The organism is Roseateles sp. DB2, from assembly GCF_051857535.1.
Lineage (GTDB): Bacteria > Pseudomonadota > Gammaproteobacteria > Burkholderiales > Burkholderiaceae_C > Roseateles_B.
This window is the reverse complement of the sequence record NZ_JBPZGY010000003.1, coordinates 222,743-280,218: the sequence shown is the minus strand read 5'-3', so window position 1 is coordinate 280,218 and position 57,476 is coordinate 222,743. Positions and strand designations below refer to the sequence as shown.

At 66.1% G+C, this 57,476-nt stretch carries 50 protein-coding genes and 1 tRNA gene (1 of these 51 cut by a window edge); 13 read left to right on the top strand and 38 right to left on the bottom strand.

Translation table 11 applies throughout. From position 1 onward, the window contains the following. Positions 1–56 precede the first annotated feature (56 nt). From rpoD to ACS5PK_RS06255, 9 genes are all read left to right on the top strand, one after another. Complete coding sequence (gene rpoD / locus ACS5PK_RS06295) at positions 57–2,291, top strand: RNA polymerase sigma factor RpoD (protein WP_439439383.1); 2,235 nt, start codon at positions 57–59, stop codon at positions 2,289–2,291. A gap of 357 nt (positions 2,292–2,648) precedes the next feature. Further along, complete coding sequence (locus ACS5PK_RS06290) at positions 2,649–3,620, top strand: adenylate/guanylate cyclase domain-containing protein (protein WP_439439382.1); 972 nt, start codon at positions 2,649–2,651, stop codon at positions 3,618–3,620. Between the two features lie 25 nt (positions 3,621–3,645). Further along, positions 3,646–4,737 (top strand): ferrochelatase, encoded by a 1,092-nt coding sequence (hemH, locus tag ACS5PK_RS06285; RefSeq protein WP_439439381.1) that lies wholly within the window; start codon positions 3,646–3,648, stop codon positions 4,735–4,737. Between the two features lie 5 nt (positions 4,738–4,742). Beyond that, positions 4,743–5,153, top strand: a complete 411-nt coding sequence (locus ACS5PK_RS06280; RefSeq protein WP_439439595.1) for an RNA-binding S4 domain-containing protein — start codon at positions 4,743–4,745, stop codon at positions 5,151–5,153. 149 nt (positions 5,154–5,302) lie between these two features. Continuing rightward, positions 5,303–5,821 (top strand): nucleotide exchange factor GrpE, encoded by a 519-nt coding sequence (gene grpE, locus ACS5PK_RS06275; protein WP_439439380.1) that lies wholly within the window; start codon positions 5,303–5,305, stop codon positions 5,819–5,821. A gap of 84 nt (positions 5,822–5,905) precedes the next feature. Then, positions 5,906–7,849 carry a molecular chaperone DnaK gene (gene dnaK, locus ACS5PK_RS06270; protein WP_439439379.1) on the top strand — a complete coding sequence of 648 codons (1,944 nt, stop codon included), beginning with the start codon at positions 5,906–5,908 and terminating at the stop codon, positions 7,847–7,849. A 121-nt stretch (positions 7,850–7,970) separates the two neighbouring features. Beyond that, a complete protein-coding gene (dnaJ, locus tag ACS5PK_RS06265) occupies positions 7,971–9,116 on the top strand; it encodes a molecular chaperone DnaJ (protein ID WP_439439378.1) in 1,146 nt (381 codons plus the stop codon). 181 nt (positions 9,117–9,297) lie between these two features. After that, on the top strand, positions 9,298–10,923 hold the full coding sequence (locus tag ACS5PK_RS06260; RefSeq protein WP_439439377.1) for a response regulator: 1,626 nt from the start codon (positions 9,298–9,300) through the stop codon (positions 10,921–10,923). A gap of 93 nt (positions 10,924–11,016) precedes the next feature. After that, positions 11,017–12,681 (top strand): phosphoethanolamine transferase, encoded by a 1,665-nt coding sequence (locus ACS5PK_RS06255; RefSeq protein ID WP_439439376.1) that lies wholly within the window; start codon positions 11,017–11,019, stop codon positions 12,679–12,681. A 40-nt stretch (positions 12,682–12,721) separates the two neighbouring features. Here ACS5PK_RS06255 and ACS5PK_RS06250 read toward each other — a convergent pair whose 3' ends face one another. The 8 genes from ACS5PK_RS06250 to ppsA all read right to left on the bottom strand — a co-directional run bounded on the left by ACS5PK_RS06250 (position 12,722) and on the right by ppsA (position 22,144). Continuing rightward, a complete protein-coding gene (locus ACS5PK_RS06250) occupies positions 12,722–13,882 on the bottom strand; it encodes a PA0069 family radical SAM protein (RefSeq protein WP_439439375.1) in 1,161 nt (386 codons plus the stop codon). A 147-nt stretch (positions 13,883–14,029) separates the two neighbouring features. Then, positions 14,030–15,451: a replicative DNA helicase gene (gene dnaB / locus ACS5PK_RS06245; protein WP_183102709.1), complete on the bottom strand. Its 1,422-nt coding sequence runs from the start codon at positions 15,449–15,451 to the stop codon at positions 14,030–14,032. A gap of 207 nt (positions 15,452–15,658) precedes the next feature. Continuing rightward, the gene (gene rplI / locus ACS5PK_RS06240) at positions 15,659–16,111 is read right to left on the bottom strand and encodes a 50S ribosomal protein L9 (RefSeq protein ID WP_439439374.1); all 453 of its coding nucleotides are present in this window, start codon (positions 16,109–16,111) and stop codon (positions 15,659–15,661) included. Positions 16,112–16,125: 14 nt separating this feature from the next. Next, positions 16,126–16,416 (bottom strand): 30S ribosomal protein S18, encoded by a 291-nt coding sequence (rpsR, locus tag ACS5PK_RS06235; RefSeq protein ID WP_183102707.1) that lies wholly within the window; start codon positions 16,414–16,416, stop codon positions 16,126–16,128. Positions 16,417–16,451: 35 nt separating this feature from the next. Further along, positions 16,452–16,748, bottom strand: a complete 297-nt coding sequence (gene priB / locus ACS5PK_RS06230) for a primosomal replication protein N (RefSeq protein ID WP_183102706.1) — start codon at positions 16,746–16,748, stop codon at positions 16,452–16,454. A 37-nt stretch (positions 16,749–16,785) separates the two neighbouring features. After that, positions 16,786–17,142: a 30S ribosomal protein S6 gene (gene rpsF / locus ACS5PK_RS06225; RefSeq protein WP_183102705.1), complete on the bottom strand. Its 357-nt coding sequence runs from the start codon at positions 17,140–17,142 to the stop codon at positions 16,786–16,788. A gap of 258 nt (positions 17,143–17,400) precedes the next feature. Beyond that, entirely contained in the window at positions 17,401–19,470 is a 2,070-nt protein-coding gene (locus ACS5PK_RS06220; protein ID WP_439439373.1) for a VC_2705 family sodium/solute symporter, read from the bottom strand. 265 nt (positions 19,471–19,735) lie between these two features. Further along, positions 19,736–22,144 carry a phosphoenolpyruvate synthase gene (ppsA, locus tag ACS5PK_RS06215; RefSeq protein ID WP_439439372.1) on the bottom strand — a complete coding sequence of 803 codons (2,409 nt, stop codon included), beginning with the start codon at positions 22,142–22,144 and terminating at the stop codon, positions 19,736–19,738. Between the two features lie 282 nt (positions 22,145–22,426). On the opposite strand from ppsA, the gene ppsR reads away from it, so the two are divergent. Next, the gene (gene ppsR, locus ACS5PK_RS06210; RefSeq protein WP_439439371.1) at positions 22,427–23,248 is read left to right on the top strand and encodes a posphoenolpyruvate synthetase regulatory kinase/phosphorylase PpsR; all 822 of its coding nucleotides are present in this window, start codon (positions 22,427–22,429) and stop codon (positions 23,246–23,248) included. A 213-nt stretch (positions 23,249–23,461) separates the two neighbouring features. Here the strand turns inward: ppsR and ACS5PK_RS06205 are convergent, their stop codons facing one another. The 16 genes from ACS5PK_RS06205 to rpsB form a co-directional block, all read right to left on the bottom strand. Further along, positions 23,462–24,244 carry a TrmH family RNA methyltransferase gene (locus ACS5PK_RS06205; RefSeq protein ID WP_439439370.1) on the bottom strand — a complete coding sequence of 261 codons (783 nt, stop codon included), beginning with the start codon at positions 24,242–24,244 and terminating at the stop codon, positions 23,462–23,464. After that, a complete protein-coding gene (gene rnhB, locus ACS5PK_RS06200; protein ID WP_439439369.1) occupies positions 24,241–24,867 on the bottom strand; it encodes a ribonuclease HII in 627 nt (208 codons plus the stop codon). Before rnhB ends, ACS5PK_RS06205 begins: the two co-directional genes overlap by 4 nt. Further along, entirely contained in the window at positions 24,839–25,984 is a 1,146-nt protein-coding gene (gene lpxB, locus ACS5PK_RS06195; protein ID WP_439439368.1) for a lipid-A-disaccharide synthase, read from the bottom strand. The genes rnhB and lpxB overlap by 29 nt, the downstream gene beginning before the upstream one ends. Before the next feature lie 2 nt (positions 25,985–25,986). Next, positions 25,987–26,775: an acyl-ACP--UDP-N-acetylglucosamine O-acyltransferase gene (lpxA, locus tag ACS5PK_RS06190; protein ID WP_439439367.1), complete on the bottom strand. Its 789-nt coding sequence runs from the start codon at positions 26,773–26,775 to the stop codon at positions 25,987–25,989. A 52-nt stretch (positions 26,776–26,827) separates the two neighbouring features. Beyond that, a complete protein-coding gene (gene fabZ, locus ACS5PK_RS06185; RefSeq protein WP_439439366.1) occupies positions 26,828–27,286 on the bottom strand; it encodes a 3-hydroxyacyl-ACP dehydratase FabZ in 459 nt (152 codons plus the stop codon). Next, positions 27,283–28,320 (bottom strand): UDP-3-O-(3-hydroxymyristoyl)glucosamine N-acyltransferase, encoded by a 1,038-nt coding sequence (gene lpxD / locus ACS5PK_RS06180; RefSeq protein WP_439439365.1) that lies wholly within the window; start codon positions 28,318–28,320, stop codon positions 27,283–27,285. Before lpxD ends, fabZ begins: the two co-directional genes overlap by 4 nt. After that, entirely contained in the window at positions 28,321–28,830 is a 510-nt protein-coding gene (locus ACS5PK_RS06175; protein WP_439439364.1) for an OmpH family outer membrane protein, read from the bottom strand. It lies immediately after the preceding gene. Continuing rightward, complete coding sequence (gene bamA, locus ACS5PK_RS06170) at positions 28,830–31,145, bottom strand: outer membrane protein assembly factor BamA (protein WP_439439363.1); 2,316 nt, start codon at positions 31,143–31,145, stop codon at positions 28,830–28,832. Before bamA ends, ACS5PK_RS06175 begins: the two co-directional genes overlap by 1 nt. Before the next feature lie 12 nt (positions 31,146–31,157). Continuing rightward, positions 31,158–32,534 (bottom strand): RIP metalloprotease RseP, encoded by a 1,377-nt coding sequence (gene rseP / locus ACS5PK_RS06165; protein WP_439439362.1) that lies wholly within the window; start codon positions 32,532–32,534, stop codon positions 31,158–31,160. After that, entirely contained in the window at positions 32,534–33,730 is a 1,197-nt protein-coding gene (gene ispC / locus ACS5PK_RS06160) for a 1-deoxy-D-xylulose-5-phosphate reductoisomerase (protein WP_439439361.1), read from the bottom strand. The genes rseP and ispC overlap by 1 nt, the downstream gene beginning before the upstream one ends. Next, positions 33,727–34,572 carry a phosphatidate cytidylyltransferase gene (locus ACS5PK_RS06155; protein WP_439439360.1) on the bottom strand — a complete coding sequence of 282 codons (846 nt, stop codon included), beginning with the start codon at positions 34,570–34,572 and terminating at the stop codon, positions 33,727–33,729. Before ACS5PK_RS06155 ends, ispC begins: the two co-directional genes overlap by 4 nt. Continuing rightward, complete coding sequence (gene uppS, locus ACS5PK_RS06150; RefSeq protein WP_439439359.1) at positions 34,573–35,298, bottom strand: polyprenyl diphosphate synthase; 726 nt, start codon at positions 35,296–35,298, stop codon at positions 34,573–34,575. A 13-nt stretch (positions 35,299–35,311) separates the two neighbouring features. After that, positions 35,312–35,872, bottom strand: coding sequence for a ribosome recycling factor (gene frr / locus ACS5PK_RS06145; RefSeq protein WP_269629613.1), 561 nt, complete (start codon positions 35,870–35,872; stop codon positions 35,312–35,314). 50 nt (positions 35,873–35,922) lie between these two features. Further along, complete coding sequence (pyrH, locus tag ACS5PK_RS06140; protein WP_183102689.1) at positions 35,923–36,633, bottom strand: UMP kinase; 711 nt, start codon at positions 36,631–36,633, stop codon at positions 35,923–35,925. 195 nt (positions 36,634–36,828) lie between these two features. Then, complete coding sequence (gene tsf, locus ACS5PK_RS06135) at positions 36,829–37,740, bottom strand: translation elongation factor Ts (protein WP_439439358.1); 912 nt, start codon at positions 37,738–37,740, stop codon at positions 36,829–36,831. 105 nt (positions 37,741–37,845) lie between these two features. Further along, the gene (gene rpsB / locus ACS5PK_RS06130) at positions 37,846–38,592 is read right to left on the bottom strand and encodes a 30S ribosomal protein S2 (RefSeq protein WP_439439357.1); all 747 of its coding nucleotides are present in this window, start codon (positions 38,590–38,592) and stop codon (positions 37,846–37,848) included. Positions 38,593–38,999: 407 nt separating this feature from the next. Here rpsB and ACS5PK_RS06125 point away from each other — a divergent pair, with 407 nt between their 5' ends. Beyond that, positions 39,000–40,301, top strand: a complete 1,302-nt coding sequence (locus tag ACS5PK_RS06125; RefSeq protein WP_439439356.1) for an NAD(P)/FAD-dependent oxidoreductase — start codon at positions 39,000–39,002, stop codon at positions 40,299–40,301. Between the two features lie 14 nt (positions 40,302–40,315). After that, positions 40,316–41,848, top strand: a complete 1,533-nt coding sequence (locus ACS5PK_RS06120; protein ID WP_439439355.1) for an NAD(P)H-hydrate dehydratase — start codon at positions 40,316–40,318, stop codon at positions 41,846–41,848. Positions 41,849–41,981: 133 nt separating this feature from the next. Here ACS5PK_RS06120 and rnr read toward each other — a convergent pair whose 3' ends face one another. Beyond that, positions 41,982–44,237, bottom strand: coding sequence for a ribonuclease R (gene rnr, locus ACS5PK_RS06115; RefSeq protein ID WP_439439594.1), 2,256 nt, complete (start codon positions 44,235–44,237; stop codon positions 41,982–41,984). Positions 44,238–44,378: 141 nt separating this feature from the next. Between rnr and ACS5PK_RS06110 the strand changes: the two genes are divergently transcribed. Then, a tRNA-Leu gene (locus ACS5PK_RS06110) sits at positions 44,379–44,463 on the top strand. 327 nt (positions 44,464–44,790) lie between these two features. On the opposite strand, the gene ACS5PK_RS06105 is transcribed toward ACS5PK_RS06110, so the two are convergent. The 13 genes from ACS5PK_RS06105 to ispG all read right to left on the bottom strand — a co-directional run. Further along, a complete protein-coding gene (locus tag ACS5PK_RS06105) occupies positions 44,791–45,312 on the bottom strand; it encodes a phosphoribosyltransferase (protein ID WP_183102684.1) in 522 nt (173 codons plus the stop codon). Positions 45,313–45,365: 53 nt separating this feature from the next. Further along, positions 45,366–46,709 carry an adenylosuccinate synthase gene (locus tag ACS5PK_RS06100; protein WP_439439354.1) on the bottom strand — a complete coding sequence of 448 codons (1,344 nt, stop codon included), beginning with the start codon at positions 46,707–46,709 and terminating at the stop codon, positions 45,366–45,368. 32 nt (positions 46,710–46,741) lie between these two features. Next, complete coding sequence (locus ACS5PK_RS06095) at positions 46,742–47,905, bottom strand: ATP phosphoribosyltransferase regulatory subunit (RefSeq protein WP_439439353.1); 1,164 nt, start codon at positions 47,903–47,905, stop codon at positions 46,742–46,744. A 132-nt stretch (positions 47,906–48,037) separates the two neighbouring features. Beyond that, positions 48,038–48,226 (bottom strand): DUF2065 domain-containing protein, encoded by a 189-nt coding sequence (locus ACS5PK_RS06090; RefSeq protein WP_439439352.1) that lies wholly within the window; start codon positions 48,224–48,226, stop codon positions 48,038–48,040. Positions 48,227–48,264: 38 nt separating this feature from the next. After that, a complete protein-coding gene (gene hflC, locus ACS5PK_RS06085) occupies positions 48,265–49,161 on the bottom strand; it encodes a protease modulator HflC (RefSeq protein ID WP_439439351.1) in 897 nt (298 codons plus the stop codon). 13 nt (positions 49,162–49,174) lie between these two features. Beyond that, on the bottom strand, positions 49,175–50,461 hold the full coding sequence (gene hflK / locus ACS5PK_RS06080) for an FtsH protease activity modulator HflK (protein ID WP_439439350.1): 1,287 nt from the start codon (positions 50,459–50,461) through the stop codon (positions 49,175–49,177). Further along, positions 50,458–51,765 carry a GTPase HflX gene (gene hflX, locus ACS5PK_RS06075; protein WP_439439349.1) on the bottom strand — a complete coding sequence of 436 codons (1,308 nt, stop codon included), beginning with the start codon at positions 51,763–51,765 and terminating at the stop codon, positions 50,458–50,460. The genes hflK and hflX overlap by 4 nt, the downstream gene beginning before the upstream one ends. Before the next feature lie 45 nt (positions 51,766–51,810). Then, positions 51,811–52,056: an RNA chaperone Hfq gene (hfq, locus tag ACS5PK_RS06070; RefSeq protein WP_285982313.1), complete on the bottom strand. Its 246-nt coding sequence runs from the start codon at positions 52,054–52,056 to the stop codon at positions 51,811–51,813. A gap of 78 nt (positions 52,057–52,134) precedes the next feature. Further along, a complete protein-coding gene (der, locus tag ACS5PK_RS06065; protein WP_439439593.1) occupies positions 52,135–53,472 on the bottom strand; it encodes a ribosome biogenesis GTPase Der in 1,338 nt (445 codons plus the stop codon). A gap of 51 nt (positions 53,473–53,523) precedes the next feature. Further along, complete coding sequence (gene bamB, locus ACS5PK_RS06060) at positions 53,524–54,660, bottom strand: outer membrane protein assembly factor BamB (protein WP_439439348.1); 1,137 nt, start codon at positions 54,658–54,660, stop codon at positions 53,524–53,526. Between the two features lie 5 nt (positions 54,661–54,665). Beyond that, complete coding sequence (locus ACS5PK_RS06055; protein ID WP_439439347.1) at positions 54,666–55,349, bottom strand: YfgM family protein; 684 nt, start codon at positions 55,347–55,349, stop codon at positions 54,666–54,668. 39 nt (positions 55,350–55,388) lie between these two features. Further along, on the bottom strand, positions 55,389–56,684 hold the full coding sequence (gene hisS, locus ACS5PK_RS06050) for a histidine--tRNA ligase (protein WP_439439346.1): 1,296 nt from the start codon (positions 56,682–56,684) through the stop codon (positions 55,389–55,391). A 19-nt stretch (positions 56,685–56,703) separates the two neighbouring features. Then, positions 56,704–57,476 carry the 3' portion of a flavodoxin-dependent (E)-4-hydroxy-3-methylbut-2-enyl-diphosphate synthase gene (gene ispG / locus ACS5PK_RS06045; RefSeq protein WP_439439592.1) on the bottom strand. 493 nt of this gene lie beyond the right edge of the window, so the window shows 773 of its 1,266 coding nt (coding positions 494–1,266); its start codon lies beyond the right edge, outside the window; its stop codon occupies positions 56,704–56,706.

Sequence of the window (57,476 nt, the reverse complement as noted above, 5' to 3'; positions counted from 1 at the left end):
GCAGGCGCTCGCAGGTGGCCGCTTGCATTGCGCACCCACTCCACTCGAGGAACTGCATGACCGCCAAGAAGACCGCGTCCAAGGCAACCGCCCCCAAGGCCGAGGAACTGGCCGAAGACACCAAGAAGCCTGCGCGCAAGAGCGCCAAGGCAGCGGCTGCGCCTGCGGCCGCCAGCGCTGGTGATGAAGCCAAGCCCAAGCGGGGTCGCAAGCCCAAGGCAGCCACCGAGACCAAGAAGGGTGCCAAGGCCAAGCCCGAGGCCGAGGAAGAGGACTTCTCCGACATCGAGGCCGAGCTCGAAGGCGAACCCGAGGGCGAGATCAGTGCCGAAGTCGAGGTCGAGGACAGCGTCGAGGACAAGCCCAAGGCCAAGCCCCTGCGCATGAAGGTCAGCCGCGCCAAGGAGCGCGCCCTGATGCGTGAGTTCGGCCTGGACGAGACCGCGCTGACCGAAGAGGAAGTCGCCAAGCGCCGCCAGGAGCTGAAGACCCTGATCAAGATGGGCAAGACCCGTGGTTTCCTGACGCATCAGGAAATCAACGATCACCTGCCCGAGAAGCTGATCAACGAGGAAATCCTCGAGGCCATCGTGTCCATGCTGAACGACATGGGCATCGCGGTCTACGAGCAGGCGCCTGACGCCGCCACCCTGCTGATCCAGGGCAGCACCTCGCCCACAGCCACCGAGGAAGAAGCCGAGGAAGCTGCGGAAGCCGCGCTGTCCACCGTGGACTCCGAATTCGGCCGCACGACCGACCCGGTGCGCATGTACATGCGCGAGATGGGCACCGTCGAGCTGCTGACCCGTGAGGGCGAGATCGAAATCGCCAAGCGCATCGAAGGCGGCCTGCAGGCCATGATGCTGGCCATCTCCGCCTCGCCGACGACCATCGCAGAGATCCTCTCCATGGCCGCCAAGATCCGCGCCGGCGAGCAGCAGATCTCCGAGGTGGTCGACGGCTTCGTGGCCGAGGACGAGGCCGACGACTACGTGGCCGAGGAAGACTTCGACGAGTTCGACGAAGACGATGACGACGACGGCAACGGCGGCTCCAAGGCCCTGACCAAGAAGCTGGAAGAGCTGAAGAACGCCGCCCTGGTCAAGTTCGACGCCCTGGACAGCAACTTCGAGAAGATGCGCAAGGCCTTCGAGAAGGACGGCTACCGCTCCGCCGCCTATGACAAGGCCCAGCACGCCATCAGCGCCGAGCTGATGACCATCCGCTTCACCGTCAAGACCATCGAGCGCCTGTGCGACATCCTGCGCTCACAGGTGGACGATGTGCGTCGCTATGAGCGCGAGCTGCGCAAGATCGTGGTGGACAAGTGCGGCATGTCGCAGGAGCACTTCATCAAGACCTTCCCGCCCAACGCACTGAACCTGCAGTGGGCCGAGAAGGAAGTCGCCGCCGCCAAGCCCTACTCCGCCGTGCTGGGCCGCAACCTGCCCGCCGTGCAGGAGCTGCAGCAGAAGCTCATCGACATCCAGGCCAAGGCCGTCGTGCCGCTGGACGATCTCAAGGAGATCAACAAGCGCATGAACGAGGGCGAGAAGGCCTCGCGGGACGCCAAGAAGGAGATGATCGAGGCCAACCTGCGCCTGGTGATCTCCATCGCGAAGAAGTACACCAACCGCGGCCTGCAGTTCCTGGACCTGATCCAGGAAGGCAATATCGGCCTGATGAAGGCGGTGGACAAGTTCGAGTACCGCCGCGGCTACAAGTTCTCGACCTACGCCACCTGGTGGATCCGCCAGGCCATCACGCGCTCGATCGCCGACCAGGCCCGCACCATCCGCATCCCGGTTCACATGATCGAGACGATCAACAAGATGAACCGCATCTCGCGTCAGCACCTGCAGGAGTTCGGCTACGAGCCGGACGCCCCGACCCTGGCCGAGAAGATGGAGATCCCCGAGGACAAGATCCGCAAGATCATGAAGATCGCCAAGGAGCCGATCTCCATGGAAACGCCGATCGGGGACGACGACGACAGCCACCTGGGCGACTTCATCGAGGACACCAACAACACCGCGCCCATCGAGGCCGCCATGCAGGCCGGCCTGCGTGACGTGGTGAAGGACATCCTTGACAGCCTGACCCCGCGCGAGGCCAAGGTGCTGCGCATGCGCTTCGGCATCGAGATGAGCACGGACCACACGCTGGAGGAAGTCGGCAAGCAGTTCGACGTCACCCGTGAGCGGATCCGTCAGATCGAGGCCAAGGCCATCCGCAAGCTGAAGCATCCGAGCCGCAGTGACAAGCTGCGCACGTACCTGGACAACCTGTAAAGCTTGGCCAGGGACGTGTCTTGCGGCGCCTGGGCGCCGCAAGATGCCGCGCAGCGGCAACCGCAGTTTGCGCCATGGCTCGCGCCAGCGAGGCATGGCACAAACCAGTGGCAGCACTGCCGCTCTGCCAGATGCCTCGCAGCGGCAACCGCAGCTCGCGCCAGCAAGACATGACCCCCACCAAGCCGATGCCCCGCGCATCGGCTTTTCTTTTTGCAACAAGGCGTCACCCCACCCCGCCCGGCCCCAGGGGGCGCCTGAAGATGGGTGACCCAGGCTGGCGTTATCGCCAATCAGAGGCCTCCGCCACGCCGCTACACTGCGACTTCTGTCACGCAGTATCGACACCCCTCACCCATGACCCAGATCAGCGAACGCATCGTCCTGTTTGCCGACTTGCGCGGCAGCACGGCCTTGTTCGAGACCCTGGGCAATGCCGAGGCCACGTCGGTGGTCACCCACGCGGTCAACCTCGTGGGGCGCGCCGTCGGGGACTGCAACGGCAAGCTGATCAAGACCCTGGGCGATGGTCTCATGGCGGCCTTCAGCGACGCCAGCGACGGTATCAAGGCCGCGGTGCAGATGCATGAAGCCCTTCAGCGCATCGTCTCACGCGGGCAGCAGCACGGCGCCTCGCCGGGCCTGCGCAGCCTGAAGCTCCAGGTGGCGCTGGCCCGTGGCGAGGTGGTAGAGATGAACGGCGACTGCTTCGGCGACGCCGTCAACGTGGCGGCCCGTCTGCTGGACCATGCCGGAGACAACGAGACCCTGATCACCAAGGAGGTGCTGCAGGGCCTGACCGTCACGCAGCGCCTGCGCTTCCGCAGCCTGGACCTGATCGCCGTACGCGGCCGGGCCGAGCCCGTACACGTCTACGTGCTGGACAACTACGCCTATAGCAGCGAGCCAGCCGCCGCCACGCAGTTCGGTGATCCCATGCCCACCGTCGACCCCGATGGCATCCGCCTGGTCTGGCTGGACCTGGACCGCATCTTTGACATCGGCAGCATGCCGGTGATCCTGGGCCGCAGCACGCAGGCCACCTACTGCATCACCGATGTACGCGTCTCGCGCTCGCATGCGCGCATCGACTGGCACGGCGGCAGCTTCTCGCTGACCGACCTCAGCTACAACGGCACCTTCGTTCGCTTCGGCCGGGACAGCGAGATCGTCTCCCTGCGCCGCGGCTCCTGCACCCTGCACGGCAGCGGCGTGATCGGCCTGGGCGGCACGCCCTCCGATCTCTCGGCGCCAACCGTCCGCTTCGAGGTGCTGCACTTCGCCGACACCGAGCCCCGCACCATCGGCCAACCCCACGGCCGCAGCTGAGCCCGGCCTGCGGGACAATCCTGGCATGAGCTTCAAGACAGAACCGGGCTACCGCCATGGCAGCCCCCTGAAGACCGGCGTACTGCTGTGCAATCTGGGCACGCCGGAAGCCCCCACCGCCCCGGCCCTGCGCCGCTACCTCGCGGAATTCCTCAGTGACCCGCGCGTGGTGGAGATTCCCCGCCTCGTCTGGCTGGTGATCCTGCACGGCATCATCCTGCGTGTGCGCCCGGCCAAGTCCGCCGCCAAGTACGCCACGGTCTGGACCCAGGAAGGCTCGCCGCTGAAGGTCTGGACCGAACGCCAGGCCAAGCTGCTGCAAGGCCTGCTGGGCGAGCGCGGCCACCGGCTGCAGGTGCGCCACGCGATGCGCTACGGACACCCCTCCATCGCCAGCCAGCTGGACGCGCTCAAGGCCGAAGGCGTAACGCGCGTTCTGGTCCTGCCAGCCTATCCGCAGTACTCCGGCGCCACCACCGGCAGCGTGATCGACGCCGTGGCCCGCTGGGCCCTGCAGACCCGCCATGTGCCCGAGCTGCGCTTCATCAACCGCTACCATGACGATCCCGCCCACATCCGCGCGCTCGCCGACAGCGTGCGCCGCCACTGGGCCACGCGCGGCCAGGGCGACAAGCTCGTCATGAGCTTCCACGGCATGCCCGAGCGCACCCTGCACCTGGGCGACCCCTACCACTGCGAATGCCACAAGACCGGCCGCCTGCTGGCCGAGGCCCTGGGCCTGCGCCAGGACCAGTACCTGGTGAGCTTCCAGAGCCGTTTCGGCAAGGCCAAGTGGCTGGAGCCCTACACCGAACCCACCCTGCGCCAGTTGGCGGCGGGCGGACTCAGATCGGTGGACCTGGTCTGCCCAGGCTTCAGCGCCGACTGCCTGGAAACGCTGGAAGAGATCGCCCAGGAGGCCAAGGAGGCCTTCGAGACCTCCGGCGGCCAGCGCTTCAGTTACATCCCCTGCCTCAACGATGACCTGCAAGGCATGCGCGCCCTGGCAGACCTGGCCGAACGCCATCTTCAGGGCTGGCCAACGCGCGAGGCAGCCGATCCGGCCTCCTTGGACGCCCAGGCCCAGCGCGCCCGCGCCCTGGGGGCCGCCGCGTGAAGGCCCTGCCCCTTGCCGCGGACGTGCGCCTGGACAAATGGCTCTGGGCCGCCCGCTTCTACAAGACGCGCGCCCTGGCTGTCGAGGAAATCAGCAAGGGCCGGGTGAGCGTCAACGGCCAGCCGGCCAAGCCTTCGCGCGAACTCAAGCCGGGGGATGTGCTCCAGCTACGCCAGGGTGTGGTGGAGCGGGAGGTCGTCGTGCGGGCCCTGTCCAGCGTGCGCGGCCCGGCCCCACAGGCGCAGACGCTTTACGAGGAAACCGCCGAGAGCCTGCTCAAACGCGAGCAGGCGGCCGAAAGCCGCCGTCTGGCGCCGGAGCCGGCGTCCACCATCGTCCAGGGCCGCCCGACCAAGCAGGACCGCCGCCGCCTGGCCGACTGGAACCGCTGGAGCGCCGAGGCCGAACCCGACTGAGCCTCCCTTCGCGAGAATCAAGGGTTTTCCCTTCAGAAAAATTGTCCAATTCCCCTCTTGAACTGCAGGGCATCGCCCTCAGCTAGCCCGCGTCGCCCCGTTTCATGGCTGGACCATGATCTGCCGGGGCTCATTTACGCCCACCATCCATGAGCACCGAGAACCACACCCCCGACACCGCCGCCGAAGCCGCCACCTCCGCGCCAGAGCAGAGCCCGGAGCAAAAGCTGGCCGATCTGGAGGCCCGCCTGGCCGAGATGTCCGACGCCTACCTGCGCGCCAAGGCCGAGGTGGAGAACATCCGCCGCCGCTCGGACGAGGACATGTCCAAGGCCCGCAAGTTCGCCGTGGAAGGCTTTGCCGAGGCCATGCTGCCTGTGATGGACAGCATGGAAGCCGCCATCGCCCGTCCGGATGCCCGCGTCGAGCAGGTCCTGGAAGGCGTGCACGCCACGCGCCGCCAGTTGGCTGCGGCCCTGGAGCGCAACAAGGTGCTGGAGATCAATCCGGCCACTGGCAGCAAGTTCGATCCGCACCAGCACCAGGCCATCTCCGTGGTGCCTGCGGACCAGGAGGCCAACACCGTCGTCGCGGTCCTGCAGAAGGGCTATTCCATCGCCGAGCGTGTGTTGCGTCCGGCCCTGGTGACGGTCGCCGCCCCCAAGTAATTCACGGTACGCGGCCCTTGAAAGACCGCGACCCAACCGCATTTCGTCCTTAACGAAACCAGATTCAGGATCAGGAGAAAAATCATGGGAAAGATCATCGGTATTGACCTGGGCACCACGAACTCGTGCGTGGCCGTCATGGAAGGCAACACGACGCGCGTGATCGAGAACGCCGAAGGCGCTCGCACCACCCCGTCCATCATTGCCTATCAGGAAGACGGCGAGATCCTGGTCGGCGCTTCCGCCAAGCGCCAGTCGGTCACCAACCCCAAGAACACCCTGTACGCGGTGAAGCGCCTGATCGGCCGCAAGTTCACCGAGAAGGAAGTGCAGAAGGACATCGACCTGATGCCCTACACCATCGCGCCCGCCGACAACGGCGACGCCTGGGTGGAAGTGCGCGGCAAGAAGTTCGCGCCCCCGCAGGTCTCGGCCGAAGTGCTGCGCAAGATGAAGAAGACGGCCGAGGACTACCTCGGCGAGGAAGTGACGGAAGCCGTGATCACGGTGCCGGCCTACTTCAACGACGCCCAGCGCCAGGCCACCAAGGACGCCGGCCGCATCGCCGGCCTGGACGTCAAGCGCATCATCAACGAGCCCACCGCCGCGGCCCTGGCCTTCGGTCTGGACAAGCACGGCAAGGGCGACCGCAAGATCGCCGTCTATGACCTGGGCGGCGGCACCTTCGACATCTCCATCATCGAGATCGCCGATGTCGACGGCGAGATGCAGTTCGAGGTGCTGTCGACCAACGGCGACACCTTCCTGGGCGGCGAAGACTTCGACCAGCGCATCATTGACTACATCATTGCCGAGTTCAAGAAGGAACAGGGCGTCGACCTGACCAAGGACGTGCTGGCCCTGCAGCGCCTGAAGGAAGCCGCCGAGAAGGCCAAGATCGAGCTGTCGAACTCCTCGCAGACCGACGTCAACCTGCCCTACATCACGGCCGATGCCTCGGGCCCCAAGCACCTGAACATCAAGCTGACCCGCGCCAAGCTGGAGTCCCTGGTGGAGGAGCTGATCGAGCGCACCATCGCCCCCTGCCGTACCGCCATCAAGGATGCCGGCGTGGCCGTGGGCGAGATCGACGATGTGATCCTGGTCGGTGGCATGACCCGCATGCCCAAGGTGCAGGACAAGGTCAAGGAGTTCTTCGGCAAGGACCCGCGCAAGGACGTGAATCCCGATGAGGCCGTGGCCGTCGGTGCCGCCATCCAGGGCCAGGTCCTGGGCGGCGAGCGCAAGGACGTGCTGCTGCTGGACGTCACCCCGCTGTCCCTGGGCATCGAGACCCTGGGCGGCGTGATGACCAAGATGATCAAGAAGAACACGACCATCCCGACCAAGTTCAGCCAGACCTTCTCGACCGCTGAAGACAATCAGCCGGCCGTGACCATCAAGGTCTACCAGGGCGAGCGCGAGATGGCGCAGGCCAACAAGAGCCTGGGCGAGTTCAATCTGGAAGGCATCCCGCCCGCCATGCGCGGCACGCCCCAGATCGAGGTGACCTTCGACATCGACGCCAACGGCATCCTGCACGTCAGCGCCAAGGACAAGGGCACGGGCAAGGAGAACAAGATCACCATCAAGGCGAATTCGGGCCTCTCCGAGGCCGAGATCGAGAAGATGGTGAAGGACGCCGAGGCCAATGCCGCCGAGGACAAGAAGAAGGTCGAGCTGGTCCAGGCCAAGAACCAGGGTGACGGCTTGGTGCACTCGGTGCGCAAGTCCCTCGGCGAGCACGGCGACAAGCTGGAAGCCGGCGAGAAGGACAAGATCGAAGCCGCCATCAAGGAGCTGGAAGAGGCCCTGAAGGGTGACGACAAGGCCGCCATCGACGCCAAGTCCGAAGCCCTGATGACCGCCAGCCAGAAGCTCGGCGAGAAGATGTACGCCGACGCCCAGGCCCAGCAGGCCGCGGGTGCCGCCGAGGCAGGCGCCCAGGCCCAGCAGCAGGCTTCCGCCAAGCCGGCCGATGACAACGTCGTCGACGCCGAGTTCAAGGAAGTCAAGGACAGCAAGTAATCCGACGGCCACCCCCGCAGGCGCCACAGCCCGCGGGGTGTGCTGACCCGCCGCGCCAAAGCCTGGGCTCACCCCTTGGCCCCCGGCGCGGCGCAATTGTTTGAGAAGCCAGGATCCGCCCATGGCAAAGCGTGACTATTACGAAGTCCTCGGCGTCGCCAAGAACGCCAGCGAAGAGGACATCAAGAAGGCCTACCGCAAGCTGGCCATGAAGTACCACCCGGACCGCAACCAGGGTGAAGGCGCCGCTGCGGCCGAGGAGAAGTTCAAGGAGGCCAAGGAGGCCTACGAGATGCTCTCCGACGCCCAGAAGCGCGCTGCCTACGACCAATACGGCCATGCCGGCGTGGACCCGAACGCTGGCGGCTTCCGGGGCGGCCCGGGCGCTGAGGGCTTCGGAGGCTTTGCCGAGGCATTCGGCGACATCTTCGGCGACATCTTCGGCGGTGCCGGCGGCCGTCGCGGCGGCGGTGGCCAGCAGGTCTATCGCGGTAGCGATCTGTCCTATGCCATGGAGATTACGCTGGAGGAAGCCGCCCGCGGCAAGGAAACCCAGATCCGCATCCCGGCCTGGGAGTCCTGCGAGACCTGCAATGGCAGCGGGGCCAAGCCAGGCACCTCGGCCAAGACCTGCGGCTCGTGTGGCGGCTCAGGCACGGTGCACATGCGCCAGGGCTTCTTCAGCGTGCAGCAGACCTGCCCGCACTGCCATGGCAGCGGCAAGATCATTCCCGACCCCTGCACCAGCTGCAACGGCCAAGGCAAGATCAAAAAGACCAAGACGCTGGAGGTCAAGATCCCTGCCGGCATCAACGAAGGCATGCGCATCCGATCGGCGGGCAATGGCGAGCCTGGTGTGAATGGCGGCCCAGCGGGCGACCTCTACATCGAAATCCGCATCAAGCAGCACGAGATCTTCGAGCGCGACGGCGACGATCTGCACTGCACCATGCCCGTGGGCATGACCACGGCGGCGCTGGGCGGCACCATCGAGGTCCCGACGCTGGGCGGCAAGGCCGAGATCGACCTGCCCGAAGGCTCCCAGCACGGCAAGACCTTCCGCCTGCGCGGCAAGGGCATCAAGGGCGTGCGTTCCAGCTATCCGGGTGACCTCTACTGCCACATCAGTGTGGAGACCCCGGTCAAACTCACCGAGCACCAGCGCAAGCTGCTCAAGGAACTCGACAAGAGCTTCAGGGACGGCGGCGAACGCCACTCGCCCAACGCCAAGAGCTGGACGGACCGGGTCAAGGATCTGTTCAAGTAAGCCCCTGACGCGCCTGCCACCGTGCGCATGGAGCCCCTCGCGGGGCTCTATTTCATTGCATCGTGGTAATTTGGCCGCAGCCTTGCGGGATATTGAGCATCAAGTCACGCATGAATTGGTCGAAGATCGCCAGAAGAGTTCAGGATTGAATCGCCCCATGGTGGGACGCCGCCATTGACCCATGCAGATGCTCGACAAGGACATCCAGGACGCCAGCGCCCTGGTCATCGACAGCAACGCCACCTCGCGCAGCCTGATGGCGGCGCAGTTGCGTGAGCTGGGCGTAGGCACGGTGCGCCAGGCCACGCGGGTCAAGGACGCCCGCATCATCCTGGAGCACAAGGCCTACGACATCGTCCTGTGCGATTACCACTTCGACGGCTCCGACATGTCCGGCCAGGACCTGCTGGACGAGTTGCGCCGCGAGAACCTGCTGCCCTACTCCACCGTCTTTGTGATGGTGACCGGTGAGGCCACCTACGCCAAGGTGGCCGAGGCCGCCGAGGCCGCGCTGGATGCCTACCTGATCAAGCCCTACACCAGCGCCTCGCTGGCGGACCGGCTGAGCAATGCGCGCTACCGCAAGCGCGTGCTCAAGGACATCTTCGAGGCCATCGAGCAGCAGAACTTCGAGCTAGCGGCCCAGCTGTGCCTGAAGCGCTTCGAGGAGCGCGCCCAGTTCTGGCTCTATGCCGCGCGCATAGGCGCCGAGTTGCTGCTGCGCCTCAACCGTCTGGAAGACGCCCGCAAGCTCTACGACGCCATCATCGAGGCCAAGACCGTACCCTGGGCCCGCCTGGGCGTGGCCCGCACCGAGCTCGCTTCGGGCAATCTGGTCGCGGCCAAGCGTACGCTGGAGGCCCTGATCGGTGACATGCCCGACCACGCCGACTCCTACGACGTCATGGGCCGCGTGCAGATGGAACAGGGCGAGATCACCGATGCCTTGCGCACCTACCGCACCGCCGCCAACCTGACACCGGGCTGCCTGCTGCGCCAGCAGCGGGCGGGCACGCTGGCCTTCTATGCGGGCGAGCGCGACGAGGCACTCAAGCAGTTGGAGCGGGCCATGATCCAGGGCCTGCGCTCCAAGCTCTTCGATATGTTCACCCTGGTCCTGATCGCGCTGATGCGTTTCGACCAGCGCGACGGCAAGAACCTCAAGCTGGTGCATGAGGCCATGCTGCGCGAGATCGAGCGAGCGCCCAAGGCCACGCGCCTGCAACGCTTCGGCACGCTGATCCAGGGCCTGCGCCTGCTTTACGAGCGGCGGGTGGCCGACGCCCTGCAGCTGGCTCGCGACATGAGCCGGGAGCTGGACAGCGAGGCCTTCGACCTGGAAGCCGCGAGCCTGCTGCTCGCGTTCTGGATCCGCTTCTCGGGCCAGGAGATCCAGCTGGAGGAGATCAAGGACCTGATCACCCGGATCGGCCTGCGCTACTGCACCTCCAAGGCGAGCACTGAGGTGCTGATTGCCATGTGCGAGAAGCAGGAGATGGCCATGACGGAGCTGCGCGAATGCCATGCACGGATCTTCGGCATCGCCGAGACAGCCATGCGGCACACCATGCGAGGCAACGCCCGCACGGGCGTGGAACTGCTCATCCAGCAGGGCGCGGAGACCCGCAATGCCAAGCTGATCGACATGGCCCAGGCCGTGCTCAAGAGGCATGCCGAGAAGATCGAGGATGCCGAGAGCCTCAACACCCAGATCGAGGCCCTGCAAAAGCGTTTCGTGCTGCCCCTGGGCGTGACCATCTCCCGACGCAATGTCCGTCAGGCAGGCGGCCTGGCCCTGCGCGCCTGACGCGCCTCAGAAAGCGGCGGTCGGGCCGCGCGCTCCCCGCGCCTTCACCGGTCTGGGCCACAATGCCGGGCGTCTCCCGCCCAGGTCTCCTGCATGAAGCGTTCCGAATTCCAAGTCCCGGCCAGGCACTGGTCCCCCCTCGCCCTGAGCTGGCTCGCCGCCTTGTGGATGGGCCTGCTGGCCAACTGGCCGCTGTGGCAGCGCATGCTGCTCCTGCCCGAGCTGGAGGGTGCCAAGGGCTGGGGCTTCATCGCCTTGTTCGCAGGCATGGTCATCGCCTTGCACGGTGCGCTGCTGAGCCTGCTGGCCTGGCCGCGGCTCTTCAGGCCGGTGCTGGGGCTGTGCCTGCTCAGCGCGGCAGCGGCGGCGCACTTCATGGGCGCCTACGGCACCGTGATGGACCCGACCATGATGGTCAACGTCCTGCAAACCGACTTGAAGGAAACGCGTGACCTGCTGAGCCTGCGCCTGCTGCTCAGCCTGCTGCTGCTGGGCCTGCTGCCGGCGTTCTGGCTCTGGCGGCAGCCGGTGGCGCCGCAGTCCTGGCTGAAACGACTGGGGCTGAATCTCGCGGGTTTCATCGGCGGCCTGGCCCTGATGGTGGGGTTGGCCATGAGCAGCTATGCCGACCTGGCCTCGACCATGCGCAACTACCCCTCGCTGCGCTACATGATGAACCCTCTGGCACCTTTCTGGTCCCTCGGCGTGGTGGCGGTCGAGTCGGGCAAGGCACCGGACGGCCCGCCTGCAGTCGTCGCGGCCGATGCCCGCTGGCAGCCCGCCAATCCCCAAGGGCGGCCGCGCCTGCTGGTGCTGTTCGTCGGAGAGACGGCCCGGGCCGCCAACTTCTCGCTCAACGGCTATGAACGCCCGACCAACCCGCGCCTGTCCACCCTGGACGTCCTGAGCTTCCGCCAGGCCACCTCCTGCGGCACCAGCACCGCAGCCTCACTGCCCTGCATGTTCTCGCACCTGGGGCGCAGCGACTTCCTGGACCACGGCGCAGACCAGGAGAACCTGCTTGATGCCCTGCATCGCGCCGGCCTGGCCGTGCTGTGGCTGGACAACCAGAGCGGCTGCAAGGGCCTGTGCGATCGCGTCCCGCATGCCCATGCTGCCGAGGCAGCCGGCAAGATCCCGCTGCCCGCCGGCCTGTGTGCAGGTGGCGAATGCCTGGACATGGCCCTGCTGCACGACCTCGACACCCGCCTGCAGGCCCTGGACGCCAAGCGCCGTGAGCGCGGCGTGGTGCTGGTCCTGCATCCCATGGGCAGCCACGGGCCGGCCTACTTCAAGCGCTCGCCCGAAAGCCAGAAACCCTTCACCCCCGAGTGCCGCAGCAACGCCCTGCAGCAATGCCCGCGGGAGCAGGTCGTCAACGCCTACGACAACAGCATCGTCTATGCCGACACCGTGCTGGCCGAGACCATAGGCTGGCTGGAACGCCAGAAAGGCTTTGACGTGAGCCTGCTGTACGTTTCGGACCATGGCGAGTCCCTGGGCGAGAACAAGCTCTACCTGCACGGTGTGCCCTATGCCGTGGCGCCCAAGGAGCAGACCCAGGTACCCTGGATCGTCTGGCTACCCGAGGCCAGCGCACAGCGCTACGGCGTGGACAGGCGCTGCCTGCGCGAGCAGTTGGAGACCCCCATTTCCCACGACTGGCTGAGCCACACCGTGCTGGGCCTGGCCGAGGTGCACAGCGCCATCTACCGGCCGGAGTGGGACCTGATGCGCCGCTGCCGCCGAGCGCCATGAGCTCTGCAAGCCTGGCCGCGCAGGACCCGGGATCCGTGCCCTAGAAAAGCTCGCCTTGCGCAGCCGGCGGCGTTGTAGCCCGCAGTGAAGGCCGCATGAAGAGGGTCAGGTCCATGGGCGTGCGCTCCCTGTTCAGGCCCAGGCGCGCACAGGCCTTGCGCATGCGCTGCTGCAGCAACTCGGCCCACAAGCCCTCCCCTTGCATGCGGCTGCCGAAGCGCGGATCGTTGTCACGGCCACCACGCAAGTCGCGCACCCGGGCCATGACCCGCGCTGCGCGATCCGGGAAGTGCTGCTGCAGCCAGTCCTGGAACAGCGGATTCACCTCCCAGGGCAGGCGCAGCGGGATGCTGAAGGCGGCGCGGGCGCCTGCCTCGGCCGCTTGCTCCAGGATGCGTTCGAGCTCGGGCTCGTTGATGAAGGGGATCAGCGGCGACACGCTCACCCCCACCGGCACACCTGCGGCCGCCAGCGTGCGAAGCGCCTGCAGGCGTCGATGCGGCGCCGCCGCGCGGGGTTCCAGGATGCGGGCCAGGGCCGGATCCAGCGTGGTGATCGAGACATACACCGCCACCAGCCCCTGCGCCGCCATGGGCGCAATGAGGTCGAGGTCCCGCTCCACGCCCGCGGACTTGGTCACCAGCGAAAAGGGATGCCGATGCGCCGCGAGTACCTCGATGAGCTGCCGCGTGATGCCCAGCTTGCGTTCGATGGGCTGATAGGCGTCCGTGGCTGTGCCGATGCACAGCAGGCGCGGCTGGTAGCGCGGGCGGGACAGCTCGGCCTGCAGGCGCTCGGCGGCGTTGACCTTGGCCACCAGGCGGGTCTCGAAGTCCAGGCCGGGCGACAGATTCAGGTAGCTGTGGGTCGGGCGGGCGAAGCAGTAGATGCAGCCATGCTCGCAACCGCGGTAGGGGTTGATCGAGAGGTCAAAGACAATGTCCGGCGACTGATTGCTGCTCAGGATGCTCCGCACGCGCTCCTCGACCACCTGCGTCTCGGGCGGCAGCGTTTCCTCCTGCACCTGCTGTTCCAGGGTGCCCCAGCCATCGTCATAGGCCTCGCGCTGGTCCCGTTCGAAGCGATGGGCCAAGACCAAGGCACTTCCACGCCCCTTGATGGCATGCGGCCACGGCAGCGGCAGAGCCTCTTCGCGGTCAGCGAAAAGGTCGTCATCCTGGGGAGTTGGAGGCATTGTCATACTGTATATTTATACAGTAATTCCCTCGGTCACGCGAATGACCCGTCAGGCAGCGCAGCCACTGGCGCCAGCGGCACGGGCAGCAAAAAGCCCGGCGTCGCGCCTTGCGCTTCGCCGGGCCGGTCAGGCACCGTCAGCTGCTACCGATCAGTATTCGTCCCCCGCCGGACCCACATAGCCCGGGGCCAGGTTCTCGAACTTGGTGTGCATGCGCTGGAAGGCCAGCTTCACCGTGCCCACGGGGCCGTTACGCTGCTTGGCGATGATGATCTCGGCCACGCCCGGTTCCTTGCACTCTTCCTTGGTGTAGTACTCGTCGCGGTAGATGAACATGATGATGTCGGCATCCTGTTCGATGGCGCCCGATTCGCGCAGGTCGGACATCATGGGCCGCTTGTCCGGCCGAGTTTCCACGCTTCGGTTCAGCTGCGAGAGCGCGATCACCGGGCAGCGCAGTTCCTTGGCCAAGGCCTTGAGGCCGCGGGAGATCTCGCCCACCACGGTGGCGCGGTTCTCTTCGCTCGCGCCGCCATTGCCGCTCATCAGCTGGAGGTAGTCGATGATGATGAGCCCCAGCTGGCCGCACATGCGGGCCTGGCGGCGGGCGCGGGCCCGCACTTCGCTGGGAGAGAGGCCGGGGCTCTCGTCGATGAAGATGGAGGCCTTGCCGAGCTTGTCCACGGCCTCGGAGAGCCGGCTCCATTCGTCGTCGGCCAGGCGGCCGGTGCGCAGATGGCCCTGGTCGATGCGGCCGATGGAACCCACCATACGCAAGGCCAGCTGGGCGGCGCCCATTTCCATGGAGTAGATGACCACCGGCAGGCCTTCGTTGATCGCCACGTTCTCGCCAATATTGATGGCGAAGGCCGTCTTGCCCATGGAGGGGCGCGCTGCCAGGATGATCAGGTCGCCCGGCTGCAGGCCGGCCGTCATGCGGTCCAGGTCATAGAAGCCGGTGCGCACGCCGGTGACGTCTTCGGCGCCCTGTTCGGCCAGCTCGTTGACACGGTCGATCAGCTGCACCACCAGCTGGTCCATGGACTGGAAGCCCTGCTTGCTGCGCGAGCCTTCCTCGCCAATACGGAAGATCTTGCCTTCGGCCTCGTCCAGGATTTCCGTCACTGCGCGGCCCTGGGGCGCCAGGGCCGCGGTGGCGATTTCGTCGCTGGTCGTGACCAGCTTGCGCAGGATGGCGCGCTCCCGGACGATTTCCGCATAGCGACGCAGATTGGCGGCGCTGGGCACGCTCTGCGCCAGGTCATTGAGGTACTTGAGGCCGCCGCAATCGGCCGCCTTGCCCAGGGAGGTCAGCTCCTCGAAGACCGTCACCACGTCGGCCGGCTTGCCCGCGTTGATCAGCTTGCCCAGGGCGGCAAAGATCTGCTTGTGCTCGAAGCGGTAGAAGTCCGTCTCGGTGAGCAGATCACCGGCACGGTCCCAGGCGGAGTTGTCGATCAGCAGGCCGCCCAGCACGCTCTGCTCCGCCTCGACGGAATGCGGCGGCACGCGCAGGCGGGCCACTTCTTCGTCGCGAGGGGTACCAGGGGTCGGAGAAACGATGGCGTTCATGAAACTGCGTCGGTCGGTGGCACGCCCTGCCCGCCCCTCGGGCCGGCCAGCGGCGCGCGGGGCTGTGGACAAGTCTGTGCATGACATGGGGGCAGGCCTGTATAAGTGCCCGCCCCAGAAATGACAAAAGCCGACGGCCAGGGGCTGTCGGCTTTGCTGATTGTGCGCAGTACCGTGGGCACCGCGCAATCAGGATTTGGCGAAGGCTTACTCGGCCTCGGCCACCACCTGGACGGTGATTTCCACGACCACGTCGGTGTGGGCAGCGACGTTCACGGGGAACTCGCCCACAGCCTTCAGCGGGCCGTGAGGCATGCGCACCTGGGCCTTGACCACGGAGAAGCCACCCTTGTTCAGGGCTTCGGCGACGTCGGCGTTGGTCACGGAACCGAACAGACGGCCGTCCACGCCAGCCTTCTGGGCGATGCGGATGGTCTTGCCGGTCAGGCTTTCGCCCAGGGCTTGAGCAGCGGCCAGCTTCTCGGCGGCAGCCTTTTCCAGTTCAGCGCGCTTGGCTTCGAATTCCTTGATCGCGGCCTCGGTGGCACGACGTGCCTGGCGGGTCGGGATCAGGAAGTTGCGGGCGTAGCCGTCCTTGACCTTGACGATGTCACCCAGGTTGCCGAGGTTGGCCACCTTTTCAAGCAGGATCACTTGCATGGTGTCTTAACTCCTCAAACCTTGTGCTGGTCGCTGTAGGGCAGCAGAGCCAGGAAACGGGCGCGCTTGATGGCGACGGTCAGCTGACGCTGGAAGAAGGCGCGCGTGCCGGTCAGGCGAGCGGGCGTGATCTTGCCGTTTTCAGCGATGAAATCACGCAGCGTGTCCACGTCCTTGTAGTCGATCTGCTCGACACCGGCGACGGTGAAGCGGCAGAAACGCTTGCGGCGGAACAGCAGCGATTGTTGGTTGCGCTTGGGCTTGCGGTCCTTGGAGAACCGACCCTTACCACGTGCTGGGGGCATAGTGTGACCTCTTAACTTTTCAATCCGGATACGAATCAGGCGCTGCGAGCCTCATCCAGGGCGGTGACATGGAACAGGGTTCCACGGCCATTGCGCTGGGCACTGAGGAAGCCACTGAAGCGGGCTTGGCCTCCGATGCCGAGCGTCTGGATGCGCTTGACGATCTCTCCGATCACCACGGCCCGGATCTCCAGGGAGACCTTGCGGGGCCTTCCGGCTTCCTGCACCTCGGATTCGGCCTTGAGGCTGAAGTCCAGGGCTGGCATGCCAGCGGGGGTGTAGCGGATCAGACCGACTTCCTGTACCTGCGCGGTGAGCAATAGCTGATTCACTGCAGACGCGGGTACGGCTCGCGACAGAACCTGGGGCTTAGGCTTCCTGAGGAGCCTTGCGGGCTTCCTCGCGCTCGACCGCCTTCATCATGACGGAGGGAGCGGTCTCGGCCTTGCTCTTGACCACGGTCATGTGGCGCAGCACGGCGTCGTTGAAGCGGAAGCCGGTCTCGAGTTCAGCCAGGGTTTCCTTGCTGCATTCGATGTTCAGGCACAGGTAGTGCGCCTTGGCCAGCTTCTGGATCAGGTAAGCCAGCTGACGGCGGCCCCAATCTTCGACGCGGTGAACCACACCACCACCGGTGGTGATCAGGCCCTTGTAACGTTCCAGCATGGCCGGAACCTGTTCGCTTTGATCCGGATGGATCAGCAGAACGATCTCGTAGTGACGCATAAACACTCCTTGTGGATTCCAGCCGAGCTCTCGAGATGACAGCCTGGCTGAGGAAGCCGAACCCCAGCGTCTTCTCTGGGTCCGGCAAGGGAAAGCCCGCGATTGTAGCCGCAAAACGCGGCACTTACCAAATCCGGCCCATCCCCCGCTCATCCGGCAGGAGCAGCGGCCTGTGTGACGAGGCCTGCAGCCTGTGCCGCGCCGGCCCTGCCCCACCCGGCCGGCTCCGGGAGGAGGCCGGTGCCCGACGGTCCGCGCTCAGGGCGGCGGCGGCCGGTGCAGCAGGGCGATGCGCTCGCGCACCAACTGGCTGGGCGCGGGCGTGAGCCCACTCACCAGCAGCATGGCCAGCACGCCGGCCGGGATGCCGAACAGGCCCGCCGAGATGGGCTGGATGCCCCACCAGGTCTGGGCCGGCCCGGGCACGCCCAGGCTGGTACGCAGCATGGCGCTGGCATGGACCATGTAGTACACGGTCACGCACAGGCCGGTCAGCATGCCGGCCAGGGCGCCTTGCTTGTTGGCGCGGCTCCAGAAGATACCCAGCACCAGGGGTGGCACCAGGGTCGCGCCGGCCAGGGAGAAGGCGGCGGCCACCATGAAGAGGATGTCCGCGGGCTTCTGCGAGGCGATGGCCGCCGCGCTGAGCGCCGTGGCCAGCAGCAGGGCCTTGGAGAGGGTCACGCGCCGGGTCGCCGAGGCGCGCGGATTCACGCCGCGATAGTAGACATCGTGCGTCAGTGCACTGGAGATGGTCAGCAGCAGCCCGTCCGCCGTCGACAGGGCTGCCGCCAGGCCGCCGGCCGCCACCATGCCGGAGATCACGTAGGGCAGCCCCGCCAACTCGGGCGTGGCCAGCATGATGATGTCGCCGCCGATGCGCAGCTCGGCCAGTTGCAGGATGCCGTCGCCGTTGACGTCGGTGATGGACAGCAGGCCGGGGTCCACCCGCATCCACTGCCCAATCCAGCCCGGCAGCTCCGCGATGGGCGTGCCGATGAGGCCGTTGAAGATCTCGTACTTGACCATCACCGCCAGGGCCGGCGCGGTGAAGTAGAGCAATGCGATGAAGAACAAGGACCAGGCCACGGAGTAGCGCGCCTCGCGAACCGTGGCCGTGGTGTGGTAGCGGATCAGGATGTGGGGCAGCCCCGCCGTGCCCACCGCGAGGCAGAAAACCAGGGCAAGGAAGTTGCGGCGCGAGCGCTGGAACTCCTCGCGCTCGTCCAGTGTGCCGTCCGGCTTGCCGGCAAAGGGCTGGGCATGGGGCGGCATACCGGCCAGGGGCTGGGCCAGGTGCTCGTCCTGCTGCTTGGCGCGCGTCCAGCGTTCCTCGGCCTCGGCAGGTGTCTTGGGCAAGGCTGCGCGCTGCTTCTCTGCCTGCTGGATCTGGGCCAGCGTGGCCTCGCGGGCCTTGAGCTCGGCAATGCGGCGCGAGGCTTCCGCACGCTCGCGGGCCAGGGCCTGCTCGGGGTCCTGGAGCTTGCGGTCGTAGTCGCGGGCGCGGCTGGCGAAGAACTCGCGCACCGAGGTCTCGCCCGGGTCGCGCACCAGTTGCTGCTCGCGTTCGGTGATGCGCTGCACCTGGTAGCCATACACCGCCTGCGGGATGGGCACGCCCGTCTGCTTGATCGAGAGCCAGACCACAGGCACCAGGTAGGCCAGGATCAGCACGATGTACTGCGCGACCTGCGTCCACGTGACGGCCCGCATGCCGCCCAGGAAGGAGCACACCAGCACGCCCCCCAGGCCCACGAAGACGCCGATCTCGAAGGTCAAGCCGGTGAGCCGCGTGGTGATCAGGCCCACGCCGTAGATCTGGGCCACGACATAGATGAAGGAGATGGCGATGGCCGCGGCGGCGCCGAAGAGGCGCACCCACTGGCTGTCATAGCGCTGCCCCAGGAAGTCGGGGATGGTGAACTGGCCCAGCCGCCGCAGATAGGGCGCCAGCAGCAAGGCAACCAGGCAGAAACCGCCGGTCCAACCCAGCACAAAGGCCAAGCCACCATAGCCGCTGAGGTACAGCGTGCCGGCCATGCCGATGAAGGAGGCCGCGCTCATCCAGTCCGCGCCGGCCGCCATGCCGTTGTAGAAGGCCGGAACCCGGCGTCCGGCCACGAAGTACTCCTCCGGGTCCGTGGTGCGGGAGATGATGCCGATGCCGGCATAGACCAGCACCGTCACCGCCAGGAAGCTGAAGCCTATCCAGCTCTTGGGCATGCCCCACTGCTCCAGCAGCGCCAGCAGGGCCACGAAGAGCACAAAGCCCAGCGTGAAACCGGCATAGATGCGGTTCAGTCGGGGCAGCAAGGGGCGGGAGGACATGGCAGCAATGATGCGCGAGCGCGGCCGGCCGCCGCATCAAGATCAACCCGGCAGGCATCCGACCAGACCGGCGTCCTTGCCACTGGATGCGCAAGCCAGTGGCGTCGCGCCCCCAGCGGCGCCCGAGGATCCGGCTCTGCCGGGCCTACGGGCGCGCCCCCTCGGGGGGCCGAGGTCGGCCACAAACGGACGCCGTTTGCGCCTACCGAGGGGTCAGGCTGCTGGCCTGACGCGGCCTGCAAGACCGGCGAAGCCGGCAGGGGGGTCAACGTTTTGCCAGGCGCTGCCAGGTGTCGATCACGCTGTCAGGGTTCAGGGACATCGAGACGATGCCTTCCTGCGCCAGCCAGTCGGCGAAGTCCGGGTGGTCGCTGGGCCCCTGGCCGCAGATGCCGATGTACTTGCCAGTGGCGCGGCAGGCCGTGATGGCGCGCGAGATCAGGGCCTTGACGGCCGAATCGCGCTCGTCGAAGTCACCGGCCAGCAGCTCAAGGCCGGAGTCACGGTCCAGGCCCAGGGTCAGCTGGGTCAGGTCATTCGAGCCGATGGACATGCCGTCGAAGTGCTCGAGGAACTGCTCGGCCAGGATGGCGTTGCTGGGCACCTCGCACATCATGATCAGGCGCAGGCCGTCGGTACCGCCATCGGCGGCACGCTTGAGGCCGCGCTCAGCCAGCATGGTCACCACGCGCTCGGCCTGGCGAACGGTACGCACGAAGGGCACCATGATCTCGACATTGGTGAGGCCCATGTCATTGCGCACACGCTTCAGGGCTTCACATTCCATGGCGAAGGCGTCGGAGAACTCGCCGCTGATGTAGCGCGAGGCGCCACGGAAGCCCAGCATGGGGTTTTCTTCGTCAGGCTCATAGCGTGAGCCACCGATCAGCTTGCGGTACTCGTTGCTCTTGAAGTCGGACAGTCGGACGATCACCGGGCGCGGGAAGAAGGCGGCGGCGATGGTGGCAATGCCCTCGGCCAGCTTGTCCACGTAGAAGGCGCGCGGCGAGGCGTGGCCGCGGGCCACGGACTCGACGGCCTTCTTCAGGTCGGCATCGATGTTGGGATAGTCCAGGATGGCCTTGGGGTGGACGCCGATGTTGTTGTTGATGATGAACTCGAGACGGGCCAGGCCCACGCCGCTGGACGGCATCTGGGCGAAGTTGAAGGCCAGCTGCGGGTTGCCCACGTTCATCATGATCTTGACCGGGCAGTAGGGCATCTCGCCGCGGTGCACCTCGGTGATCTCGGTTTCCAGCAGGCCGTCGTAGATGTGGCCGGTGTCGCCTTCCGAGCAGGCCACAGTGACCAGCTGGCCGTCCTTGAGCTTCTCGGTGGCGTCGCCGCAGCCCACCACGGCCGGGATGCCCAGCTCGCGGGCGATGATGGCCGCGTGGCAGGTGCGGCCGCCGCGGTTGGTGACGATGGCGCTGGCGCGCTTCATCACCGGCTCCCAGTTGGGGTCGGTCATGTCGGTGACCAGCACGTCGCCAGGCTGCACGCGTTCCATCTCGGAGATGTTGTGAACCAGGCGCACGGGGCCGGTGCCGATCTTCTGGCCGATGGCGCGGCCCTCGGCCAGCACCACGCTATGGCCCTTGAGCTTGTAGCGGTGCTCGACCTGGCCCTCGGCCTGGCTCTTCACGGTCTCGGGGCGGGCCTGCAGGATGTAGAGCTTGCCGTCGACGCCGTCGCGGCCCCATTCGATGTCCATGGGGCGGCCGTAGTGCTGCTCGATGATCAGTGCGTACTTGGCCAGCTCGATGACCTCGTCATCGGTCAGCGAGTAGCGGTTGCGCTGCTCGGGGGCGGTGTCTACGGTCTTGACCAGCTTGCCGCTGGTGGCCTTCTCCTCGGGCGTGCTGAACTCCATGCGGATCAGCTTGGAGCCCAGATTGCGGCGGATCACGGGGAACTTGCCCTTGCTCAGCGCCGGCTTGTGGACGTAGAACTCGTCCGGGTTCACAGCGCCCTGCACCACCGTCTCGCCCAGGCCGTAGCTGGAGGTGATGAAGACCACGTCCTTGAAGCCGGACTCGGTGTCGATGGTGAACATCACGCCGGCCGAGCCGAGGTCGGAGCGCACCATGCGCTGCACGCCCGCAGAAAGAGCCACCTCGCTGTGCTCAAAGCCCTTGTGGACGCGGTAGCTGATGGCGCGGTCGTTGTAGAGGGAGGCGAAGACCTCCTTCATCTTGTGCAGCACTTCTTCGATGCCATGCACGTTCAGGAAGGTCTCCTGCTGACCGGCAAACGAAGCGTCGGGCAGATCCTCGGCGGTGGCGGAGGAGCGCACGGCGAAGGTGGCGTCGAGGTTGTCGGCCGTCAGCGTGGCGAAGGAGCTGCGGATGGCCGCTTCCAGGTCCGCCGGGAAGGGCTGGGCCTCGACCCAGCCGCGGATCTCGGCGCCGGCCTCGGCCAGCGCGCGGACGTCGTCGGTGTTGAGATCGGCCAGACGCTTCTGGATGCGGGCATCCAGGCCCTGGAACTTCAGGAACTCGCGGAAGGCGTGGGCCGTGGTGGCAAAGCCGCCCGGCACGCGCACGCCGGAAGCGGCGAGCTGCGAGATCATTTCGCCGAGGCTGGCGTTCTTGCCGCCAACGACCTCGACGTCGCTCATTCTCAGATTCTCAAACGGGACGACCAGGGCGGCCGCATCGAAGCGAGAGGACATGGGAAAACTCCGTGATGTTGTGAAACCGGGGTTCCCACGCCGGGCGCAGCAGGCTCGCGGAGGGCGAGCGGCGCATCCTTCGGCGCAGCACTGGCAGCAGACTTCACCCGACGAAAGACATGCGCGGCTCCACCATTTCTGGGTTCTGCTTGGAGGAGGAGCGGCTGCATGGCTCTGTGCGTGCCTGGGTGTGGCTTTCCAGCGATCGAATGCGGCCGATTCTACGGGCATCAGCTTCTATGATGGAACACCACGAAACCAGGTTTGCCGGAGAAACAGGACATGCCCAATCGCACCGTGTATTTCGTCTCGGACGGCACCGGAATCACCGCAGAAACCTTCGGGAACTCGATCCTTGCGCAGTTCGGCGGCAAGCCCCGCCACGTGCGCCGCCCCTTCATCGACAGCGCCGACAAGGCCAGGCAGGTGGTCCGCGAGATCAATGACTTGTGCGATAGCGAAGGCCAGCGGGTCATCGTCTTCGCCACGCTGGTCAATACCGAGGTGCTGGAGGTGGTCCGCGCGCAATGCAAGGGCCTTCTGCTGGACATGTTCGGCACCTTCATCGCGCCGCTGGAAGAAGAGCTGCAGATCAAGTCCAACCACCGCGTGGGCCGCTTCTCGGACGTGGCCAAGAGCCAGGAATATCACGACCGCATCGAGGCCATCAACTTCTCGCTGGCCCATGACGACGGTCAGTCTGCCAAGAACCTGGACGCTGCCGACGTCATCCTCGTGGGCGTGAGCCGCTGCGGCAAGACACCCACTTCGCTGTACCTGGCCATGCAGCATGGCATCAAGGCCGCCAACTACCCGCTGATCCCCGAGGACTTCGAGCGCGGCAGGCTGCCCTCCACGCTGAGCCCGCACAAGCGCAAGTGCTTCGGCCTGACCATCGATCCGGAGCGCCTCTCGCAGATCCGCAACGAACGCCGCCCCGGCAGCAAGTACGCCGACATCCTCAACTGCCGCTACGAGGTCAACGAGGCCGAGACCATGATGAAGCGCGAGGGCATCTCGTGGCTGTCATCGACGCACAAGTCCATCGAGGAGATCGCCACCACGATCCTGCGGGACATCCGCCCTGACCGACTGATCTATTGACCACCCCCTACGCGCTTCGCAACCTTGCAGGGCGCACCGGGCCAGAAACCCAGTCCTTCGGCAGGAACAAACGCCACGGCGTTTGTGCCCGGCCTCAGCGCCCGCAAGGGGGCACGGACGGCGGCCCGGCAGAGCTGGATCCGCGTCCGTCGTGCGGGACGGAAAGGCCCGGCTGCGTTGCAGCGGGTCTTTCCTTTTTGGGGAGAGCAGCTGTCAGCGCAGCAGTCGCTGGCGGGCGCTCTCGTAAAGGCAGATGCTGGCCGCACTGCCCACATTGAGGGACTCCTCGCCGCCCGGCTGGGGGATGCCCACCGTCAGCGTGCAGCGCTGCATCAGCTCAGGCTGCACGCCCTGCCCTTCGTGACCCATCACCCAGGCACAGGGGCTGGGCAGCTGCACGCGGTGGAGCTGCTCGTCGGCATGTGAGCTGGTGGCGATCAGTGGCAGCTGCAGGCGGTCCAGATCGGCTGGCTGCAGCCCCTCGACCAGGCGCAGGCCGAAGTGCGCGCCCATGCCAGCTCGCAGCACCTTCTGCGACCACAGAGCCGCCGTGCCCTTCAAGGCGGCGATCTGGCGAAAGCCCATGGCGGCAGCACTGCGCAGGATGGTGCCGACATTGCCCGCGTCCTGCAGGCGGTCCAGCACCACGGTGTCCACGCCAGGCCGCAGGATGGCATCCGAAGGCAGGGCCATCTCGAAACCCATGCGGGCGGGGCTCTCCAGGCCGCTGAGGCCCTGGAACAGGGCCTCGCTGACCACCAGCACCAGCGGCGCTTGCTCGGCCAGCGCCAGCAGTTCGGTGTCCTGGCAGGCACCTTCGGTAATCACTGCCATGGACGGCCGGCAGCCTCGCTGCAAAGCAGCACGCGCAAGGTGGTCCCCTTCCAGCCAGACGCTGCCCAGCTTTCGGTAGGCCGAGGCCTCCTGCGCCAGCTTGCGCAGGCGCTGCAGCTTGGGGTTGTCGCGGGCGCTGATGTGCTGGAGCTGGGGCTTCATTCGAGGAGTGCTTTCACGGGGCCGAAGCTGCGGCGGTGCCAGGGTGTCAAGCCGTGCTCGCGCAGGGCCTGCAGGTGCTCGGCAGTGGGATAGCCCTTGTGGCCGGCAAAGCCGTACTCGGGATGGCTCGCATGCCACTGCTGGCACAGGCGGTCGCGGTAGACCTTGGCCAGGATGGAGGCTGCCGAGATGGCCTGCACCTTCGAGTCGCCCTTGACGATAGCCTCGGCTGGGATCTTGAGCGTGGGCAGGCGGTTGCCATCCACCAGCACCTTGGCGGGCTTCAGGCGCAGGCCCTCGACAGCGCGGCGCATCGCCAGCATCGTGGCCTGCAGGATGTTGAGTTCGTCGATCTCCTCGACACTGGCCTCGGCGATGCAGCAGCACAGGGCCTTGGCACGGATTTCGTCGAAGAGCTGTTCGCGGCGCTTCTCACTGAGCACTTTTGAGTCGGCCAGGCCGGCGATGGGGTGTTCGTCGTCCAGTATGACAGCCGCAGCCACCACGGGCCCAGCCAGCGGGCCACGGCCGGCCTCGTCCACGCCGGCCATCAGGCCCGGTGCGTCCCACAGCAGGCCCAGCTGCTTCGGCGGCTCAGGACGCGAGGACTTGCGCGATGGCATCGGCGGCCCGCTGCGCCGTGTTGCAGCGCAGGGTCTCGTGTTGCTGACGGAAGGTGGCGACGGCCGCCTCGCAGCGCGCGGGGTCGTCCAGCCAGGCCAGGCCTTCGTGGGCCAGGGCCTCGGGGGTGCAGTCATCCTGCAGCAGCTCGGGCACCACGAAGCGCCCGGCCAGCACGTTGGGCAGGCCCACCCATGGCTGCAGGCGCTTGCCCTTGATGCGCCACCAGTTCAGCGCATGCAGGCGGTAGGCGATCACCATGGGCCTCTTGAAGAGCGCCGCCTCCAGCGTGGCCGTGCCGCTGGCCACGAGGGTGATGTCGCAGGCGGCCAGGGCCTCGTGCGACTGCCCGTCCAGCAGCTGCAGGTCCAGACCGGCGGCATGCTGGCGGGCCAGGGGCTGGACGAGGTCCTGCAGTCCCGGCACAACGGGCATCACGAAGCGCAGCCCGGGCCGCGCCTGGCTCATCAGCGCAGCGGCCTTCAGCAGCGGCTCCGCGATGTAGCGGATCTCGCTCTTGCGGCTGCCAGGCAGCAGGGCCACGACGGTGTCGCCCTCCCCCAGGCCCAGCCGGGCGCGGGCAGCCGCCCTGGGCGGCTCCATGGGGATGACGTCAGCCAGCGGATGCCCCACATAGCTCGCCGCGATGCCGGCCTCGGCCAACAGGGCGGGTTCGAAGGGGAAGAGACACAGCACGTGGTCGGTCGAGGCGCGGATCTTGTTCACCCGTTCGGCCCGCCAGGCCCAGATCGAGGGGCAGACAAAATGGATGCTCTTGATGCCCGCGGCCTTGAGCTTCGCCTCCAGCGCGAAGTTGAAGTCAGGGGCGTCGATGCCGATAAAGGCCCGCGGCGGATCCGCCAGCAGCCGCTCGCCCAGGGCCTTGCGGATGCCAAGGATCTCACGCAGGTGCAGCAGGGCGTCGACATAGCCGAAGACCGAGAGCTTGTGATGCGGCCACCAGGCTTCAAAGCCCTGCGCAGCCATGCGCGGGCCGCCAATGCCGTCCGCCTGCAGGCCAGGCCAGCGCTCGCGCAGGCCTGCCAGCAGCAGGCCGCCGAGCAGGTCACCGGAGGCCTCGCCGGCCACCAGGCTGAGGCGGGGCGCGACCTCAGGCATGTTCAGCGGATGATGCCGCGCGTGGCGGTGTTGAGGAAATCCAGCATCAGCTGGATGGTGTCGCGCGCTGCAGCCTGCTCACCCTGCAGGGCCATCATCTCCATCTTGGCCTGATCCACGGTGAGGCCGCGGCGGTAGAGGATGCGGTACATCTGCTTGACGGCATTGAGCTGCTCGGGCGTGAAGCCGCGGCGCTTGAGGCCTTCGAGGTTGAAGCTGCGGGCCTCGGCCGTGTTGCCGGCGGCCATGATGAAAGGCGGCAGATCCTGGAAGAGGATGGAGCCCATGCCCGTCATGCTGTGCGCGCCGATGTGCACGAACTGATGCACCACGGTGAAGCCGCCCAGAATGGCCCAGTCCCCCACGTGCACATGGCCGGCCAACTGGGCGTTGTTGGCAAAGATGGTCTTGCTGCCAACCATGCAGTCATGGGCCAGGTGGACGTAGGCCATGATCCAGTTGTCATCGCCCACGCGGGTGATGCCTGCGTCCTGCGAGGTGCCCCGGTTGAAGGTGCAGAACTCGCGCACGACATTGCGATCCCCCACGATCAGCTGGGTGGGCTCGCCGGCGTACTTCTTGTCCTGCGGCGCAGCGCCGATGGAGCTGAACTGGAAGAACTGGTTGTCGCGGCCGATGGTGGTCGGACCTTCCAAGACACAGTGCGGGCCGATGCGCGTCCCGGCGTCGATCTTCACGCCCGGCCCGACGAGGGTGTAGGCACCGACCTCGACCGAGCTGTCCAGCTCGGCCTTGGGGTCCACGATGGCGGTGGGATGGATCTTGCTCATCGACTGCGTTCCAGAGTCCAGGGGTGACCGGTGAAGGGCTCGCGGGAAGGCCTCAGGCCTCGATGCGACGCATGGTGCACATCAGCTCGGCCTCGCAGGCGATGTCCTCGCCGACATAAACCCTGCCGGTGTACTTGAAGATGGAAGCCTTGGCACGATTCAGGGTCACGTCCAGGACCAGTTGGTCGCCCGGCTCCACAGGGCGCTTGAAGCGGGCACCGTCGATGCCGGCGAAGTAGCAGACGGTCTTGTCATCCAGCTCGGTGTCCAGGCTCACCAGGGTCAGCACGGTGGCGGCCTGAGCCATGGCTTCCAGCATCAGCACCCCAGGCATCACCGGGCGATGCGGGAAGTGGCCCATGAAATAGGGTTCGTTGATGGACACGTTCTTCAGCGCACGGATGCGCTTGCCCTTCTCGATCTCCAGCACACGGTCCACCAGCAGGATGGGGTAGCGGTGGGGGATCTTGGCCAGGATCTGGTGGATGTCCATCTTGGTATCGGTCGTCATTCTTTTCTCTCTAAGGCGCGCAGTCGGTCGCGCATGGCATGCAACTGTCTCAGGGTTGCTGCATTCTTTTCCCAGCTGGCATTGTCGTCGAAGGGGAAAACGCCGCTGTACTGGCCCGGCTTGGTGATGGTGCGGGTGACCACGGTGGCGGCGGACACATGGACATGGTCCGCCAGACTCAGATGGCCCAGCACGATGGCGCCCCCGCCAACGGTGCAGTGCGCGCCGATGCGCGCACTGCCGGCCACGCCGGCGCAACCAGCCATGGCCGTGTGTGCGCCCACATGGACGTTGTGGCCGATCTGGACGAGGTTGTCGAGCTTGACGCCCTCCTCCAGCACGGTATCCCCCAGGGCCCCCCGGTCGATGCAGCTGTTGGCACCGATCTCGACGTGGTCCCCGATGCGCACTGCGCCCAGCTGCTCGATCTTCTCCCAGCGGCCCTGGCTCAGCGCAAAGCCGAAGCCATCTGCGCCGATCACCACACCGCTGTGCAGGATGCAATGCGCGCCGATCTGGCAATCAAAGCCGACGGTGACGCGCGGGCTCAGGCGGCTGCCAGCACCGATGCGGGCTCGGGCCTCGACCACGCAATGGGCACCGATGCGAGCGCCTTCGCCGATCACGGCCCCGGCCTCGATCACGGCCAGGGGGCCGATGTCCACGCCCTGCCCCAGCTGCACGTCCTCGGCGATCACCGCGGACGGGTGGACACGTGCAGGCGGCAGCGGGCGCACCTTGCGGGCCCACCACTGCGTGAGCCGAGCGAAGTAGAGATAGGGATCTGGCGTGACGATCACCGCGGCACCGGGCTGGCGCTGCGCGGCGGTCTCGGCCAAGGCCGGCGACACGATCACGCAGGCAGCCAGCGTGGTCTTGAGCTGGGACTGGTAACGCACATTCGCCAGGAAGGCGATGGAGTGGTCATCCGCCGTTTCCAGCGCCGCGATGCGATGGATGGGTGTTTCGGGCGCACCAAGAAGATCGCCGCCCAAGGCGGCGATCAGGTCTGCCAGGGTGACGGCGGTATCCAATCACTTCTGAGCGTTGAGCGCGTCGATCACTTTCTTGGTGATGTCCACGCGGTTGCTGACGAAGCTGGCGTCCTGCAGGATGAGGTCGTACTTTTCGTTGTCGAAGATCTGCTTGACGATGCGGTTGGTGCGCTCGATCAAGGTCTGCAACTCCTCGCCACGGCGCTGCTGGAGGTCTTCGGAGTACTCGCGCTTCTTGCGCTGCAGGTCCCGCTCCTGCTCGGCCAGGTCGCGCTGGCGGCGGCTGCGGTCGGCCTCGGCCAGCAGGGTCGAGTCCTTGTCAAACTTCTCGGCGGCCTGGCGCAGCTTCTGCTCGGCATCCTTGATGTCCTTCTCGCGCCGGCTGAATTCCGTTTCCAGCTTGGTCTGCGCGGCCTTGGCGAAATTGCTCTCGCGCGTGACGCGCTCAAGGTTCACGTAGCCGATCTTGAGTTCCTGGGCTTGCAAGGTCATCACCGGCGCAGCCACCAAGGCCAGTGCGCACAGCGATTTCATCAAGGTGCTCTTCATCAGAATGCAGTCCCGACTTGGAATTGGAATTTCTCGATTCTATCTTTCGCGTCCTTGCGGATGGGCTTGCCCATGCTCAGCTTCAGCGGGCCCATGGGGGACATCCAGCTGATGCCGATGCCAGCCGCCACGCGCACGGAATCCAGGGACACCTTGTAGTACGGGTTCTTGGTGTCCCACACATTGCCGGCGTCCAGGAAGGTGAACAGACGGAAAGACTTGTCATTGCCTGCACCGGGAACGGGCAGATAGAGCTCGGCGTTGACATTGGCGCGCAGATTGCCACCGATGTTGGAGCCCGTCAGGTCCACCGGCCCCAGGGAGTTGGCCTCGAACACCCGCACTGAGCCCAGACCACCGGCGTAGTAGTTCTTGAAGATGGGGTACTTGCGCCCCCCCAGGCCAACGCCCCAGTCCAGCTGCGCATTGATCATCCAGCTGAACTTGTTGGTGATGGGGAAGAACTGTTGCCACTGCAGGCTGGCACGCGCATAGCGGGCATCGCCCAAAGCGCTCATCTCGAGGTTGACGCGCTGGTACTTGCCGGCAGTGGGCGAGATGATGCTGTCGCGCTGCTCGTTCTGCCAGCCTATGGTCAGGGGAATCGCCAGGCTGTTGTTGCCCTGCTCCAGCACCTGCAGCTTGTACATCAGCGGGATGCCGGCATCGGTCGAGATCTTGGTCTTCTCGACGCCCAGGCCGAAGAAGACGGTATCCAGCTCCGAGAAGGGCACACCGAAGCGCAGCGAGCCGCCATAGGAGGCGAACTCGTAGACGTCACCGAAGCTGTTGTAGGGCTTGCTGGTGCGATAGAAGATGTCCACGCCGCGGGACACGCCGTCCACCGTGAAATAGGGGTCCACGGTGGAGACCGACAGCGCACGGCCCGTCTTCGCGGTGTTCACCTCCAGGCCCAGGTAATTGCCCGAACCGAAGACGTTCTCCTGACGAATGGAGCCAGTGAAGGAAACGCCCTGCTGGCTGCTGTAGCCCGCACCCACCATGATGTTGCCGGTGGGCCGCTCGGTGACGGCGAGGGTGACGTCCACCTGGTCCGGAGCGCCCGGCACCTCATTGGTGTCGATCGTCACATCCTTGAAGTAGCCCAGGCGTTCCACACGGTCCCGCGAGAACTTGATGCGTGCGCCGTCGTACCAGGCGCCCTCGAACTGGCGGAATTCGCGGCGGATGACTTCGTCGCGCGTGCGCGTGTTGCCGGAGACCAGCATGCGACGCACGTAGACCCGGCGACCGGGATCGACGCTCAGGGCCACGACGACCTGCCCGGTGCTCTTGTCGATCTCAGGCCGGCTTTCCACGCGCGCAAAGGCGTAGCCAAAGGTGCCGAGGTAATCGGTGAAGGCACGCTTGGTGGCCGTCACGGATTCGTCCTTGTAGGCCTGCCCTGGCTGCACCGCCACGAGGCGCTTGAACTCTTCCTCACGCCCCAGCAGCTCGCCCTCAAGCTTGACTGCCGTCACGGTGTAGGGCTGGCCTTCCTTGACGGTGATGGCGATGTTGATGCTCTGCTTGTCCGGCGAGATCGTGACCTGGGTGGACTCGATCGAGAACTCCAGGTAGCCGCGGTTCAGATAGTAGGAGCGCAGGGTTTCCAGATCAGCATTGAGCTTGGTGCGCGAATAGCGGTCGCTCTTGGTGTACCAGGTCAGCCAGCCGGAGGTGGTCTGTTCCAGCAGGCCCAGCAGGGTGCTCTCGGAAAAGACCTTGGAACCGAGGATGCGGATGTCGCCAATCTTTGCAGGATCACCCTCCGTCACCGTGAAGGCCACGTTGACGCGGTTGCGCTCCAGCGGCGTGATGGTCGTCGTGACCTCGGCGCCATAGAGGCTGCGAGTCAGGTACTGCCGCTTGAGCTCCTGCTCGGCGCGGTCCGCCAGCGCCTTGTCAAAGGGCTTGCCCTCGCCGATGCCGATATCCTTCAGCGACTTGGTCAGCGCCTCGGTGTCGAACTCCTTGAGCCCGACGAAGCTGACGGCGGCAATGACGGGGCGCTCGTCGATGACGACCACGAGCACGTCGCCGTCGATGTTGATACGCACGTCCTTGAACAGGCCCGTGGCGAACAGCGCACGCAAGGCCGCTGCGCCCTTTTCATCGTTGTAGGTGTCGCCGACGCGGAAAGGCAGGCTCGCGAAGACAGTGCCAGGGTCGGTGCGCTGCACGCCCTCGACCCGAATATCCTTCAGCACGAAGGGATCGACAGCCCAGGCATTGCCCGCCTGCAATGCAGCAGCGAGCGCGAGGGACAGGACAGAGGGGCGGATGCGCGCGCGCTGGGTCAGGTGTGGAGACATGCAGGTGAGAGATCAGTGCAGACCCAGCTTGCGGGTCACGTCGTTGGAAAGGGCCAGAGCCATCATCAGCAGCATCAGAAAGAAACCGGCGCGCTGGAGCCGCTCCAGCCACCACTCGGACACGGGGCGGCCGCTCAGACCCTCGAAAAGATAATACATCAGGTGCCCCCCATCGAGCATGGGCAGCGGCAGCAGGTTCAGGACGCCTAAGCCGACGCTAAGCATGGCCAGCAGGCTCAGGTACTGAGGCAGCCCCACGCGAGCAGCCTGCCCGGCCGCATCGGCAATGGTGATGGGGCCACTCAGGTTCTTCAGCGAGGCCTGTCCGATCAGCATGCGGCCGAAGATCTTGAGCGTCATCCAGGATTGCTCCCAGGTCTTGCGCAGGCCGATCAGCAGGGCCTCGTCCAGCGCATGGCTCACCAACACCGTCTGCGGCGCCGAGCCCACCATGGCCTGGATGCGGCCAATGCGCACCGCGCCCTCCTGCTCGACGGCCGGCGTGACCTCAAGTGACAAGACCTGGCCCTGGCGTTCTATGCGCCAGCGCTGGCCCTGCGAAGCCTCTGCCTGAGCCTGAGGGTAGGCTCGTATGATGCCGACCAACTGGGCCGCATCCAGCATCGCTTGGCCATCCACCTCAAGCACCCGATCCCCCGTGCGCAGGCCGGCCCGCGCAGCCGCACCGTCCGCCTTGACCTCACCCAGCACCGGCTCGCGCAGGGGCGCGCCCAGGCCCAGACGGGTCAGCGCGGCGAGGTCCGGCTCACGCGTGCCCAACTCACGCATGTCCAGTCGCACCTCCCGCCGTCCATGGCCGAGTGCATCAGCCAGTTGCAGATTCAGCACTGATTGCTCGGTGATGGCCTCGATCACAGGCCACTGCAACTGCGCCGTGGAAGCGACGTCCTGCCAGGGGCCGCCCTCCAGGGCCAGTGCCATCACGCGATCACCGGCCCGCATGCCCGAGCGCTCTGCCAGCCCCCCAGGCTTGGGTGTGCCCAGCAGAGGCAGGGGCTCCTGCTGGCCCATCCAGGCCAGAGTGGCGAACAACACGATGGCCAGCAGGAAATTGGCGATCGGGCCGGCGGCAACGATGGCTGCGCGCTGGCGCAGTGGCTTGTTGTTGAAGGCTTGCTCGCGCAGTCCGACAGGAACGGGGCCCTCGCGCTCGTCCAGCATGCGCACATAGCCCCCCAGGGGCAGCACTGACAGTGTGAATTCCGTCGAGTCGGCCGTGCGTTGACGCCGCCAGAGCACCCGACCGAAGCCCAGGGAGAAACGCAGCACCTTGACGCCACAGGCCCGGGCCACGCGGAAATGACCGTACTCGTGCACGAGGATCAACACCCCCAGTGCGACAAGAAAGGCCACCAGCTCCAGCAGCATCAGGCCCTCAACTTCTCAATACGATGCCGCGCCGCCTGGCGGGCCTGCTCATCCAACGCCAGCAACCCTTCCAGCGACTGGCACTGGCCGGCCTGCGGATGCACCGTCGCCAGCACCTCGGCATTGAGTGCGTGGATCTGGTCGAAGCGCAGGCGACCGTCCAGGAAGGCCGCGACGGCCTCCTCGTTGGCGGCATTGAGCACAGCCGTCGCGCCCTCCTCCGACCGCAGGGCCTGCCAGGACAGGTAGAGGCCGGGGAAACGGCGCTCGTCCGCCTCCTCGAAGCTGAGATCCTTGCCCGCCAGCAGGTCCAGGCGCGAGGCACCGGACTCGATGCGCGCCGGGAAGGACAGGGCATAGGCAATGGGCACGCGCATGTCGGGCGTCCCCAGTTGGGCCAGAACGGAGTTGTCGCGGCAGACCACCATGGAATGGATGATGCTCTGGGGATGGATCAGCACGCGGATCTGCTCAGGCTTGAGGCTGAACAGCCAGCGGGCTTCGATGACCTCCAGCGCCTTGTTCATCATGGTCGCCGAGTCCACCGAGATCTTGCGACCCATCACCCAGTTGGGATGGGCGCAGGCCTGCTCGGGCGTGATCTCGGCGAGCGTCGCAGGATCCCGCTGGCGGAAAGGCCCCCCCGAGGCGGTGAGCACGATGTGATCGATTCGCTGTGCCCAGGTGGCGCGGTCCTCGGGCAGACACTGGAAGATGGCCGAATGCTCCGAGTCCACCGGCAGCAGCGTCGCACCGCCCTGCTCCACCGCCTGCATGAACAGCGCACCGCCGACGACGATGGCTTCCTTGTTGGCCAGCATCAGTCGTTTGCCAGCACGCGCGGCGGCCAGACAGGGCGCCAGACCGGCGGCGCCGACGATGGCCGCCATCACCGCATCCACCTCGGGATGGGCAGCGATCTCGCTGAGCGCCTGCGTACCGCTGAGCACCTCGGTGCGGCTGCCCTGCTCGCGCAGCAGGCGGCGCAGTTCCCTCGCGGCGCCCTCTTCAGGCATTACGGCAAAGCGTGGTTGCCACTGCAGGCACTGGGCCAGCAGCGCGTCCACGCGGCTCATCGCGCTGAGGGCGACGACCTCGTAGCGCTCGGGATGACGGCCCAGCACGTCCAGCGTGTTAGTGCCGATGGAGCCGGTGGAGCCCAGCACGCAGACGCGCAGTCGGCGGGAAGTGTTCATGCGACGAGGGAGTTCAGGGCCAGGGCCAGCGGAAAGACCGGCAGCAGGGCATCAACGCGGTCCAGCACTCCACCATGGCCAGGCAGCAACTGACTGCTGTCCTTGGCACCGACAGCGCGCTTGATGAGGGATTCGAAGAGGTCGCCGACCACGCTCATGGCAGACAGGAAAACCAGGGCCAGCAGACCCAGCGGCAGGCCCAGCCCCGTCAGCAGCCGGGTGTAGAGGCTGGGGCCGTCAGTGTGCAGGCGGGGCTCCAGGCCGAAGGTCCAGGCCAGGCCCAGCAGGAGAACGGCCACCATGCCGGTCCAGACGCCTTCCCAACTCTTGCCGGGGCTGATGGCCGGGGCCAACTTGCGCCGGCCCATGGTGCGCCCGCCAAAGTAGGCGAAGACATCAGCAACCCACACCAGGCAGAAGACCGACAGAATGAAGTTCAGGCCCAGGCCTCGCGCCGTGGCGATGGCGCCCCAGGCAGCCCACAGCAGTATGAAACCCAGCACCAGGCGCCCCGCCCTGGGCAGGCGTGGCCAACCCGAGGGCCCCAGGCGCAGCGCCTGCGCCCCACCCAGTACCCAGGCCCCCCCGATCCCCCACCACAGGCCTGACGGCAGCGCCGCAAGACCTGGCCCCATCAGCGTGAACAGGCACAAGCCGGCCAGCGTCAGGCCCACCAGCAGTGCGCCGGGCTGTGCCAGGCCATTGAGGCGCCCCCACTCCCAGCCGCCCGCGGCGATCAGCACGAGGGTCACGGCCGCAAACGGCCAGGGCGAGCCGGCGAACAGCGCCGGCAGCAGGATGGCCAGCAGCACAATGGCCGTGATGATGCGGGTTCCGAGCACTCAGGCCTCCTGCACGGCGTCAGTCTTCACGCCGCCAAAGCGGCGATCCCGTTCACGGAAGGCAGCGATGGCGGCGTCCAGTTGGGCCTCGCCAAAGTCGGGCCACAGGCAGTCCGAGAACACGAATTCGCTGTAGGCCGACTGCCACAGCAGGAAGTTGCTGATGCGGACCTCGCCGCCCGTGCGGATAAAGAGGTCGGGGTCCGGGGCATAGCTCATGGCCATGAACTGGGACAGCTTGGCTTCGCTCAGTTCCTCAGGCCTGACGCCCGCCAGCATGGCGGCGCGCGCAGCCTGCACGATGTCCCAGCGGCCACCGTAGTTGAAGGCCACGTTGAGCGTCAGCTTGTTGTTGTGCAGGGTCGAGGACTCAGCCTCGTTCCAGGCGTTGCGCAGCTTCTCGGACACCGCATCGCGGTCGCCCACGATACGGATGCGCACACCCATCGCGCCCATGCGGGCCAGGTAGCGAGACACCGCCGCCAGCACCAGGCCCATCAGGCCCGAGACTTCATCGGAGGGGCGCTTCCAGTTCTCGCTGGAGAAGGCGAACACCGTGAGGTGCTCGATGTCGCGATCGATGCAGGCCTGCACGATGCGCACCAGTGCATCGACGCCTTGCTTGTGACCGAAGAAGCGCGGCAGAAAGCGCTTCTTCGCCCAACGGCCGTTGCCATCCATGACGATGGCCACATGGCGGGGGACCGCCTTGTTCTGATCCGTCACGACGCGTGCGGGCTCAGACGGCCAGGATCTCGGCTTCCTTGGCCGCGATCAGCTTGTCGATGTCGCCGATCACGCGATCGGTCAGCTTCTGCACCTCGTCCTGCGAGCGGCGCTCGTCATCCTCGGTGATGGCCTTGTCCTTCTGCAGCTTCTTGGCCTGCTCATTGGCGTCGCGGCGCAGATTGCGCACAGCCACCTTCGCATCCTCGCCAGCGCTCTTGACCACCTTGGTCAGGTCGCGGCGGCGCTCTTCGGTCAGGGGCGGCATCGGCACGCGAATCAGGTCGCCCTGGGCCGAGGGGTTCAGGCCCAGGTCCGATTCGCGAATGGCCTTCTCGATCTTGGGGCCCATGCCCTTTTCCCAGGGCTGCACGCTGATGGTGCGAGCGTCCAGCAGGCTCACGTTGGCAACCTGCGAGATGGGCACCGGCGAACCGTAGTAGTCCACATGGACCTGATCCAGGATGCCCGGGTGAGCCCGGCCGGTGCGGATCTTCTGCAGTTCGGTCTTGAAGGATTCGACCGTCTTGGCCATCTTGGCCTCGGCGTTCTTCTTGATGTCAGCAATGCTCATGATGCTCAACCTTGTTCAGGAATGGACCCGGGCTCAACGCGCCAGGACGCTCAAACGTGGACCAGCGTGCCCTCGTCCTCGCCCATGACCACGCGCTTGAGCGCGCCGGCCTTGAAGATGCTGAAGACCTTGATGGGCAGCTTCTGGTCGCGGCACAGGGCGAACGCGGTAGCGTCCAGCACCTGCAGATTCTTGGTGATCGCCTCGTCGAAGCTGATACGGGCGTAGCGAGTGGCCGTCGGGTCCTTCTTCGGGTCGGCGGTGTAGACGCCATCGACCTTGGTGGCCTTCAGCATGATCTCGGCACCGATCTCGGCACCACGCAGGGCGGCGGCGGTGTCGGTGGTGAAGAAGGGGTTGCCCGTGCCGGCGGCGAAGACGACGACCTTGCCCTCTTCCAGGTACTGCAGCGCCTTGGGGCGCACGTAGGGCTCCACCACCTGTTCGATGCTGATGGCAGACATCACGCGTGCCGTCATGCCCTCCTGGCGCATGGTGTCGGCCAGGGCCAGGGAGTTCATCACCGTGGCCAGCATGCCCATGTAGTCGGCGGTAGCGCGGTCCATGCCCACGGAGCCACCAGCCACGCCGCGGAAGATGTTGCCACCGCCGATCACGACGGCAACTTCCACACCCAGCTGCGTCACCTCCTGGATCTCGCGCACCATGCGCACGATGGTGGCGCGGTTGATGCCGTAGGCGTCATCACCCATCAGGGCTTCACCGGAAAGTTTGAGCAGGATGCGTTTGTGCGCGGGCATTGTGTCCTCGTCGTGAGTGGTGGGGTTGCCGCGATGCCGGGGAGTGCTCCCCCCGGCCGCAGGCGCAAGTGTAAAGGGCGCCAGAGGCGCCCTTTGTTTCCAGCCGTCGCGGTGAATCGAGGAAATGCGGGACTCTCCCTCATTTCCAGGTCAGGCCGAGCGGCAGACCGGGCTCGTCAGCCCGGCCGGGGACGCTCAGGCGTTCTTGGCAGCGGCAGCTGCTTCGGCGGCAGCCTTCTGGGCGGCCACTTCGGCTGCGAAGTCGTCGACCTTCTTCTCGATGCCTTCGCCGACCACGTACAGGGTGAAGCTCTTCACCGCGGTGGCCTTGTCCTTCAGCATGGCGGCAACGGTCTGCTTGCCGTCGGCGGCCTTCACGAAGACCTGGTCCAGCAGCGAGACTTCCTTCAGGAACTTCTGCACCGAGCCTTCGACCATCTTGGCGACGATGTCGGCGGGCTTGCCGGACTCGGCAGCCTTCTCTTCGGCGATCTTGCGCTCCTTGGCGACCAGCTCGGCGGGCACTTCGGCAGAAGACAGGGCAGCCGGCTTCATGGCGGCCACGTGCATGGCGACGTCCTTGGCAGCCACGTCATCACCGTCAAACTCGACCATCACGCCGATGCGGGTGCCGTGCAGATAGGAGACCAGCTTGCCACCCTCGTAGCGCTTGAAGCGACGGATGGTCATGTTCTCGCCGATCTTGCCGATCAGGCCCTTGCGCACGTCTTCCACGGTCGGGCCGAAGCCTTCCTGCGACAGCGGCAGCGCAGACAGGGCGTCCACGTCAGCGGGGTTCTTCTCGGCGACCAGGCCAGCCAGGGCGTTCACGAAGGCCAGGAAGGCATCGTTCTTGGAGACGAAGTCGGTTTCGCAGTTGACTTCGATCAGGGCGCCTGCGCCGCCGACAACGGCAGCAGCCACCACGCCTTCGGCGGTGATGCGGGAAGCGGCCTTGCCAGCCTTGTTGCCCAGCTTGACGCGCAGGATTTCCTCAGCACGGGTCAGGTCACCGTCGGCCTCGGTCAGGGCCTTCTTGCACTCCATCATGGGAGCGTCGGTACGGGCGCGCAGCTCGGCGACCATGCTTGCGGTAATAGCAGCCATTTCAATCTCCGTTGGACTGGGAGCCGACTCAGCGGCTCCTCGAATACAGATTCAGCGTGGAAAAAAGGGGCTGAATCAGCCCCTGGTGAGCAAGTGCCGAAGAGCTCAGGCGCCTTCGTTCACTTCCACGAATTCGTCGCCATCAGCGGCAACAGCCTGGACCAGCTCGGCGGTGCTGTTGGCGCGGCCTTCCAGCACGGCGTCAGCCACGGCCTTGGCATACAGGGCGACAGCCTTGGCGGAGTCGTCGTTGCCAGGGATGACGTAGTCGATGCCTTCAGGCGAGTGGTTGGTGTCAACCACGCCGATCACGGGGATGCCCAGCTTCTTGGCTTCGGCGATGGCAATCTTGTGGTAGCCGACGTCGATCACGAACAGGGCATCAGGCAGGGCGCCCATGTCCTGGATGCCGCCGATATTCTTTTCCAGCTTGGCCAGGTCGCGCTGGAACATCAGGGCTTCCTTCTTGATGGCGGGCTGGGTGCCGTTCTCGACTTGAGCCTGCATATCCTTCAGGTTCTTCAGCGAGCCCTTGACCGTCTTGAAGTTGGTCAGCATGCCGCCCAGCCAACGCTGGTCAACGAAGGGCACGCCAGCGCGCTGAGCTTCAGCGGCGACGATGTCACGGGCTTGACGCTTGGTACCGATCATCAGGATCGTGCCGCGCTTGGCAGACAGCTGGCGCACGAACTTCAGCGCTTCCTCGAACTTGGGCAGCGTCTTTTCGAGGTTGATGATGTGGATCTTGTTGCGATGGCCGTAGATGAAGGGGGCCATCTTGGGGTTCCAGAAGCGGGTTTGGTGACCAAAGTGGACACCGGCTTCCAGCATTTCGCGCATCGTGACGGACATGAGTAACTCCGAAGGTTGGTTCTAAAATCCGGCTCGAATCGCGTCGCAGCACAGGGCACGAAAAAAGCCCGCTCATTGAGCTGCTGCGACACGACACCTATCGATTGCCGGGTTTGCGATTTGTCTGCCGAGATCGCCACCCACCAGATCGCTGCGGCACATGCCAACTTGCGTTGAACGGCCCCGGATCTGGATCGAGCTGCTGATGCCGCTTCTGCTGTATCAGCAGTTGCAGTACCCGGCAAAACCCAAAGAGTATAGCACGACTGATGTCCTCCCCTTTCGCCTGCCGCCCGCGCGCTGCGGCAACCCAGCCCTCCCCACCCTCGCAGCACCCCTGCCGCGCCCCTGAATCCGGCCGTTCCTGCGCATGCGGGCTGCGGCAAGACCTGACGGCGAGGTCCTGAATGGAAGTCGCCATCGTTGGCGCCGGCCTGAGCGGCGTACATGCAGCCCTGGAGCTGGCCGCCCAGGGTCATGCCGTGGTTGTGTTCGAACGCAGCGGCAGCGTGGCTGCCGAGGCCAGCTTCGCCCAGGGCGGGCTCTGCGCCCCGGCTCTGAGTCCCGTGTGGGGTGCACTGTGCGGCACGCAGCCGCTGGCCCTGCAGGCCAGCGGACTTTCGGACGCCGGCTGGCGCTGGGCCGCGCGCCAGGCACGCAGCAAGGGCTGGACCGAGTTCCGCCAGAACGCCCTGCTCGCCCTCACCCGCCAGAGCCTCGCCCGCTCCACCCTTCTTCGCAGGCAGTTGCAGCTGGACCATGAGCGCAGCGAAGGCCTGCTCGTGCTGATGCGCGACGAAGCCCAGACCCGCAAGGCGCAACCGCTGGTCGAGCACTGGCAGGCCGCCGGCATTGCACACCAGTGGCTCGACGCCGAGGCCTGCCGTCGCCAGGAGCCCGGCCTCAGCCCCGATACACCACTGCACGGAGGATGGCAGCTGCCCGAAGCCGAGGCCAGCAACGGCCGCGAGCTGTGCCTGCTGCTCAAGCAGGCTGCCCAGCGCCTGGGCGCGCACTTCATGTTCCACACCGAGGTCCGCGCCCTGCAGGCCGGCAAGCGCCCCGCTCTCACCCATGCCCCCGCAACACAGGCCGGACTACCCGGCGCCTCGCAAAGAAGAGACGCCCTTGCCGCAGCCGGCCCCAGCACCGTGCCCAGCCCGCGCGAAGCGCAGACGCACAGCTTCGATGCCATCGTGCTGTGTGGCGCCCAGCCCGGTGACGCACTGCTGGCGCAACTGCGCCTGAAGCCGGCGATGCGGCAGGTCTGGGGCCGCACGCTGACGGCACCGCTGCGCCAGCTCGAGGCCTTCCCGGACCTGGGCCCGCGCGCCAACCTGATTGACGACTGCCACCAACTGAGCCTCAGCCGACTGGGCCAGCGGGTGCGCATCAGCGGCGGTGCCTGCCTGCAGCCCCCCAGCCGCGGCGACAAGGGTTTCGAGCACCTCCATGAGGTCCTGCACGACTGGTTCCCCGGCGCAATCCAGTCTCAGCAGGCACAGTACTGGCAGGGCAGCCGCCTGATGCTGGCCGATGGCCTTCCCCTGCTGGGCGCCAGTGGCGCCGAAGGCATCTGGCTGAACCTTGCCCACGGCGGCCAGGGCGCCGCGCTGGCCGCGGGCTCGGCACAGCTGCTGGCCGCCCTGATCGGGGGGCGCGACCCGGGCCTGGACCTCAGCGCCTTCGGGCCAGATCGCCTGCGCTGAGCTAGAGTGGCCGCATGATCGAGGTACTCCGCCAGACCGGCCGCTTCCCCCTCTTCAGCAGCGAAGGCTGCCGCGCCCAGGAAGCCGCCGCCCTGCTCGACTCACCAGCACAGGCGCTGATGGCGCGCGCGGGCCTCGCCGCGGCGCGCCTGAGCCTCGCCGTCGCACCGCATGCGCGGCGGGTCTGGGTGGCCTGCGGACCCGGCAACAACGGCGGCGACGGACTGGTGGCCGCACGCCACCTTGCACTCCTGGGAATGGAGGTCCACGTCAGCCACCTGCGCAGCAGCAAGTCCCTGCCCTCTGACGCCCAATGGGCCCTGCAAACCGCACTGGAGGCTGGCCTGCATATCGGCAGTTCGCCGCACCCGCCCGAGGGCTGCGGACTGATCATCGACGCCATGCTGGGGCTGGGCCTGCAGCGGGCACCCGAGGGCGCGCTCAAGGAGGCCATCGTCGCCATCAACGGCAGCGGCCTGCCTGTGCTGAGCATCGACGTACCCAGCGGCCTGCAGACCGACACCGGATGCGCCTGCCCCGATGAGCAGGGCCAGCCCGGCGCGGTGGTGCGGGCACAGCACACGCTGTGCCTGCTGAGCCTCAAGCCGGGGCTGTTCACCGGCCAGGGTCGCGACCATGCCGGCCGGATCTGGTTCGACAATCTCGGCACGCCGACCTCCCCGGGCGACAGTGGCCTGCTGATCGCCTGCGGCGAAAGGCTTCGCTGGCGGAGCCTGGCCCGGCGGCCGCATGCCAGCCACAAGGGCAGCTACGGACAGGTGCTGGTCATCGGTGGCGCCCCCCACATGGAAGGCGCGGCCGTGCTGGCATCGGGTGCCGCGCTCGCCGCCGGGGCCGGCAAGGTGCATCTCAAGCCCTTGTCTGCCGCCTCGCCCACCGGCAGCGTGCTTGACCGCCCCGAACTCATGCGTTGGCCCGAAGGCCCTCTCGATGGCCGGACACCCTGGCAAGACCTGACCCTTGTCACAGGCTGCGGAGCGGGGCATGGACTGGATGCCGGCTTGGCTTCGCCACTGCCCGAGATCCTGCGTCAGGCCCCGCGCCTGGTGCTGGATGCCGACGGACTCAACAGCGTGTCGCGCAGCGCGGCGGCCCAGGCATTGCTGCAGGGTCGCAGGGCCGCAGGGCTGCAGACCATCCTCACACCGCACCCGCTGGAGGCCGCGCGACTGCTGCGATGGCCGCTGGCTCAGGTCCAGGCAGACCGCTTGAAGGCCGCCCGGACACTCAGCATGGTCCTGGACTGCAGCGTGGTGCTGAAGGGCTCGGGCAGCGTGATCGCCAGCCCCGGTGAGCCCTTGCACCTGAATGGCAGCGGCACCGCCGCCCTGGCCGGCGCAGGCACTGGCGACGTGCTGGCCGGCTGGCTCGGGGGCCTGTGGGCGCAATGCCCGACCATGCCCCCGCATGAGCTCGCCACTGTCGGCGTGGCCTGGCATGGCGAAGCCGCGCACGGCGCACAGACCCCGCTGCGGGCCGCCGAGCTGATTGAGCACATGCACGCGCTGCAGGCCACCCTGCCCTGACCCCTCTGCGCATGGCGCCGGAATGGGCGTATGCGTCGAGGGGATCATTCGCGGGCATAGGCGATCTCAGGCGATCACAAGCCTCCCTATACACCCCAAAAAAGCCGCTCGAGGGTCAGGCTGACCCTGCGTCTCATCGGCGCTTGCGCCCCTTGCTGGCCTCGCTGGACTTGCGTGCCGCCGTCTTGCGAGCCGCCACCGGCGACAGCGGTGCAGCACTTGCAGCGCGCGAGCCGGCGCCCGATTTCGCGCGCTTGCCGCTGGCCTTCACCTCGCGGTCCTGACGCTGCACCTCGGCGAGCTTGTCCGTCGGCTTGCGCGGCAGAGCCTGGCCGGTCTTGTCTCGCTGGGGCCTGGACGAAGAGCGGAGATCGTCGCCGTCACGCACGAGACGGAAGTCGATCTTGCGACCATCCAGGTCCACGCGGCTGACTTGCACCTGCACCCTCGCACCCGTGGCGTAGCGGATGCCCGTGCGCTCGCCGCGCAGCTCCTGGCGCACCTCATCGAAGCGGTAGTACTCGCCACCCAGTTCAGTGATGTGGACCAAGCCCTCGACAAAGAGCGCATCCAGCTGAACAAAGAGACCGAAGCTCGTCACCGCGCTGACCGTCCCGCTGAATTCCTCGCCCAGGTGCTCCCGCATGTAGCGGCACTTGAGCCAGGCCTCGACGTCGCGGGAGGCTTCGTCAGCCCGGCGCTCATTGGCGCTGCAGTGCGCACCCACGACTTCCCAGCGCTCGATCTCGGTGCTCGCGGAGGCAGGGTTGATGGGCTTGGCCTTGCCGGGCCGCTTGGGAGGCACGGGCACATCCATCTTGGCGGCATCGAGCTGGTAGCGCTTGTTGCCCAGCATGGCCTTGATGACGCGGTGCACCAGCAGGTCCGGATAGCGACGGATCGGGCTGGTGAAGTGCGTGTAGGCCTGATAGGCCAGGCCGAAGTGGCCGGCATTGGCGCCCGTGTAGATGGCCTGCTGCATGGAGCGCAGCAGCATCGTGTGGATCTGCGTGGCATCGGGCCTGTCCTTGGTGGCATGCGCGATGGCCTGGTACTCGCCCGGCGAGGGATCGTCCGACAGGCCCATGCCGATGCCCAGCGCCCGCAGATAGGCCTGCAGCGCCGTGCGCTTCTCGGGCGTAGGCCCTTCGTGCACGCGGTACAGCGAATGGTGCTTGCCGCCCGCGATGAAATCCGCCGCGCAGACGTTGGCGGCCAGCATGGCCTCCTCGATCAGGCGATGGGCGTCATTGCGAGTGCGGGGGATGATCTTCTCGATGCGACCGTTGTCATCGCAAACGATCTGGGTCTCGACCGTGTCGAAGTCCACGGCGCCACGGCGCTGGCGCTGGCTCAGCAGCGCACGGTAGACCTCGTGCAGATGCAGCAAATGCGGCACCAGATCCTGACGGCGCCCGGCCTCCGGCCCATGGGTATTGGCCAACACGGCCGCCACCTCGTTGTAAGTCAGCCGCGCATGCGAGCAGATCACCGCCGGGTAGAACTGGTAGGCAAAGGTCTCACCCTCCTCGGTGATCAGCATGTCGCAGACCATGGAGAGCCGATCCTGCTCGGGATTCAGCGAGCACAAGCCGTTGGAGAGCTTCTCCGGCAGCATGGGAATCACGCGGCGCGGGAAGTAGACGGAGGTGGCTCTCTCGTAGGCATCGAGGTCCAGCGGCTCGCCCGGCTTCACGTAATGGCTGACATCGGCAATAGCCACCAGCAAGCGCCAGCCCTTGAAGGCCGTCTTGCCGCGGCCCTGCTTGTGCGGCGCGCAGAAGACGGCATCGTCGAAGTCGCGGGCATCCTCGCCATCGATGGTGACCAGGGCGACGTCGCGCAGGTCCACGCGGTTTTTCATGTCCACCGCACGCACGCGATCCGGCAGCTTGGCGGCCTGGGAGAGCGTCTCGGCGCTGAAGCGGTGCGGCACCTCGTACTTGCGCACCGCGATCTCGATTTCCATGCCGGGGTCGTCGATCTCACCCAGCACCTCGGTCACGCGGCCTACGGGTTGCGAATACAGGGATGGCGGCTCGGTCAGCTCGACGGCGACCACCTGGCCTGCGGTGGCATTGGCGATGGCGTTCTTGGGCACCAGGATGTCCTGGCCATAACGCTTGTCTTCAGGAGCCACCAGCCAGACGCCGGACTCCAGCAGCAGCCGGCCGATGATGGGCCTCTTCTTGCGATCCAGGATCTCAAGCACCCGGCCTTCCGGGCGCCCGCGCTTGTCATAGCGCACGATGCGGGCGCGCAAGCGATCGCCGTGCATCACGGCATGCATTTCCTGGGAGGAAAGGTAGAGGTCGGGCTGCCCGTCGTCTGGGATCAGGAACCCGTGTCCGTCGCGGTGGCCTTGCACCACGCCCTCGACTTCGCTCAGCAGGGCAGCCTGCGAACCGGCGTTATTGCCGGGACCACTTGTGTTCTTAAAATTTTTGATGATAGAATCTCAGCTTTCCTGAAACGGCCAGGCAATTTGTTTAAACGAATCATACGTTTAAACCGATGGCTTGGAAACCTTGCCCAGGTGGCGGAATTGGTAGACGCACTAGTTTCAGGTACTAGCGGGTAACTCCGTGGAGGTTCGAGTCCTCTCCTGGGCACCAGATACTCTCAAAAGCCAGCTTCTGATTTCAGAGCTGGCTTTTGTTTTTGCGCAGTTCTTGGCGCTGTCTCCTGCACACGCACTCACCTCACTCGCACTCGCCTGCGCACCACCTCTCACTCCATGGCTGCAGATCGAAAGACTGCGGCCATTTTGTTGTGCGGGTCGCCACGCGTACAAGATACCACCGCCCACCGGGTCCGTGGGCAATGCCTGACCCCATCCCGCCGCCGCCCCATGCAGCCATGAAAAAAGCGCGGGGCCTCGAGAACGAGGCGCCGCGCTTCGCGAGCAGGTGATGGCGAAAGTCGCGATCAGGAATGCCCCGTCAGACCGAGAACTTCTTCGCCAGCGCGTCCGGGCGCATGTCGTCGTAGATCTCGAAGGGCTGATGGATCCAGGGGCTGGTCTCCAGCATCTCGACGTAGTAGTCCGGCGTGTAGGTCGATACCGACTTGGTCCAGATCACCGCCGAGCGCAGCTCCTTCACCGCAGGCATGCCGCGCAGGCGCTCCACGACGGCCTTCAGCGTCACGCCGGAGTCGGCCAGATCGTCCACCAGCAGCACGCGGCCAGCGAGCTCACCCTTGGGCATGGTGATGTACTTGGCGATGTCCAGTCGGCCCTGGATGGTGCCGGCTTCCGCGCGATAGGAACTGGTGGACATGATGCCCAGCGGCTTGTCGAAGACACGGGACAGCACGTCACCCGGGCGAACGCCGCCGCGGGCCAGGCACAGGATCTGGTCAAACTCCCAGCCCGAGGCATGCACCTTGAGCGCCAGGCGCTCGGTCAGCAGATGGTATTCGTCCCAGGACACGTACAAGTGCTTGCCGTCGTCGGTCAACATAGATGCTTACTCCAATGCAGTGGGGATGTTGAGGGGGTCTGAGCGCGTGTGCTTCAGCCCTGGTAGGGATGGCGCAGCAGGATGGTGTGCTCGCGGTCGGGGCCGGTGGACACCATGTCAATCGGTGCGCCGATAACCTCCTGCACACGCTCCAGGTAGCGGCGCGCATTCAGCGGCAGCGCATCCCACTGGGTCACGCCAAAGGTGCTCTCGGTCCAGCCGGGGAACGTCTCATAGATGGGCTTGCAGGCCACGATCTCGTCGGCATCCAGGGGCAGGATGTCGATCTGCTTGCCATTGAGCTCATAGCCCACGCACATCTGGATCTCCTTCAGGCCATCCAGCACGTCCAGCTTGGTGAGGCACAGGCCCGTGATGCCGTTGATGATGATGGAGCGCTTCAGCGCAGCAGCATCCAGCCAGCCGCAGCGGCGGGCGCGGCCGGTCACGGTGCCACGTTCCTGACCCACGGTGGACAGGTGGTAGCCCACGGTGCCTTCCTTTTCCCACTCAAGCTCGGTCGGGAACGGGCCCGAGCCCACGCGGGTGGTGTAGGCCTTGGTGATGCCCAGCATGTAGTGCAGCATCTGCGGGCCCACGCCGGCACCGGCAGCGGCATTGCCAGCCACGCAGTTGCTGGAGGTCACATAGGGGTAGGTGCCATGGTCGATGTCCAGCAGCGTGCCCTGCGCGCCCTCGAACAGGATGTTCTGGCCGGCCTGATGGGCCTTGTGCAGCATGTAGCCGACGTCGGCCAGCATGGGCTTGACCTGCTCGGCAAGAAGCATGGCCTTGTCGAAGATGGGCTGAAACTCCAGGGCGCTGGCGTTGAGGTAGCCGGTCAGCGCGTGGTTGTGCAGGTCCAGCAACTCGCGCAGCTTCGTGGCGAAACGCTCGGGATGCTTGAGGTCCTGCAAGCGCAGGGCGCGGCGCGCGACCTTGTCCTCATAGGCCGGGCCTATACCCTTGCCAGTGGTGCCGATCTTGCCGCTGCCGCTGCTCTCACGCAGGGCCTCGCGAGCCTTGTCCACTTCCACGTGGAAGGGCAGGATCATGGGGCAGGATTCGCTGATGAAGAGGCGCGAGCGCACCTCCACGCCGGCCTTCTCCAGGCGCTCGATCTCGGACACCAGATGGGCCGGATCCACCACCACACCGTTGCCGATGTAACAGGCCACGCCGTCGCGCATGATGCCCGATGGGATCAGCTGCAGGGCCGTCTTCACGCCCTTGATCACCAGCGTGTGGCCAGCGTTGTGGCCGCCCTGGAAGCGCACCACGCCCTGGGCGTGGTCGGTCATCCAGTCGACAACCTTGCCCTTGCCTTCGTCACCCCACTGGGTGCCCACAACGACCACATTACGGCCGCGCGCGATCTCACTGTGCATGATGCTCATCCAATGAAAAGTATTCAGATTGGTGGACCGCGTCAACGCGCGCGCACCACCCATTGCCCGCCAACGCTGACCAGTTCGCGGTCGCAGTCGAATTCGTCGTTCTCGTGTTCATGCCCGGGCAGGACGCAGACCACGGTTTCCCCCTGCTCACGCAAGGCGCGCACGGCGGCGCGCAGGGACGCGTCCTCACCCCAGGGCGCGCGAACGGCAGCCCGCAAGGGCGTAACCGGGCACAGCGCGACCAGAGCCTTGAGGTCCAGGCTGAAGCCGACCGCCGGGCGTCGACGGCCAAAAACCGCCCCCACCTCGTCATAGCGACCACCGCGCAGCACGGCATCGCTGCAGCCAGCAGCGTACAGTGCGAAGCGCATGCCGCTGTAGTAGGCATAGCCGCGCAGATCGGCCAGATCGAAGCCCAGGCGCAGCTCCGGCTGGCTCTGGTGCAAATGGCTGGACAGCCAGCGCAGATCGTCCAGGGCGGCTCGGATCAAAGGATGGTCAGGCAGTTGCTCGCGCGCCTGGTCCAGCACTTCCATGCCGCCATAGAGACCGATGAGGATTTGCAGGCCACGCGCCACAGCCTCGGGCATGCCGGCCGTGGCCTGGGCCAGGCTGGCGGCATCCTTGGCAGCCAAGGCAGCGACGATGGCATCCAATGTGTCGGCCGCCGGCTTCACATCGCCCAGCACGCCCCGCACCAGGCGAGCGTCGCCCAGGTCCAGCATGATGTCCTTCAGCCCGGCCTTGTGCAGCGTGGCTATGGCCAACTCCTGCACTTCCAGATCGGCTTCCAGACCGGCATGGCCGTAGATCTCGACGCCGAACTGCAGCGGCTCACGGCTGCCATGCAGGCCCTCAGGGCGTGTGTGCACCACCGGCCCGCAGTAGCACAGGCGGGTCACGCCGGCGCGGTTCAGCAGGTGGGCGTCGATACGGGCGACCTGGGGGGTGGTGTCCGCACGCAAGCCGAGGCTGCGGCCGGACAACTGGTCGACGAGCTTGAAGGTCTTGAGGTCCAGTTCACGACCCGTACCGGTGAGCAGCGACTCCAGATGCTCCAGCATGGGAGGCATCACCAGTTCGCAGCCGTAGGTCCGCGCCAGGTCCAGGAGTTCACGCCGGAGTTCTTCGATACGGCGAGCCTGGGAGGGCAAGACGTCAGCAATGTGCTCGGGCAGCAGCCAAGCAGAGGCCATGGACGTTTCTGGGGGGGTTAAAAACGGCATTGTACCGGGAAGTCCCGGAGCCGCGAACAGCAGCAGCCTACGTGACGCGCAAACGCGGCTCACGTAGGCAAGACGGGGCATGGGGCTCGCCCCGCCGGCCCATCAGCGCAACAGCAACAGACCCAGGAGCCCGCATCCGACGCTGGCCAGACCGACAAAGCGGATCTGACCATCACTGAGCGCCGTCATGCGGAGGAAGAGCGCGCGCCAGCGTTCAGGGCTCAGCAAGGGCATCAAGCCTTCGATGAGCAGCATCAGCGCCAGGGCCGTCCACAAGAGATCCAGACTCATGTCACAGGACCTGAGGGAATGGTGACTGACCCCAGGGCCTACTTGCGAGCCGGGGCAGGCGCACCGCCGGCCGGCGCGCCACGCATGGCCTTGAAGAACTCGGAATTGGGGTCCAGCACCATCACGTCGGACTTGTTCTTCCACACCGCGCGGTAGGCCTCCAGGGAGCGATAGAACTGCGCAAACTGCGGATCCCTGCCGAAGGCTTCGGCGTAGAGGGCGGAAGCCTTGGCATCGCCCTCGCCCTTGATCAGCTGGGCGTCGCGATAGGCTTCGGCCAGAATGACTTCGCGTTGGCGGTCGGCATCGGCGCGGATCTTCTCGGCCTCGGCATTGCCGGTGGCGCGCCATTCATTGGCCACGCGCTTGCGCTCGGACTCCATGCGACGGTAGACGGCATCCGTGATGTTGGCGGCAAAGTCAACGCGCTTGATCCGCACATCCAGGATCTCGATGCCGAACTGCTTGGACTCCTCCGCCAGGCGATGCCGGACATCCTGCATGACCTTGTCGCGCTCGGTGGCCAGCACGGCACGGACGTCACGCTTGGTGACCTCCTCGTTCAGCGCCGCCTGCACGATGGGGCTCAGCCGAGCTTCCACATTGCGCATATTGCTGCCGTTGTTGCGAATGAACTGGCGCGGATCGGTCACGCGCCACTTCACCAGCCAGTCGATGACCAGGCTCTTCTTCTCGGCAGTGAAGATGGGGCGCGGATCCGGGCTGTCCAGGGTCTGCACCCGGCGGTCCAGGAAAACCACGTTCTGCAGAGGCGGCGGAGCCTTGAGCTTGAGACCCGGCTCGCTGACCACTTCCTTGATCTCGCCCAGGGCGTAGACCACGGCGAACTGGCGCTGGTCAACGACGAACATCGTCGAGCTCAGGACCATGAAGGCGACCAGGGCGCCCAGGACGATGCTGGTGATTCGATTCATCTATGCGCTCCCCTCAACGGCCTTCGCGATTGCGCAGGGCATCGCGATTGCGGTCCACCGGCGCCACGGCAGCGGGCGCGGAATCCACGGTCACCGGCACGGGCGAACTGCTCGTGACGTTGGAGCCACCCTGCTGCAACAACTTGTCCAGGGGCAGGTACAGCAGATTGGAACCGCTGCGGCTGTCCACCATGACCTTGGTGACGTCGCTGTAGATCTGCTGCATGGTGTCGATGTAGATGCGGTCGCGGGTGACGGCCGGCGCCTTCTGGTACTCGACCAGCACCGACTTGAAGCGCTGCGCATCACCCTCGGCGCGGGCGATCACGCGAGAGCGATAGCCTTCAGCCTCCTGGCGCAGGCGCGCGGCCTTGCCTTGGGCCTCGGGAATCACGCTGTTGGCGTAGGCCTCGCCTTCGTTCTTGAGCTGTTCCTTGTTCTGGCCGGCCTTGAAGGCGTCGTCAAAGGCGGCCTGCACCTGCTCGGGGGCCTGCACGCTGCCCACATTGACGTTCTTGACCAGGATGCCCGCCTTGAGCCGGTCCAGCTGCACCTGCACCGATTTGCCCAGCTCGGCAGCAATGGCATCGCGCTGCTCGTACAGCACCGAATCCATATTGGACTTGCCCACGATCTCGCGCACGGCCGACTCGGCAGCCTGGCGCACAGCCTCGTCAGGGTCGCGGTTCTCGAAGAGGTAGTCGCGAGCATCCTTCAGCAGGTATTGCACGGTGAAGCGGATGTCCACGATGTTCTCGTCCTGGGTCAGCATGGACGAATCGCGCAGGCCCGTCGCCACCACGACGGTGGGGCGCCCGACTTCAACAGAGCGAAGCTGCGTCACCGCCACCGTCTCATGGGCCTGGAAGGGATAGGGCAGGCGCCACTGGAAGCCGGCTTCCACCGTCTTGCTGTACTTGCCGAAGGAAGTGATGACGGCCTGCTCACCTTCCTGCACGGTGAAGAAACCGCTGCCCAGCCAGGCCAGAACCACCACGCCGCCGATCAGGCCCATGCCCAAGCCGGCACTGCGCATGTCGGGGCCGGAACCGCCACCGCCCTGCGGTTCAGGGCTGCCGCGCCCGCCAAAAAAGCCAGAAAGCTTACGGTTGAAATCGCGCCAGAGCTCATCGAGATCGGGCGGGCCGTCGTTGCGACCGCTGTTGAGCAAAGCGCCGTCGCGGCGGGCGCGCGGTAGCGTCGGGACTCGCAGCAGGGCTCGCAGCAAGGCGGCTGCGGCGGCAGCGGTCTCTCGCAGCGTGGGGGCGCCAGCGGCGCGCTCAGCGTGATTCATGCTCATGCCTGTTCGTTGGAATGGGGCGCCGGGCCATTGTCCACGGCTTTGCCCTCGTTGTTCGAAGCCGGGCCGGACTCCGACCCTGAGCGGGACCAATCTTCTTCATGTGGCGGCTGTGCCAGAGAAATCAAGCGCGGATCAGGCTCGCCCGGTTCGGGGGTCAGTCCTTGCTCGCGCATGCTCGTGACGATCTGGGCCCGCAGCAGGTCCAGGCCCTCACCGCTGATGGCGCTGACGAAGATGCGCGGCACACGCTGGCCATTGGGCCGCTCCATCCAGTCCAGGGGCTGGCGGGGGCGCTGGTTGTCCTCAAGCTTGTCCAGCTTGTTGTAGACCAGCAGCTGCGGGATGCCCGCGGCGTCGATCTCCTCAAGCACGCGCTCCACCTCGACCATCTGCTCGTCCAGGACCGGCGAGGCGGCATCCACCACATGCAGCAGCAAGTCGGCGTCGGCCGCTTCCTGCAGCGTGGCCTGGAAGGCCTCCACCAGCTTGTGAGGCAGGTCGCGGATGAAGCCGACGGTGTCAGACAAGGACACACTGGCAGCCGCCTCCTCCAGGTAGAGTGAGCGGGTGGTGGTGTCCAGCGTGGCGAAGAGCTGGTCAGCCGCGTAGGTGCGGGCCTTCACCAGCGCATTGAAGAGCGTGGACTTGCCTGCATTGGTATAGCCGACCAGGGAGACGCGGAACACGCCATTGCGCGCACGGGCGCGGCGCTGGGTGCTGCGCTGGCGCTGCACCTTCTTGAGCCGTTCCTTGATGCTCTTGATGCGCTCGTCGATCATGCGGCGATCCAGCTCGATCTGGGCTTCGCCGGGGCCGCCGCGCATGCCGATACCGCCGCTCTGGCGCTCCAGGTGGCTCCAGCGCCGCACCAGGCGCGAGGCCAGGTACTGCAGCCGAGCCAACTCGACCTGCAGCTTGCCCTCATGGCTCTTGGCTCGGGCCGCGAAGATTTCCAGGATCAGGGCTGTGCGATCTGCAACCGGCACACCCAGGACACGCTCCAGATTGCGTTGTTGCGCAGGCGAAATGGCCTGGTCGAAAAGCACGGTGTGGGCACCATGGGCCTGCACCAGCAGCTTGATCTCGTCCGCCTTGCCTGAGCCCACGAACAGTGCGGCATCCGGAGCCTGACGCTTGGCAGTGACGCGGGCCACAGGCGTATCGCCCGCGGACTCGGCAAGGAGTGCGAGTTCGTCCAGGGAAGGATCGAAGGGGGCGCCGCGTCCGAAATCGACACCCACAAGAATGGCGCGCGCCGCCTCGGAGGGCGGCGTCGCGGCGGAATGGCTTGAAGAACTCAAGGTCTGTGGAGGCCGTCACGAGCGGTGTCGTGACGGCGAGTCCTCTCAGGCAGCGCCTTCGGCGCCGTCGTTGGCATGGAAGTTCACGGCGCGGCCGGGAACCACCGTGGAAATGGCGTGCTTGTAGACCATCTGAGTGACCGTATTGCGCAGCAGCACGACGTACTGGTCAAAGGACTCGATATGGCCCTGCAGCTTGATGCCGTTGACCAGGTAGATGGACACCGGCACATGCTCCTTGCGCAGGAGGTTCAGGAAGGGGTCTTGCAGGAGTTGTCCTTTGTTGCTCACGATATGCTCCGTGTTGTGAGAGGGGGAGAAGAGAGGACTGCACCTTAACACAGCCGCGGGTTTCCCCGCGCCCGGGATTCAGTCGTCCTTGTCCAGGAATGGATTCTTGGATGAGCGCATCTCGATGCGCAGCGGCGTGCCTGTGAGCTTGTAGTGGGCCCGGATGCGGCCTTCCAGGTAGCGCTTGTAGGCATCCGAGACGCTGTCCAGCGCATTGCCGTGGATCACCACGATGGGCGGATTCATGCCGCCCTGGTGCGCATAGCGCAGCTTGGGCCGCGAGACCCCCGAGCGCTGCGGCTGCTGGTGCTGCACGGCTTCCTGGATCAGGCGGGTCAGCACCGGGGTGGTCATCTTCTTGTAGGCCGAGGAGTAGGCATCGGCCAGCGCATTCCACAGGGGACCCAGGCCCTGGCGCTTCAACGCGGAGATCTTCAGCGTGGGCGCGAACTTCAGGAAGGACAGCCGCGATTCGATGGAGCGCTCCAGCATCTCGCGCTGGTAGCTGTCCACAGCATCCCACTTGTTGATCGCGACGACCACGGCGCGGCCGCTGTCCAGGATGTAGCCCGCAATGTGGGCGTCCTGGTCGGTGACGCCTTGGGTGGCGTCGATCAGCAGCAGAACCACGTTGGCGTCGGCGATGGCCTGCAAGGTCTTGACCACCGAGAACTTCTCGATGGCCTCGAAGACCTTGCCCTTGCGGCGCAGGCCGGCGGTGTCGATCAGCTTGAACTTCTGGCCCTGGCGCTCGAAGTCCACCGAGATGGCATCGCGCGTGGTGCCCGGCATGTCGAAAGCCACCAGGCGTTCTTCACCCAGCCAGGTGTTGATCAGCGTGCTCTTGCCCACATTCGGACGGCCCGCGACGGCCAGGCGGATGGCCTGCTCTTCTTCGGCGCCCTCTTCTTCGTCGTCACCGTAGTCGAAACCCTCCAGCACGGCTTCCAGCATGCTGCGAATGCCCTGGCCGTGAGCGGCGGAGATGGGATGGGGCTCACCCATGCCCAGCTCATGGAACTCGCCCAGCAAGGGCGACTCGCTCATGCCCTCGGCCTTGTTGACGGCCAGGAACACGCGCTTGTTGCAGGTGCGCAGGTAGCGGGCGATGTCCTGGTCCTGGGCGGACAGGCCCAGGCGGATGTCGACCACGAAGACCACGGCATCCGCCTCGGCCACGGCCTGGCGGGTCTGCTTGGCCATTTCCTTGACGATGCCGGTGGAGCTGTCGGGCTCGAAGCCACCGGTGTCGATGACGATGAAGTCGCGGTCACCGAGACGGCCGTCGCCATAGTGGCGGTCGCGGGTCAGGCCGGCGAAATCGGCCACGATGGCATCACGGCTCTTGGTCAGCCGGTTGAACAGCGTGGACTTGCCCACATTGGGGCGGCCCACCAGGGCGATCACGGGTTTCATCATGTTCTTGTTCTTCTTTCAAAAAACGGGAGGCGCCACAGGCGCACGGCCTCACTGGGGCCGCAGCGCGAAGAGGCCTCCGTTGCGGGTCACGACCAGGATGGTGTTGCCGGCCGCCACCGGCGCGGCCGCAATGGCCGAGCCGTCGGTGGGCAGTCGCAGCTGGGTCTTGCCGGTCTCGCGGTTGAGGAAATGCACCTGGCCTTCGAAGTCGCCCACCACCACGCTCTGGCCCAGGACCAGAGGCGTGGACAGCTTGCGATTCAGGAACCGCTCGGCATTCCATAGCACGTCACCGTTGCTGGTGCGCCAGGCCGTCAGCCGGTCCGAGGCATCACCGCCCACGACGGTCTGAGCATCCCCACCCACGCCCATCACACCACCGACATTGCGGGTCCAGACGGTGGAGCCGCGCTCGGCATTGATGCAGCTGACGGCGGACTGGAAGCCACGGGCGCACAGCAGTTCGCCCGTGCGCACCAGGGGACCGACCACATCGGCCAGGCGCTCGACCTCGTTCGTGCCACGCGGATTGGCCACGCTGGCCTCCCAGCGCACAGAGCCGCGCAGCGGGTCTATGCCAGCCAGGCGCGAGCCCTGGCCCACGACCAGGGTGTCCTTGTAGCTGCCGATGGCGCCCGGCTGCAGCAGGGTCAGGGGATCACCGGGACGGCGGAGCTCGAAGAGCTTGCGACCATCGAGGGCGTCATAGGCCAGCACAGCCCGATCCACCGTCAGCACGAAGATGCGCTCGCCGGCCACCAGCGGGGCCGTCAGGATGGGCACGGACAGGGGCTTGCGCCACAGGGTCCTGCCCTCGTCCAGCGACACCAGGTCATTGTCACGGGTGACGACGGCAGCATAGCGGCCGTCGCTGCCCACGCCAGCCGAGAGCTTTTCCTTGAGGGCGGCGCGCCAGATGACGGCACCATCGGCGGCATTCAGGCGCTGCACGACGCCATCGCTGTCAGCCACGACGAAGCTGTCGGCCAGGGCCACGGTGTTCAGCGGGAAGCGGACGCCGTCCATGCGCTGCTGCCACACCACCTTGCCGGCGATGCTGGGCGTCAGAGCCTCCAACGCGGCAGGCTTGGCGTCCTTGGAATTGGAGAACAGCGCGCACGCCGACAGCAGCGCCGGCAGGGCCGCCAGCAGCAGGCCGCGGCGAAGCATTTGCAGGGACTTCATGCTGCTCACTTGCCAGACTCCTTGCCTGCATCCTTGGCCGGCTCTTCAGGCACGGCAGCGCCCAGGCTGGCGAGTTTGGCTTCGACCAGTCGGCGGTAGTCCAGGGTCTTGTCCATGCCTTGGTAAGCCTTCAGGTACTCGGCCTTGGCCACCTCGGGCTTGGACTGCAGCACGGCGAGATCACCACGGCGGTCGGCCACCAGGGCGGCGAAGTCTGCGGACTTCACGCCATCCAGGCTCTTGCCAGCTTCATCGAGTTGCTTGGCATCGATCTGCAGGGCAGCCAGGCGCAGCCGTGCCAGGTCTTGATAGAGGGCATCGCCAGCATTCTGTGAAGCCCAGGCGAGGGTGGCGCGGGCGCCATCATTGTTCTGCTTGTCGTGCTGCAGTCTGGCCTGCAGCAGCGCTCCCTGCGCCGCCGCGACAGTGGAGGGGAAGCGCTCTTTCAGGATGGCAAAGGCGGCATTGGCCTTGTCCACATCACCGGCTTCCACCTGGTTGGACAGCTGTTCGTAAAGTGCCGAGGCCTTGGCACCCTGGTCGCGCTGCCACCAGTTCCAGCCCGTCCACGAGGCATAGGCCAGCAGCACGGCGGTCACGCCCCAGCTGATGAGGTTGCCCCACTGCTTCCAGAAGGCCTTGAGCGCTTCCAGTTGTTCCTGTTCTTCCAGATCGAGATGCGACGCCATTGCTTGTGTTCGGTAGGGAATGGGGTGAGTGAGCCGCGATTATGCGTTGCGGAGTTCCTGGGCCCAGGAAGCCACCTCAGCCAGCTTGCGGCTGGACTGGGCCTGACCTTCCTCGCGCAGAGGCTTGAGCCCCACTTCGCCACGGGCCAATTCGTCTTCGCCGAAGATCAGCGCGAGGCGGGCGCCGCTGGCATCAGCCTTCTTGAACTGGGACTTCATGCTGCCCTGCCCCGGGTGCAGCACCACCGAGATGCCGGCAGCGCGCAGTGCCTCGAGGGCCTGCATGACCTGACCCAGGCCCTGGGCCGAAGGCACGATGGCGTAGGCATCAGGCACGGGCAAGTCCATGTCGGTGCCCAGGGTGTCCAGCAGCAGGAGCAAGCGCTCCAGCCCCAGGCCGAAACCCACGGCCGGCGTGGACTTGCCACCCAGCTGCTCGATCAGACCGTCATAGCGGCCGCCGGCACAGAGGGTGCCCTGTGCGCCCAGCTTGTCGGTGACCCACTCGAAGACAGTGAGGTTGTAGTAGTCCAGGCCCCGCACCAGACGCGGGTTGATGCGGTACTCCAAGCCCACGGCATCCAGCAGCGCCCTCACGCCGTTGAAGTGGGCCAGCGAGGCCTCCCCCAGGAAGTCCAGCAGCTTGGGCGCGGCTTCGGCCATGGCCTGCATGGCGGGGTTCTTGGTGTCCAGCACGCGCAGCGGGTTGCTGTACATGCGGCGCTTGGCTTCCTCGTCCAGCACGTCCTGGTGCTGTTCCAGGTAAGCGATCAGGGCTTCGCGGTGGGCCTTGCGCTCGTCGGACTGACCCAGGCAGTTGATCTCCAGCACCACGTCACGGCCCTCGACCAGGCCGAGCTCGCGCCACAGGGTGCGGGCCAGCAGGATGACCTCGGCATCGACGTCTGGGCCAGCAAAACCCAAGGCCTCAATGCCCATCTGGTGGAACTGGCGGTAGCGCCCTTTTTGCGGACGCTCGTGGCGGAACATCTGGCCGAAGTAGTAGAGGCGCTTGCCGCCCTCGCGCAGGAAGCTGTGCTCGATCATGGCCCGCACCACGCCGGCCGTGCCCTCGGGGCGCAGGGCCAGGTGGTCACCGTTCATCTTGTCCTCGAAGGCGTACATCTCCTTCTCGACGATATCGGTCACCTCGCCGATGCCGCGCACGAACAGGGCCGTGGGCTCGACAACGGGCGTGCGCACGTTTTGGTAGCCGTAGCGCTGCAGCACGCTGCGCATCTTCGCTTCCAGCCATTCCCAGCGCGCCGAGTCCGGCGGCAGGATGTCGTTCATGCCCTTCACGGCCTGGAGGGGCTGCTTCTTCTGATCACTCATGGACTCTCTCGCGGCAGGCTCAGGCGTTCTGAGCGCCGAAACGTTTTTCGATGTAGTTCTCGACCAGGGTCTGGAACTCGGTGGCGATTCCCTCCCCGCGCAGGGTCAGGGCCTTCTCGCCATCGATGAACACGGGGGCCGCGGGCGCCTCACCGGTACCCGGCAGGCTGATGCCGATGTCGGCATGCTTGCTCTCACCAGGGCCGTTGACGATGCAGCCCATGACGGCCACCTTCATGTTCTCCACGCCCGGGTACTTGGCACGCCAGATGGGCATCTGGGCGCGCAGGTAGTCGTCGATCTGCTTGGCCAGCTCCTGGAAGGTGGTGCTGGTGGTACGGCCGCAACCCGGGCAGGCCGTGACGCTGGGATTGAAGGCACGCAGGCCCAGGGACTGCAGAATCTCCAGGGCCACCACCACCTCCTGGGTGCGCGACTCGCCAGGCTGGGGCGTCAGCGAGACACGGATGGTGTCGCCAATGCCTTCCTGCAGCAGGATGGACAGGGCCGTCGCCGAGGCGACCGTGCCCTTGGTGCCCATGCCAGCCTCGGTCAGGCCCAGGTGCAGGGCGTAGTCGCAGCGCTGGCTCAGGGCGCGATAGACCGAGATCAGGTCCTGCACGCCGCTGACCTTGCAGCTGATGATGATGTTGTCCGGGTTCATGCCCAGCTCTCGGGCATAGCTGGCCGAGCTCAGGGCCGATTGAATCAATGCCTGGTACATGACCTGTTGGCCATCCCAGGGCTGCGCGCGACGGGCGTTGTCGTCCATCATCTGGGCCAGCAACTCCT

Bases quoted from the DNA above. Each gene is read 5' to 3' on its own strand.
- lpxA (WP_439439367.1), bottom strand. From the start codon at position 26,775: ATGAGCAAGATCCATCCCACCGCCATCGTGGACCCCAAGGCCGAGCTG.
- dnaK (WP_439439379.1), top strand. From the start codon at position 5,906: ATGGGAAAGATCATCGGTATTGACCTGGGCACCACGAACTCGTGCGTG.
- ACS5PK_RS06250 (WP_439439375.1), bottom strand. From the start codon at position 13,882: ATGACAATGCCTCCAACTCCCCAGGATGACGACCTTTTCGCTGACCGC.
- tsf (WP_439439358.1), bottom strand. From the start codon at position 37,740: ATGGCTGCTATTACCGCAAGCATGGTCGCCGAGCTGCGCGCCCGTACC.
- ACS5PK_RS06095 (WP_439439353.1), bottom strand. From the start codon at position 47,905: ATGGCCTCTGCTTGGCTGCTGCCCGAGCACATTGCTGACGTCTTGCCC.
- ACS5PK_RS06055 (WP_439439347.1), bottom strand. From the start codon at position 55,349: ATGGCGTCGCATCTCGATCTGGAAGAACAGGAACAACTGGAAGCGCTC.
- ACS5PK_RS06255 (WP_439439376.1), top strand. From the start codon at position 11,017: ATGAAGCGTTCCGAATTCCAAGTCCCGGCCAGGCACTGGTCCCCCCTC.
- ppsA (WP_439439372.1), bottom strand. From the start codon at position 22,144: ATGTCCTCTCGCTTCGATGCGGCCGCCCTGGTCGTCCCGTTTGAGAAT.
- rpsB (WP_439439357.1), bottom strand. From the start codon at position 38,592: ATGTCCGTCACGATGCGCGAAATGCTGGAAGCCGGTGTCCACTTTGGT.
- ACS5PK_RS06100 (WP_439439354.1), bottom strand. From the start codon at position 46,709: ATGAGCATCATGCACAGTGAGATCGCGCGCGGCCGTAATGTGGTCGTT.
- rpsR (WP_183102707.1), bottom strand. From the start codon at position 16,416: ATGCCCCCAGCACGTGGTAAGGGTCGGTTCTCCAAGGACCGCAAGCCC.
- rpoD (WP_439439383.1), top strand. From the start codon at position 57: ATGACCGCCAAGAAGACCGCGTCCAAGGCAACCGCCCCCAAGGCCGAG.
- ispC (WP_439439361.1), bottom strand. From the start codon at position 33,730: ATGAACACTTCCCGCCGACTGCGCGTCTGCGTGCTGGGCTCCACCGGC.
- rpsF (WP_183102705.1), bottom strand. From the start codon at position 17,142: ATGCGTCACTACGAGATCGTTCTGCTGATCCATCCGGATCAAAGCGAA.
- ACS5PK_RS06290 (WP_439439382.1), top strand. From the start codon at position 2,649: ATGACCCAGATCAGCGAACGCATCGTCCTGTTTGCCGACTTGCGCGGC.
- ACS5PK_RS06220 (WP_439439373.1), bottom strand. From the start codon at position 19,470: ATGTCCTCCCGCCCCTTGCTGCCCCGACTGAACCGCATCTATGCCGGT.
- rseP (WP_439439362.1), bottom strand. From the start codon at position 32,534: ATGCTGCTGGAGCTGGTGGCCTTTCTTGTCGCACTGGGGGTGTTGATC.
- hflC (WP_439439351.1), bottom strand. From the start codon at position 49,161: ATGAATCGAATCACCAGCATCGTCCTGGGCGCCCTGGTCGCCTTCATG.
- ACS5PK_RS06120 (WP_439439355.1), top strand. From the start codon at position 40,316: ATGATCGAGGTACTCCGCCAGACCGGCCGCTTCCCCCTCTTCAGCAGC.
- fabZ (WP_439439366.1), bottom strand. From the start codon at position 27,286: ATGACGACCGATACCAAGATGGACATCCACCAGATCCTGGCCAAGATC.
- lpxB (WP_439439368.1), bottom strand. From the start codon at position 25,984: ATGCCTGAGGTCGCGCCCCGCCTCAGCCTGGTGGCCGGCGAGGCCTCC.
- dnaB (WP_183102709.1), bottom strand. From the start codon at position 15,451: ATGAACGCCATCGTTTCTCCGACCCCTGGTACCCCTCGCGACGAAGAA.
- hemH (WP_439439381.1), top strand. From the start codon at position 3,646: ATGAGCTTCAAGACAGAACCGGGCTACCGCCATGGCAGCCCCCTGAAG.
- ACS5PK_RS06090 (WP_439439352.1), bottom strand. From the start codon at position 48,226: ATGAGTCTGGATCTCTTGTGGACGGCCCTGGCGCTGATGCTGCTCATC.
- ACS5PK_RS06125 (WP_439439356.1), top strand. From the start codon at position 39,000: ATGGAAGTCGCCATCGTTGGCGCCGGCCTGAGCGGCGTACATGCAGCC.
- hflK (WP_439439350.1), bottom strand. From the start codon at position 50,461: ATGAGCATGAATCACGCTGAGCGCGCCGCTGGCGCCCCCACGCTGCGA.
- hisS (WP_439439346.1), bottom strand. From the start codon at position 56,684: ATGAGTGATCAGAAGAAGCAGCCCCTCCAGGCCGTGAAGGGCATGAAC.
- ACS5PK_RS06175 (WP_439439364.1), bottom strand. From the start codon at position 28,830: ATGAAGAGCACCTTGATGAAATCGCTGTGCGCACTGGCCTTGGTGGCT.
- pyrH (WP_183102689.1), bottom strand. From the start codon at position 36,633: ATGCCCGCGCACAAACGCATCCTGCTCAAACTTTCCGGTGAAGCCCTG.
- bamB (WP_439439348.1), bottom strand. From the start codon at position 54,660: ATGAAGTCCCTGCAAATGCTTCGCCGCGGCCTGCTGCTGGCGGCCCTG.
- ACS5PK_RS06105 (WP_183102684.1), bottom strand. From the start codon at position 45,312: ATGTTGACCGACGACGGCAAGCACTTGTACGTGTCCTGGGACGAATAC.
- ppsR (WP_439439371.1), top strand. From the start codon at position 22,427: ATGCCCAATCGCACCGTGTATTTCGTCTCGGACGGCACCGGAATCACC.
- ACS5PK_RS06205 (WP_439439370.1), bottom strand. From the start codon at position 24,244: ATGAAGCCCCAGCTCCAGCACATCAGCGCCCGCGACAACCCCAAGCTG.
- bamA (WP_439439363.1), bottom strand. From the start codon at position 31,145: ATGTCTCCACACCTGACCCAGCGCGCGCGCATCCGCCCCTCTGTCCTG.
- rnhB (WP_439439369.1), bottom strand. From the start codon at position 24,867: ATGCCATCGCGCAAGTCCTCGCGTCCTGAGCCGCCGAAGCAGCTGGGC.
- der (WP_439439593.1), bottom strand. From the start codon at position 53,472: ATGAAACCCGTGATCGCCCTGGTGGGCCGCCCCAATGTGGGCAAGTCC.
- dnaJ (WP_439439378.1), top strand. From the start codon at position 7,971: ATGGCAAAGCGTGACTATTACGAAGTCCTCGGCGTCGCCAAGAACGCC.
- rplI (WP_439439374.1), bottom strand. From the start codon at position 16,111: ATGCAAGTGATCCTGCTTGAAAAGGTGGCCAACCTCGGCAACCTGGGT.
- grpE (WP_439439380.1), top strand. From the start codon at position 5,303: ATGAGCACCGAGAACCACACCCCCGACACCGCCGCCGAAGCCGCCACC.
- ACS5PK_RS06260 (WP_439439377.1), top strand. From the start codon at position 9,298: ATGCAGATGCTCGACAAGGACATCCAGGACGCCAGCGCCCTGGTCATC.
- frr (WP_269629613.1), bottom strand. From the start codon at position 35,872: ATGAGCATTGCTGACATCAAGAAGAACGCCGAGGCCAAGATGGCCAAG.